Below are 57,034 nucleotides of genomic sequence, written 5' to 3' on the forward strand. Positions count from 1 at the left end.
ACTGGGTCCCGGCCTCCGCCGGGATGAGCGGTAAGTGGGGCGCTACCCCGCCTTCGCCGCGATCACCCGCAGCACCGCATCCGCCGCCAGTTCCGACGGGTCCGGTCCGCCGCGTCCCATAAGGTCCAGCGCCTCGGTCTGACGGCGCGCCTGATCGGCCGCCGCCTCGGGATCGGCCAGCAACCGCGCGACCGCCTTGGCCAGCGCCTGCGGCGTCGCCTCGTCCTGGATGAACTCCGGCGCGATGGCCTCGTCGGCGGCGATGTTGAACAGGGTGATGTGCTTGGCCGTCACCAGCCGCTTCATCAGGACGTAGCTCAGCCCGTCGATCTTATAGGCGATGACCATCGGCGCGCCCGCCAGCGCCAGCTCGGTCGAGACTGTGCCGCTGGTCGCCAGGGCGGCGTTCGCGGCCTTCATCGCGTCGTACTTGTCGGCCTCCTGCACGACATGGGCGCGGAACGGCCAGGCGGCGACCCGGCCCGCCACATCGGCGGCGACGGTGCCCGCCGCGACGACAGCCACCTCCAGCCCCGGAACCTGCGCCTTCAACTGCTTCACGGCCTGCTCATAGACGGGCGTCATGCGCGTGATCTCGCTGGGTCGGCTGCCCGGCAAGACCAGCAGCAGCGGCGCATCCGCCGCTATGCCCCGCGTCGCGCGGAAGCGGGCGCCGTCGGCCCCCGCCATGTCAACGTGCAGCGCCTGCGAGCCGACGACGGTCGTCGGCAAACCCGCCTTCTCGAACCACGGTGCATCCAGCGCATAGAGGGCCAGCAGGTGATCCACCGCCCCCGCCAGCGTCTTGGCCCGCCCCGGACGCGAGGCCCAGACCTGCGGTCCGACGTATTTGATCAGCGGCGTCTTCGGCGAGGCGGCGCGGATCGCCTGCGCCACGCGGATGGTAAAACCCCAGCTGTCGATCAGCACCACGGCGTCCGGCTTCTCCACGGCCGCCAGCGCCGCCGTCTCGGCCACGCGCTTCTTGACCCGGCCATAGGCCTTCAATCCCTCGATCCAGCCCAGGATCGACAATTCGGCGATGTCGAAGGGGCTCTCGACGCCCTCAGCCGCCATCTTGGGTCCGCCCACGCCGACGAAGACCACGTCCTTGCCCAGCCGCGCCTTCAGCGCGCGCGCCAGCCCGGCTCCCAGGGCGTCGCCCGACGCCTCGGCGGCCACCAGCATGACCTTCAACGGACGGCTCATCGCGGCTCTCCCCAGACGAACAGGCCCAGACGGTCGGCCGCCTCGACCAGACCTTCGTGGTCGATGACGATCAGCCGTCCCTCGAACCCGCCGATCCCGGCCAGACCTGCGGCGGCCGCCAGTTCGACCGTCGTCGGTCCGATAACCGGCATGTCGACGCGCAGATCCTGAATCGGCTTGGGCGCCTTGCCCAGCGCCCCGCGCGCATAGCCGGGCGAGCCGCGCAGGTCGGCCGGCAGGCCCGCCACACGGCGCAGCATCTCGTCCGTGCCTTCCTGCGCCTCGACCGCCAGCACCAGTCCGTCGCAGACGACCGCGCCCTGACCAATATCCAGTTCACCTGACTTTTCAGCGACATGCAGCGCCTTCTTCAGGTCCGCCAGTTGCTCCGCCGTCGGCGTCACGCGGCCAAGCGCGCCCGCCGCCAACATCTCGCCGCCCAGAATGTCGTCCGCGCCCTCGACGGCGAAACCTTCATCCTCGAACACCGACAGGATCTTGCGCAGCAGGGCGTCGTCGCCCTTGGACGCCGCCGCGATGATGCCCGGCAGCAGGGACGCGCCCTTCAGATCGGGCTTCAACGTCCTGAAATCCGGCCGGTTGACGTAGCCCGCCAAGCACACCGCGCGGCAGCCCTCAGCCCGCATGGCCTTCACGATCTTGCCGATCTCGGCCATGCCGAAATCCTGCCCCGGCCAGCGGTGCAGGTGGGCGTCGGCGAAGCCCTTCAGGCGGATGATGAAGACCTCGCGCCCCTCAGCCTCGCAACGCTGGGCGACGCGGATGGGCAGGTCGCCCGAACCCGCGATCAGAGCCAGCTTGGGCGGGGTCGTCATTCCGCGCCCGGCAGGCACAGCGGGCGCTTGCCGCCGTCACGGATGAAGGCGGTGATCTCCATGATCTCGGGCAGGTCGGCATAGGCCTGCTCGACCCGATCCAGACGCTCGGCGAAGACGCCTTCGCCCTCGAACAGGTCGCGGTAGGCGGCCAGCAGGCGGCGCACCGCATCCTTGCCGTAGCCCTTGCGCTTCAGCCCAATCAGGTTGAGGCCGTGCAGGCTGGCGTGATTGCCCCAGACCGAGCCATAAGGAATGACGTCGCGCGTCACGGCGGCCAAGCCGCCAACGATGGCGCCCTGCCCCACCCGGCCGTTCTGGTGGATGGCGCACAGGCCGCCCAGAAACACCTTGTCGCCGACATGGACGTGGCCGCCCAGGGTGGCGTTGTTGGCCATGGTGACGCTGTCGCCGACCACGCAGTCGTGGCCGACGTGGGCGCCAGTCATGAACAGGTTGTTCGAGCCGACGCGGGTGACGCCCGATCCCTGCGGCGTGCCCCGGTTGAAGGTGCAGTGCTCGCGGATCAGGTTGTTCTCGCCGATCTCCAGCCGCACCGGCTCGCCCTTATAGCCGCCGTGCTGCGGGTCGCCCCCGATGACGGCGAAGGGATGGATCGTGGTGTTCGCGCCGACGCTGGTGTCCTGCTGGATCACCACATGGCTGACCAGACGCGCGCCGGAGGCCAGCGCCACGCCCGGCCCGACGGTGCAGAACGGGCCGACCTCGACCCCGTCCGCCAAGGTCGCCGAGGCGTCGACGAGGGCGGTCGGGTGGATGCTCACTGGGCGGGCTCCGCCACGGTGACGACCATGGCCATGAACTCGGCCTCGGCGGCCAACTTGCCGTCGATGAAGGTCTCGCCGCGGAACTTGTAGGCGTCGCCGCGCGCCTTGATCACCTTGACCTCCATGCGCAGCTGGTCACCCGGACGCGCGGGCTTGCGGAAGCGCACGCCGTCGATCGACATGAACATGATGACCTTGTCGGCCACGGCCACGTCCAGCGACTTGGACATCAACAGCGCGCCCGTCTGGGCCATAGCCTCGACGATCAGCACGCCCGGCATGACTGGATCGATCGGGAAGTGGCCGGGGAAGAAGGGCTCGTTGTGGGTGACGTTCTTGATGCCGACGATCGAGGTCGCCGCCACGAAATCCTGCGCCTTGTCGACCAGCAGGAAGGGATAGCGGTGCGGCAGGCGACGCATCACCTCAGCGTAGTCGATGTTGTTGTCTTCGCTCATTCTTTCGATTCCTTCGCGCCCTTCTTCTGGGACGCCTGTTTGGACAGCCACACCGTCTCGCGCAAGAATTGGCGCAGGGGTTTGGCGGGATAGCCGGACCAGATCTCGCCCGGCGGAATGTCGGCCAGAACGCCGCCGCCGGCCGCGACGCGCGCGCCTTCGCCGATGGTGATGTGGTCGCCCACGCCCGCCCGACCGCCGAAGATGCAGTTGTCGCCGCTGGTGACCGAACCCGAGATGCCGGTGTGCGCCGCCATCAGGTTGTTGCGGCCGATGACGCAGTTGTGGCCGATCATGACCAGATTATCGATCTTGGTGTTCTCACCGATGACGGTGTCGTCATAGGCGCCCCGGTCGATGCAGGAATTGGCCCCGACCGTCACCCCGTCCTGCAGGATGACGCGGCCCAGTTGCGGAATGTCCACCGGACCGGCCTTGGACCCGGCGGCGCCGAAGCCCGCCTCGCCGATGCGCGCCCCCGCCAGCAGCTTCACCCGGTCGCCCAGCAGGGCGAAACCGACGGTGACGCCGGAACTGATCAAGCAGTCGCGGCCGATCTGGACGCCCGGCCCGATGACGGTGTTGGCGCCGATGCGGCTGCCGCGCCCGATGCGGACGCCCTCGCCCAGGACGGCGCCCGGCTCGACCACGACGGTATCGTCCTCGGCGGCCTCGGCGGCGGTGATGGCGCGGTCCAGACGGACGGGTCGGTGCAGCAGGGCCGACGCACGGGCCCATGCGGCCTGCGCCTCACCCGACACGATGACGGCGGCGCCGGCCGGCGCCGCGTCCACGGCCGACGGCGGTACGATCACGCAGCCCGCCTTCGTCTCGGCCAGGGCGGCGGCGAACTTGCGATCGCCCAAAAACGCAATCGCGCCCCGGTCCGCACTGGACAGGGGCGCGACGGCCGAGACGATGACCTCGCCGCCCCGGACCACCTCCCCGCCGATATGCTCGGCGAGGGCGGCGACCGTCAGGGGCGACAGGGTCTGGAAGAACCTCGGATCGGGCATGGCCCGCCTTAGGACTGCGGCTGGGCCGGAACCGGCATGCGGTTGAAGCTCAGCGTCGGCAGTTGGGCGTTCAGGCGCTGGATGACGGTGTCCGTCACATCCATGGCCGGGTTCATGATGAAGACGCTCTCGCGGTCGATCATGATGCCGCAGCCCTTCTCCTGGTAGACGGCGACCAGCAGGGGCTCGATGGTTTCCGAGATTTTCTGGCGCTGCTGAGCCAGGGTGTAGCGCAGCTCGTTGTCGCGGGTGCCTTCCAGTTGCTGAGCTTCCTGGATGCGGGTCTGCAGTTGCTGGCGACGCTGGTTCATCTGGTCAGCCGGAATGGTCGCAGCGCCCTGTTGCAGAGCCTGAGCTTCGGTCTGGATGGCGGTGGCGTAGGGCTGGAGTTCGCCCTGAACTTCCTGAGCCAGTTGCTCCATGCGGGTCTGCACGGCCTGACCGACCGTCGACTGAGCCAGGACACGCTGGTTGAAATAGACACAGACGCCGGGGATGGCGGGACCGGGGTTGGTCGGACCTTGCGTCTGGGCCAGGGCGGCCGAAGCGGTCAGCGAAGCGAGGGCGAAGGCGCCGATAGCGATGAGTTTCATAATCTAAGCCTTGGTAGCGGCGGTCAGACCGCGGTTAGAACTGGGTAGAGGTCGAGAAGCGGAACGTCTCGGTCTTGTCGTAGTCTTCCTTGGACAGAACCTTCGACAGGTCGAAACGGATCGGCCCCATCGGCGAACGCCAGTGAATGCTGACGCCGGCGGCGGCGCGCAGCGACAGTTCATCGACGATGTTCGGGTTACGCAACCCCGTCGTCGGATCGACCATATAGCGGTCGTCCAGCTTGCCGATGGTGCCGAAGTCCGCGAACAGCGAGGTCTTGATGCCGTATTCGTCGGGCAGATAGTTCGGCACCGTCAGTTCAACCGTGCCGATGGCGTAGAAGTTGCCGCCCAGGGCGTCGGTCGTGGTCAGGTCGCGCGCGCCCATGCCCGCCGTCTCGAAGCCGCGGAAGGTGTTGCCGCCCTTGAAGAAGCGGTCGTTGATGCGGATCGGATCGCCGCTCCAGCCGCTGACGTAGCCGGTCTGGCCCTGAACGCTGACCACCCAGTTCGGGCGGATGCCGTAGTACCAGGAGGCGTCGGCCTCGGTCTTGATGTAGTTCACGTCGCCGCCGATGCCGGCGAAGTCCTGACGCAGCGATGCGGACCAACCGCGCGTCGGCCGAACCGGGTCGTTCAGACGGTTCACCAGCAGGGTGTAGCCAGCCGAGGAGTTGATGTAGGAGCCCGCCTGGTCGCACAGCGCCGACGAGCCGGCGCCCACGCCGCCGCAATAGCCGAACGGAATGACGACCTCGTCGTCCTTCAGGAAGTAACGCGCGCTGAACGAGGCGTAACCGTTCAGCGGATAGGTGATGCGCACCCCGCCCCCGGTCGAGCGATAGTCGTAGGACGAGTATTTGCTCAGGTCATAGCGCATGTGGAACAGGTCGAAGCCCGCCCGCACGTCGCGTCCCAGGAACTTCGGCTCGGTGAAGCGGAAGTCGATCTGCTGACGCAGCGAGCCCCATTCGGCGCGCGCCACGACGTTCTGGCCCCGGCCGCGGAAGTTGCGCTCGGTGATGCCCAGGTTCAGCACGAAGGAGTCGACCGAGCTGAAGCCCGCGCCGACCGACAGTTCGCCGGTGGGCTGCTCTTCCACGGTGACGTTGACGACCGAACGGTCCGGCGCGCTGCCGCGCGTCTCCTCGATCTTCACGTCCTTGAAGAAGCCCAAGGCGCGCAGGTTGTTGCGCGACCGCTCGACCAGCGAACGGTTGAAGGCGTCGCCCTCGCCGACCATCAGCTCACGGCGGATGACGCTGTCCAGGGTGCGGGTGTTGCCGACCACATTGATGCGGTCGATGTAGACGCGCTGGCCCTCGCGCACGTTGAAGGTCACGTTGACCGTGTCCGTCTCGGGGTCGGCGCGATAGGTCGGGTTGATCTCGACGAAGGCGTAGCCGGCCGAACCGGCGGCGAAGGTCAGGGTGTCGACCGCCGCCTGGATGCGATCGCTCTCATACAGATCGCCCGAACGGATCGGCAGCAGCATCTGCAGGAAGTCGGCGTTCAGGCGGTCGTTCTCGGTGACGACCTTGATCTCACCGAAGTTGTAGCGGTCGCCCTCGTCCACCGTGACCGTCACGCCAAAGGCGCTGTTGTCCGGCTTCAGTTCAGCCACGGACGACAGGATGCGGAAGTCGTAATAGCCGCGGTTCGTGTAGAATTTCCGCAGTTGCTCGCGGTCGTAGTCGATCCGGTTCGGGTCGTAGTTGTCGTTCGAGCTGAACAGACGCCACCAGGCCGACTGCTTGGTGACCATGACCTGACGCAGGTCGCTGTCCGAAAACGCGGTGTTGCCCAGGAAGGTGACGGCGGCGATGCCGGTTTCCGGGCCTTCGTCGATCTCGAACACCACGTCGACGCGGTTCTGCTCCAGCTGGACCAGCTTGGGCGTGACCGTCGCCGAGATGCGGCCCGACAGGCGGTACAGTTCGACGATCTTGCCGACGTCTTCCTGAACCCGCGCGCGGGTGTAGATGCCGCGCGGGCGGATGGTCACTTCATCGCGCAGCTTCTTCTCGGCCAGGGCCTTGTTACCCTCGAAGGTCACCTGGTTGATGATCGGGTTCTCGGCGATCTCGACGATCAGGTCGCCGTTGGCCTGCAGGCCGATCTGAACGTCCGCGAACAGACCCGTGCGCGACAGGGTGCGCACCGCCACGTCGATGGTCACGGCGTCGATGGTGTCGCCCGGCTGGATCGGCAGGTAGGACAGCACCGTCGTCTGATCGATACGCTGGTTGCCCCGCACCACGATGCGGTTGACCGCGGCGCGCTCGGCTTCCGGTTGCGCCATCTGCACCTGCGGCGTCTGGGCCGCTGCAGCGGGCGCTTGGGCCGGCGCAGGAGTCGCCTGCTGGGCCAGGGCCGGTTGCGCCAGTCCGGCGGCGAAGGTCAGGGCCAGGGCGCTGACCCCGAGAATGCGGCCAGGAGTCTGGGTCATGAGGCGACTGTCGTTTTGGTTCATGCGGAATACCATCGGGGGCTGGCGTCGGCTCACGAGACGAGCCCGCCGAGGAATTTGAAGAGATTGAGTTTCTGCAGATCGTTCCAGGTCGCGAACAACATCAAACCCGCCAGCAAAGCAAGACCGACCCGATATCCCGCCTCCTGAACACGGGCGGCCATCGGGCGGCGCGCCACGGCTTCATAAGCGTAGAACAGCAGGTGCCCCCCATCCAGAACGGGAATAGGCATCAGATTTAAAAAGCCGATTCCGACCGAAAGTATGGCCGCGAAGCTGGTCAGCGTCAGCAACAGATTGCGAACAATGGCCCAGGGCTCGGGATTGGCCGCGACCGCGGCGTTCGTCAGAGCGCCGGACGCCTTGGCGATTCCCAGCGGGCCGCTGAACTGATCGCCCGACTCACGGCCGGTGAAGATGCGGCCGATGTAGGTCAGGGTGGTGTTCAGGATGGCGCCGGTTTCACGCACCCCCTGCCCCACCGCTTCAATGGGGCTGTAACGGACATGGCGGATTTCGTCGCGGGTCGAACCAAGCGCCAGACCGATGCGGCCGACGCTGACCCGACCGGCGATGCGGTCGGTCTCGACCCGGCGCTCGGGCGTAGCCGTCAGTTGCACCGCCTGATCGCCGCGCTCGACGGTGAAGCGCACCGGATCGCCGCTGCTCAGGGCCACGACGCGCGTCACCTCGCCCCCGTCGGAGATCAGCTTGCCGTTCACATGGGTGATCAGGTCGCCCGGCAGGAAGCCCGCCTGCGCCGCCGGCGACTGGGCCTGGACCTCCATCACCCGCGCGGGGCGCAGTTCGACGCCCACCAGGCTGAACAGCAGGGTGAAGATGAAGATGGCCAACACGAAGTTGGCGAACGGTCCGCCCGCCACGACCAGGGCGCGCTGCCACAGAGGCTTGAAATAGAGGTAGTCGCGCTCGGCGCCTGGCCCATGCTCGGCCGTCACGGCCTGGCGCAGCGCCTCAAGTCCCGCACGATCCGGCACGCCGGTCGCATCCAGGTCGCCCGAGAACTTCACATAGCCGCCCAGCGGCAGCCAACCCACGCGCCACTCCACCCCATGGCGGTCGACGCGGCGCAGCACGGCGCGGCCGAAACCGATGGCGAAGCGATCCATCTTCACGCCGAAGGCGCGCGCGGTCAGGAAGTGACCCAGCTCATGCACCGTCACGACGACCGTCAGGACGAGCAGGAACGGCACGACGTAAATCAGGACCTGGCCGAAGGCGCCTATCATGCCGGTCAATGTCTCCTGTGGCCCTTAGGCGGCTACGATCAGCGAGGCGATGGCGTCGTTCGCGATCCTTCGCGCCTCCGCATCGACCGCCAGGGCCGCGTCGCAAGCATCGTCGGAACCGCAAGACACGCCCGCGCCCGTCGCCTTTTCAAGGGTGTCGGCGACGACTGCGGCAATATTGAGAAAGCCCAGCCGTCGGTCAAGGAAAGCCAGGGCCGCCATTTCGTTCGCCGCATTGAAGACGATGGGCGCCACGCCGCCCGCCGCCAGCGCTTCGCGCGCCAGACGCAGCGCCGGGAAGCGCTGTTCATCCGGCGCCTCGAACGTCAACCGGCCCAAGGCCGCCAGGTCCAGCTTGGGCGCCGGCCAGGCCAGTCGATCCGGCCAGGACAGGGCGCAGGCGATCGGCGTCCGCATGTCCGGCGCCCCCATCTGGGCCAAAGTCGAACCATCCACATATTCCACAAGGCTGTGGATGATCGATTCCGGGTGCACCACTACGTCGACCCGATCTTCCGGCATGTCGAACAGATAGGCGGCCTCGATCAGCTCCAGGCCCTTGTTGGCCATGGTGGCGCTATCGACCGAAATCTTGGCGCCCATGCTCCAGTTCGGGTGAGCTACGGCCTGTTCCGGCGTGATCCGCGTCATGGCCGCGCGCGGCAGGGTACGGAACGGCCCGCCCGAAGCGGTCAGCACCAGCCTGGACACGCGCTCCGGCGCCTCGGCCGGAAAGACCTGGAAGATGGCCGAATGTTCGGAATCGACCGGAATCAGACGCCCGCCGCTGCGCTTGACCCGCTCGATCAGCGCAGGACCACAACAGACCAGGCTTTCCTTGTTGGCCAGGGCCAGGGTCGCACCCGTCCCCGCCGCCGCCCAGGCCGAGCGCAGGCCCGCCGCCCCGACGATGGAGGCCATGATCCAGTCGGCGGGCCGCACGGCCGCCTCGACGATGGCGTCCGGCCCTGCCGCCGCCTCGACCCCGGTTCCCGCCAGGGCGTCGCGCAATTCGTTCAAGCGCGCCGGATCGGCCGTCACAGCGATGCGCGGCCGCCACCGGCGGGCCTGCTCGGCCAGACGGGCGATGTTGGCGCCGCCGGTCAGGGCCTCGACCTCGAACGCGGCCGAGCCCGCCGCCTGGGCCTGCTCCATCAGGTCCAGGGTCGAGCTGCCGACCGATCCAGTCGAGCCCAGAATGGTGACGCGCCGCGCGATCATGCCGCCCGCTCCAGCATCAGGACGATCAGGCGCCCGGCCGACACCACGACCACGGCGAACATCAGCCCGTCGACCCGGTCCAGCAGACCGCCGTGGCCGGGGATCAGATTGCCCGCGTCCTTGACCCCGAAACGCCGTTTCAGCGCGGATTCCCACAGATCGCCGCCCATGGTGGCCAAGGCCGCCGTCAGCCCCAGAACCCCGCCCCAGAAGGCGTTCAGCAGGCCCATGTCCAGCCAGCCCGCCATGGCGGCGCCGGCGATCATCCCAGCGGTCAGGCCGCCGATGAAGCCCGACCAGGTCTTGTTCGGCGAAAAGCGCGGCCACAGCTTGGGTCCGCCGACGAAGCTGCCGACCAGATAGGCCAGGATGTCGGCCGACCACGCCACGGCGAAGACCAGCACGGTCCAGTACAGCCCCTGCACCTCGTGCAGGTCGCGCAGCCAGATCAGCAGGATGCAGGGCCAGCCGAGGTAGAGCACCCCATAGGCCGTATCCAGCAGGGACTCACCGCGCGTGCGGGCGAACAGGCCCGCCGCCAGGGCCCCGAACACCATCAGCACCAGGGCCAGTGAAATCTGCCCGACGTGGGCCGCGATCACCGCCACGACCAGGGCCAGGGCTACGCTGATCCCGATCGGCCGCCACAGGCGCGGCGCGCACATCCGCGCCCACTCGAAGGCCAGCAGAACCGCCCCCGCGACCACCAGGGCGCAGAACCAGTCGCCGCCCGCCCACGTCGCCAGGACCGCCGCCGGCGCCAGCACGACCGCCGAGGCGGCGCGCAAGGCGATATCACGAGGCTTCAACGCCATATCAGCCCACGACCTCGCCATAGGCTTCGTCCATGACCTCGCGCCCGCCGTAGCGGCGCTCACGGCAGCCGAACTGAGCGATGGCTTCAGCCAGGGCTTCCGCGCCGTAGTCAGGCCACAGGATCTCCTGGAACACCATCTCGGCGTAGGCGGCCTCCCACAGCAGGAAGTTGGACAGGCGCTGTTCGCCCGACGTCCGCACGATCAGATCGACCGGCGGCGCGTCCGCCGTGGACAGACCGGCGCCCAGCGCCGCTTCGTCGACAACCACGTCTTCGCCCGCGCGCGCGCGATCGACCAGCCGCTGGGCCGCATCCACCAGATCCGCCCGGCCGCCATAGTTGAAGGCCACCTGCAGCAGGAATTTCTCATTGTCCGCCGTCTGGGCCTCGGCCCGCGCGACGATGGCGGCGATGTCGTCCGGCAGGCCCTTTCGGCGCCCCAGCACCTTCACCCGCACGCCCGCCGCATCCAGCCGGTTCAGATCGCTGCCGACGAAGGCGCGCACCAGGCCCATCAGGTCGGACACCTCGTCAGCCGGACGGTTCCAGTTCTCGGTCGAGAAGCCGAACACCGTCAGGCATCGCACGCCCAGCTCCGGCGCTGCCTTGATCGTGCGGCGCAGGGCCTGGACCCCCTCGCGGTGACCCACGGCGCGCGGAAGGCCCCGGCGCTGCGCCCAGCGGCCGTTGCCGTCCATGATCAGGGCGACGTGACGTGGCCCCTTTGCAGGCGCCGTGGCGACGGGCTCGGCCGACATGATGGGGGCGTCCTTCCTGAACAGATCTGACCGCGTCAGACCTGCATGATCTCGACTTCCTTGGCCTTCAAGGTCTCATCGATACGCTTGATGGCCGCATCGGTGTCCTTCTGGACCTCGGCCTCCATCTTCTTCTGATCATCCTGGCTGATATCGCCGGCCTTTTCAGCCTTCTTCAGCTCGTCGTTGGCGTCGCGGCGCACGTTGCGCACGGCGATCTTCTTGTCCTCGGCGTATTTGCCGGCCAGCTTGGCCAGGTCCTTGCGGCGTTCTTCGGTCAGCGGCGGGATCGGGATACGCAGCGTCTGACCGTCGACGACCGGGTTCAGGCCCAGACCCGCCGAACGGATGGCCTTCTCGACCGAAACCACCATCCCCTTGTCCCAGACGCTGACCGAGATCATGCGCGGCTCCGGCACGCTGATCGCCGCCACGGCGGTCAGCGGCGAGGTTGCGCCATAGGCCTCAACCACGACCGGCTCCAGCAGGCCGGCGTTGGCGCGGCCGGTACGCAGGCCAGCGTAGTCGTCCTTCAGCGCGGCGACGGATTTGTCCATCCGGTCACGGAAAGTCTTGAGATCGGGTTTGGCCATGACGTGTGTCCTTGGTCCTGTCGTTTGATGACGAAGCCGCTCAGGCGGCCTTGTTGGTGATGACGGTGAAGGTGCCTTCTCCCGTCAGCGCCTTCTGAATCGATCCTTCCTCGCGGATCGAGAAGACCACGATCGGAATGCCGCTGTCGCGCATCAAGGCGATGGCCGAGGCGTCCATGACGCGCAAGTCCTTGGCCAGGACTTCCTGATAGGTCAGCGTCTCATAGCGGGTGGCCGTGGCGTCCTTCTTCGGATCGGCGGTGTAGACGCCGTCGACGCTGGTGCCCTTCAGCAGGGCGTCGCAGCCCATTTCGGCTGCGCGCAAGGCCGCGCCGGAATCCGTGGTGAAGAAAGGCGCGCCGACGCCAGCGGCGAAGATCACCACCCGACCCTTTTCCAGGTGCCGCATGGCGCGGCGGCGGATGTAGGGTTCGGCGATGGCGGCCATCGGAATGGCGCTCTGGACCCGCGTATCGACGCCGATCTTCTCGAGCGCGCCCTGCATGGCCAGGGCGTTCATGATGGTGGCCAGCATGCCCATGTAGTCAGCGTTGGCGCGGTCCATGCCCTCGGCGGCCTTGGACAGGCCCCGGAAGATGTTGCCCCCGCCGATGACCAGGCAGATTTCGACGCCCTGGCGCGCCACCGCGGCGACGGCGGCGGCGACCACGTCCACGGTCGGCATGTCGATGCCATAGGGCTGGTCGCCCATCAGCACCTCGCCCGAGACCTTCAGCAGGACGCGCTTGTAACGAAACTCAGAGGGGGCGTCGGGCATGATCAGGGGTCCGTGGATACAGGGGGTTAGCATCCGCGCGAAGTGAATCGGCGGCTCATCATAGACGAAGGGCGCGTCAGCCTTCAAAGCCGAACGCGCCCTTTTGAAATTTCTTCCCTTTCGGGAAGGCGTTTCGAGTTAGTTGCCGCCGGTCATCGAGGCGACTTCCGACGCGAAGTCGGGGGTCTCGACCTTCTCGACGCCTTCACCCAGCGCCATGCGGACGAAGCCGGCCAGCTTCAGCGCGGAGCCCAGCTCCTTGCCGGTGTTGGCGACCAGTTGTTCGATGGTCACGTCCGGGTCCATGACGAACGGCTGCTTGGTCAGCACCACATCCTTCTGGAACTTGTTGATCTGACCTTCCACGATCTTTTCGATCATGTTTTCCGGACGGCCTTCTTCCTTGGCCTTCTCGATCAGGACGGCGCGCTCTTTTTCGATCGCGGCCGGGTCCAGGTCCGAGGTGTCCAGCGCCAGCGGAGCCGTGGCCGCCACGTGCATGGCGATCTTGCGGCCCACTTCACGCAGGGTTTCCTTGTCGCCGGCGCCTTCCAGGGCGACCAGCACGCCGATACGGCCGACGCCCGGCGAGACCGAGTTGTGGACGTAGGTCGAAACCACGCCTTCACCGACCGACAGGCGAGCCGCGCGACGCAGCTGCATGTTCTCGCCGACGGTGGCGATCAGGTTGGTGACTTCGTCCTGAACGGTCTTGCCGTTTTCCAGGGTCGCGCCGTGGATGGCGTCGACGCCGTCGTGGTGCAGGCCCAGCTGAGCGAATTCCTTGGCCGCGGCCTGGAACAGGTCGTTGCGGGCCACGAAGTCGGTTTCGGCGTTGAACTCGATGGCCGAGGCGACTTCGCCCTTGCCGTCTTCGCGCACGGCGACGGCCACCAGGCCCTCGGCGGCGACGCGGTCGGCCTTCTTGGCGGCCTTGGACAGGCCCTTGGCGCGCAGCCAGTCGATCGCTGCTTCGATGTCGCCGTTGGTCTCAACCAGCGCCTTCTTGCAGTCCATCATGCCGACGCCCGAACGCTCGCGAAGCTCCTTCACGAGGGCGGCAGTGATCTCGGCCATGTTCTTCTCCTGAAATTCAAAATGGGCGGCCGGACTGTTTAGCCCGGCCGCATGTCAAGTTGACGTCGGTCCGGCGCGCGGCGGCGCCGGAACGTCAGTCTCAGCCCTCGACCTTCTCGGCCTCGGCGGCGACCAGCTCTTCAGCCACGCCTTCCGTGCCGGCCGGAGCCGCTTCGGCTTCAGCCTTGGGGGCGTCGGCTTCGCGCAGCATCGGCTCGACCGGAGCTTCCGAAGCGCCCAGGTCGATGCCTTGGGCGACGGCGCCGGCGGCCAGGCCGTCCAGGACGGCGTCGGCGATCAGGTCGCAGTAGGTCTGGATGGCGCGAGCGGCGTCATCGTTGCCCGGAACCGGATAGGTGATGCCGTCCGGGTCCGAGTTGGTGTCCAGGATGGCGATGATCGGGATGTTCAGCTTGCGAGCTTCCTGGATCGCGATCGCTTCCTTGTTGGTGTCGATCACGAACATGATGTCCGGCACCGAACCCATGTCCTTGATGCCGCCCAGCGACAGTTCCAGACGGTCCTTCTCGCGCTGCAGGGTCAGCAGCTCTTTCTTGTTACGACCTTCACCGCCGGCGCCGACGATGGTTTCCAGCTCGCGCAGGCGTGCGATCGAGCCCGAAACGGTGCGCCAGTTGGTCAGCGTGCCACCCAGCCAGCGGTTGTTCATGTAGTATTGGGCGCAGCGCGTGGCGGCTTGCGCAACCGGGTCAGCGGCCTGACGCTTGGTGCCGACGAACAGCACGCGGCCGCCCTTGGCGGCGACGTCGCGCACAGCCACCAGAGCCTGGTGGAACAGCGGCATCGTCTGCGACAGGTCGATGATGTGGATGTTCGAGCGCGAGCCGAAGATGTAGCGGTCCATCTTCGGGTTCCAGCGGTGCGTCTGGTGGCCGAAGTGAGCGCCGGCTTCCAGCAGCGTACGCATCGAGAATTCAGGCAGAGCCATGATCGTCTTTTCCTTTTTCCGATCAAACCTAGCGCGGGCGGTTAAAAGGATCGGCTGATCCCTCGGAACGGTGCAGACCGGGATGTCTCCCCAGCCCGCGCCACGCCCACGTGCGAAGTGCGCCGCGCATGTAGGCGAAACGGCCGAAAAAGGCAAGGCGTCGAAGATGATGGGCTTTTAACTTGTCCGCGCCGGGCGGTCCCGGACAACATGGCGTCATGCGCCTTTCCCTTCGCCTGTTGTCCGCCCTGTTGCCCCCTCTGGCGTTCACCTCGCTCGTCGCGGCTCCGCTGACCGCCACAGCGCAAGTCCAGGCACAGGCGCCGGCTTCCTCGGAAGCGTATCGCCAGGACGCCTTGGCTCTGCCCGCCCTGATCGAGGCAAAGTACGCCTATCTTGAACGCTTGCCGGACGGTCGCTTTCCGATGTCGCCCGAACTGATCGCCCAGGCCGAGGCGGTTCACGACGCCGCCTCCCTGCTGAGATACGTCGAACACGCCCTGACGGTCCTGGCGGACCATCACGCCATCACCGGATCGTCCTTGACCGACAGCTGGGCCGTAGTTCCCAGCTATGCCGATCTGTGGATCGAACAGGTCGAGGGTCGCTGGACCATCACCGACGTTCGCGACGGATCGCCCGCAGCCGCAGCGGGCGTTCGTTCAGGCGACCGCCTGCTCGCGCTAGACAATCAATCTGTCGACGACGCCATCTCCCTCTTCTGGAGCAAGGTCGGCCTGGCGCCAGAGGGCGAACGCGCCGCCTTCGCCGCCCGCGTCTTGGCGGCCGGACGGCGGGATCGCCCACGCAACCTGACGATCGAGAGCGCCGACGGCGTTCAACGTCGCCTGACCCTGCCCACCCTCTACACGATGCAGCGCGACCATCCGCCGGTGCACAGCCGACCGGCCGGCGACACCCTGGAGATCCGCATCAACGACGCGCTCGGCGATCAGGCGACCATCGCCGCCTTCGACGACGCCATGGCGACGGCCCGCCCCGGCCAGACCATCATCCTCGACCTGACCGAAACGCCCGGCGGCGGCAACACCGTGGTCGCCCGCGCCATCATGGGCTGGTTCGTCGAGGCCCCCGCCGCCTATCAGATCCACACCCTGCCCGCCGAGGCGCGCGAAACCGGCATCGAGCGGCGCTGGATCGAACAGGTGTCGCCGCGCCCCGGTAAGCATCACGACGGCCCCGTCATCGTCCGCGTCGGGCGCTGGACCGGCAGCATGGGCGAAGGCCTGGCCATCGGTCTCGACGCCCAGGGCGCACAGGTCGTCGGTCGACCGATGGCGGGCCTGCTCGGCGCCATCTACGACCTGCGCCTGCCCAACAGCGGGCTAGTCGTCAAAGTCCCGGTCGAGCGTCTCTACGCTGTTGACGGAACTCCGCGTGAAGCGTTCCGACCGCAACCGGACTGATCAGAAACTGCGTCCGTCCACGCGCTGGGCCATCCAGTTCCAGGGCTCAATGTCGGTCAGGGTGCGGATGTTGACCGCCGCCACCTCGCTGCCGTCCGGCGCCACGCCATAACCGAACGGCTGCACCCCGCAGGTCTTGCAGAAGCGGTGCTCGATCTTGTGCTGGTTGAAGAAGTAGGACGTCGTCGCCTCCTCGCCCTGGGTCAGGCGAAAAGCCGAACGCGGCGCAAAAGCCAGGACGAAGCCCTTGCGATAACAGTGGGAGCAGTTGCACTCCATCAAGCCATCCAGCCCGACATCCACCTCATAGGCCACCGCGCCGCAGTGGCATGACCCGGCATGGGTCTTCACGCTCGTCTCGCTCATCAGGCGTCCTCCAGCATCACCACCCCCGGCGCCGACTTCAACGCGCCGCGCAGCGCCGCGTCCAGCCGGTATCGTCCAGGCAGCTTGATCTCCACCTCGGTGCGGCCGCCCAGCGTGGCCTGCAGCCAGACCTCGCCGCCCTTGCCCTGCGCCCGCGCCCGGTCCAGCCGAGCCTTCAGCGCCTCGGCGTCCGCCGATTGCGCCGACAGGATGACGCGTAACCCGATCTGGGCGTCGTCCAGCAGCACGTCCATGCGGCTGGCGTCATCGCCGAAGAAGCGCACCTCGCCATCCGCCGCCTTGGCCCGAACCTTGACCAGAACCGACGTCCCGACTTCCAGGACATCGCGGCAGCGCCGAAGTTGCTCCGGCGGGAACAGACATTCGAACTCGCCCGTCGGGTCCGAGAAGGTGACGAAGGCGAACTTCTCGCCGGTACGGGCGCTGGCCCGCTCCTGACGGCGGCGCACCACCCCGGCCATCTGGAAGGCTTCATGCCCCGCCTCGGCCAGGCCTTGCGCCTCGGCCACGAAGGTCACGCGCTTGCGCTTCAGTGCCGGCGTCAGTTCCTCCAGCGGGTGGCCCGACAGATAGAATCCGACGGCGTAAAGCTCCTGATCCAGCTTGTCCGGCCCTGCCCATGGCTCCATGCTCTTCAGGCGCGGGCGGGCGGCGGCGGCCTGATCGGCGCCGAACAGGCTGACCTGGGACGAGGCCCGCTCCGCCGCCACGCTCTGGCAATAGGCGATCAACACGTCGGCCTGCTCGAACAGCTGTCGACGGTTCGGATGAATGCTGTCGAACGCGCCCGCGCGCGCCAGGCCTTCCAGCGCCCGCTTGTTCACCGCCCTGGGATCGACCCGCTCCAGGAAGTCGAAGATGTCGGGGAAGGGTCCGCCCGTCTCGCGCACCTCGATGACGTGCTTCATGGCCTCCAGGCCCACGTTGCGGATGGCGCCCAGCGCATAGAGCACGCTGCCCTGCCCGTCCTTCCACGACACGTCGAAGTCGGCGGATGAACGGTTGATGTCGGGCGCCAGGACCGGAACCTCGAAACGGCGGCAGTCCTGATAGAAGACCGCCAGCTTGTCCGTGTTCGACAGATCGAGGCTCATCGAGGCCGCGAAGAACTCGACCGGGTGATTGGCCTTCAGCCAGCCTGTCTGGAACGAGATCAGCGCATAGGCCGCCGCGTGCGATTTGTTGAAGCCATAACCCGCGAACTTGGCCACCAGGTCGAAGATCGAGCCCGACTGGGCCTCCGGCACGGACTTCTCGGACGCGCCCTTGACGAAGCGAAGGCGCTGGAAATCCATCTCCTCCTTCTTCTTCTTGCCCATGGCGCGGCGCAGCAGGTCGGCCTCGCCCAGGCTGTAACCCGCCAGGATCTGGGCGATCTTCATCACCTGTTCCTGGTAGATGATGACGCCGTAGGTCTCGGTCAGCACCTCCTTCAGGCTGGGGTGCAGATAGTCGACTTCAGCCCGGCCGAACTTCCGGTCGATGTAGGTGTCGATCATCTCCATCGGCCCCGGCCGGTAGAGAGAGATCAGGGCCGTGATTTCCTCGATCGAGCCGCAACGCATCTTGCGCAGGGTGTCGCGCATGCCCTGGGATTCCAGCTGGAACACCCCGACCGTCTGACCCGAGGCCATGAGCTCATAGGTCTTGGGGTCGTCCAGCGGCAGCAGGCCCCAGTCCTGAGCCGCGCCGCGCCGTTCCAGATAGCTCTTGGCCCGATCCAGCACCGTCAGCGTCTTCAGGCCCAGGAAGTCGAACTTCACCAGGCCCGCCGGCTCCACCCACTTCATGTTGAACTGGCTGGCCGGAATGGTGGAGCGCGGGTCCTGGTACAACGGCACCAGCTCCGTCAGCGGCCGGTCGCCGATGACGATGCCCGCCGCGTGGGTCGAGGCGTTGCGGTAGAGGCCCTCAAGCTCCAGCGCCGTCTCCAGCAGCGTCTTGACCGAGGCCTCGGCGTCGCGCGCTTCGCGCAGGCGCGGCTCCAGGTCGATGGCCTGGGCCAGGGTCACGGGGTTGGCGGGGTTGGCGGGCACCATCTTGGCCAGACGGTCGACCTGGCCCAACGGCATCTGCAGAACCCGCCCCACGTCACGCAGCACGGCCCGCGCCTGCAGAGTGCCGAAGGTGATGATCTGGGCCACCCGGTCCTTGCCGTAGTGGTCCTGAACATAGTCGATGACCTCTTCGCGCCGCTCCTGACAGAAGTCGATGTCGAAGTCGGGCATGGAAACCCGCTCAGGGTTCAGGAAACGCTCGAACAGCAGGCCGAACCGCAAGGGGTCCAGGTCGGTGATGGTCAGCGACCAGGCGACCAGGGAGCCGGCCCCCGAGCCCCGCCCCGGCCCCACCGGGATGTCATGCAGCTTGGCCCATTTGATGAAGTCCGCCACGATCAGGAAGTAGCCGGGGAACCCCATCTGCTGGATGATCCCGACCTCCCACTCCAGGCGGGCCCAGTAGTCTTCCTCAGGCGCATAGGGCTGGTTCTTCTCAAGCCGCGCCTTCAGCCCCTCGCGCGCCTGGTGGGCCAGTTCGTCGTCTTCCGAGCGGCCCGCGCCCGTATCGAAGCGCGGCAGGATCGGCTTGTGCGTCTTGACCAGGAAGGCGCAGCGGCGCGCGATCTGAATGGTGTTGTCGCAGGCCTCGGGCAGGTCGGCGAACAGCTCGCGCATCGCCTCGGCCGACTTGAACCAGTGCTCGCCGGTGACGCGGCGGCGATCCTCCTGGCCCGTGAAAGCGCCATCGGAGATGCACAGCAAGGCGTCATGCGACTTCGCCTGCGCCGCCTTGGCGTAATAGACATCGTTGGTCGCGACCAGAGGCGCGTCGTTGGCGTAGGCCCATTCGACCAATCCGCCCTCGGCCACAGTCTCGCTGGACAGGCCGTGGCGTTGCAGTTCGACATAGAAACGATCGCCGAAGACCCGCTTCATTTCCGCCAGGGCCGCGGCGGCCTCCGCCGGCTTCTTCTGCACGAACAGAGGGTCAATGGGGCCGTCCGGGCCGCCCGACAACAGGATCAGCCCTTCGGACTTATCCACAACCTGTCCCCAGGGCACCCCCGGCTCGGCCATCTCGCCCGCGTCCAGGTAGGCGGCGGACGACAGGGCGCACAGGTTGAGCCAGCCCTGCTCGTTCTGAGCGATCAGCACGACCGTCGGCGTCTTGGCCCAGCGCTGGGCGACCTGCCCGCCGATATCGAGCACCGGCAGGGCGCAGGCGACGATGGGCTGAACGCCCGCATCCTTGGTCGTCTGGCTGAACTCCAGCGCGCCGAACAGATTGGCGCGATCGGTCACGCCCACCGCCGGCATTCCAGCATCGGCGGCCATCTTGCCGATCTTGCCGGCCTTGATCGCGCCTTCCAGCAGCGAATAGGCGCTGCGGACCCGCAGGTGGACAAAGCCCTGACTGTTCACCGGATCCGCCAATCGAAAACTCCGCATCGCAGCACCGCTTCAAACGGCGCGCCGTCATCATGCAGGGAGTCGCCCCTCAGTGGGGCGCGGTCATGTCACTAGGAAGGCCGCCTGCCAGACCATCCAGACGAAGCCGCCGCAGGACGCAAGCGACAGCAGATCCCTCACCCAACGCGTCATTGGTTTTATCCCCAGATCAAATGTTGCCCATTTGTTCTAAGTTGCTCATTTGTTCTCGTCAACCTCAATTCGCGAGGAAGCCGAGACGAGTCAGCGCCGAGGCCAGGGCGGCCGAATTGGGGGACTGGGTCTTGCGCAGCAGGCTCGCTCGGAAGAACTCGACCGTACGCGGACTCAGCTCCAGGTTCTGGGCGATCTGCTTGGTCGTCAGGCCCTCGACCAGCATCTCTGCGACCTGACGCTCGCGGCGGGTGAAGGTCAGTTCCTCACGGACCGGCGTGGACGCCAGGGCCGCCGCCCCGCGACGCAGGGCGCGGACCAACTCATCCATCGTCGTGGGCTTAGACAGAACATCGTCCACGCCCAGGCGCATGGCGTCGACCGTCGTCCGCACGTCCACGAAAGCGCTGACGACGATGACGGCGTGTCGGTTCAGGGCGCAGAAGGCGGCCACGAGATCCAACCCTTCGACGCCCGGCATCTTCAGGTCGGCGACGAGGCAGGTCGGATCGGCGTCGGACGCCCACATCAAGGCGTCGAGCGGTTCATGAAAACCGATGGCGGAGAACCCGGCCTCGCGCACCGCCAAAAGGGTCAGCTCCAGCAGCGCCCGGTCATCATCGATGATGGCGATTTCAGCGATAGCGCGCCCAACCCTTGCTGCATCTTGTCCATTTCGACCGCCGTCCACGCCATCACGCATCATGTCGTTGAAACTACGCAAGGCTTAGCGCCGGAAAAACCTCGTAGTCCCACGCAGTTGATCCCGCGTGAGCATACGCAGAACGATATTCCGGTTACGCCAAGGCGAACATGGAGGCTCGCTGTGTTGCAAAGCGCCGTATTCCTGACTCGGCCTCCGTCAGGATTCGCGCAAGGCGCACGGTGGCCGGCCCTGATCGACATGCGGCGCGACCAAGCCCGGTCATTGGGGCTCGCCGGCGTGGCGGCCAGCGTGGACGACATCATCATCTACGCCATGGAAGGATCGCCCGGCGCTCTTGACGGCTTCCTTCAACTGCTCGGCGCCAGTCCCTGCGAGACGGCGTCGACGGAGGCCTGGCGGCAAACGGTGCAGTTTCGCATCCACCGTGTTCTGGCGCTGTCTCAACCGCCGCTCAGACCAGACGAGACAGCGGTCTTGCGGCGCGCGATCGACCCGGTTCATCCCAGATATGCCGACGTCCCGCCGCTGCTGGGCGCGGCTGCGCTGCATTGGACCATGATGCCCTATCGCACGCCCCTGAAAGCGACGACCCGGCTCATCGCCTCCTAGTAGGCGTGGCTTTCAGCCGCCCGCTGCTCCAGATGCCCGTCCTTCAGGGCGAAGACGCGGTCCATGTGCCCGGCCAACTCCATGTTGTGTGTAGCGATCAGGGCGGCGACGCCCGTGGTCTTGGCCAGCTCGCGTAAGGACTCGAACACCGCCTGGCTGGTGGCGGGATCCAGGTTGCCGGTCGGCTCGTCCGCCAGCAGCAGGCGCGGGCTGTTGGCCAGGGCGCGGGCGATGGCGACGCGCTGCTGCTCGCCGCCCGACAGTTGCGCGGGCTGGTGCGTGACGCGCTGGCCCAGACCGAGCGCCGTCAGCTTCTCGGTCGCGCGACGCCGCGCCTCCCCTTCCCCTACGCCCGCGATACGCATCGGCAGGGCCACATTGTCCAGAGCGTCGAACTCCGGCAGCAAGTGGTGGAACTGATAGACAAAACCGATGCGGTGCAGGCGCAGGCGCGTGCGTGCGCGTTCGTCCAGACCGCCGACGTCCTCGCCGTCGATCAGCACCTGGCCGCTGGTCGGCCGCTCCAGCAGACCCGCCGCATGCAGCAGGCTGGACTTGCCCGAACCGGACGGTCCGATCAGGCCGACGACCTCGCCCGGCATGACCTCCAGATCGACGCCTTTCAGCACCGTCAGCCCGCCCTGGGCCGTCGGATAGGTGCGCGTCACCCCGCGCAGCGACAGGATGGCGCCGTTTGCCTCGGCGGCGACAGCGGGCTTCTTCTTCAGCAACCTATTCAAAGCGCAGAGCCTCCACCGGATCGATGCGCGACGCGTTCCACGACGGCGGCAGGCTGGCCAGGCAGCTCATAAAGAAGGAGAAGACGGCGACCCAGGTCACGTCCCACGGGTCCACCTTGGCCGGAACAGAATCCAGCATATAGACCTCAGCGTTGAACAGCTGGACCCCCAGCAGGCCTTCGAGGAAATGCTGGATCGCCCCGATGTTCCAGCAGAACAGCAGGCCCAGAACCAGGCCCGCGATCGTGCCGCCGATGCCGATGGCCGCGCCCGACATGAAGAAGATGCGCAGAATGGACGACTGACTGGCGCCGACGGTCCGCAGGATGGCGATGTCGCGCGTCTTGTTCTTCACCAGCATGACGATGCCGCTGATGATGTTCATGGCGGCGATGGCGACCACCATGCCCAGGATGATGCTCATGGCCACGCGCTCGACCTTCAGCGCGCCCCAGATGGCGGCCTGACGATTGCGCCAGTCGGTGACGACATTGCCCGGCCCGGCGGCGCGCTGAACCGGCGTCAGCAGGTTTTCGACCAGATCGGGCTCCGCCACCTTCATCTCGATGACATCCCAGACGCCGTCCTTGCCGAAGAAGAGCTGCGCCTGCTCCAGCGGCATGAAGATGAAGGCGCGATCATAGTCCGCCGCCCCCGACGTATAGATTCCGCCGACGATATAGGTCTTCTCCAAGCCGCCCAGATTGCCGAAGGCGCTGTCCGCGCCGGTCGGCGTATAGAGGGAGATAGGGTCGCCTTCACGCAGGCCCATCTGTTCGGCCAGGCTCTTGCCGATCAGCACCTGGTCGCCGCCGTACTGGCCCTTGCCGAACCGTTCGCGCGCCTCAGGGGTCAGGCTGTCATAGACGAACTTCGTCGAGGTCAGATCCTGCGGCCGCACGCCGCGAACCATGCCGCCGGTCGCCGCCCCGCCCGCGCGGAACATGGCCGGACTTTCGATCAGGGGCGTCACCGCCACCACGCCCGGAACATCGGCGATCCGCTTCAACGCCGCGTCGCGATCGGGCGCGTAGAGCACCGGCCCCTGCACATACATATGGCCGTTGAACGACAGGATCCGGTCCATCAGCGTGCCGCGAAAGCCCGCCATGATGCTCATCACGCTGATCAGCACGGCGACGGCCAGCATGATGCCGATGAAGCTGATCATGGCGATCAGCGCCACCCCGCCCTGCTTGCGCTTGGCGCGCAGATAGCGGAGCGCCAGCCCGATCTCCCAGCTGGAAAACGGGCCGGCGGGCTTGGGCGCAGGCTGCGGGGCGGAAGCCGTCGCGGCGTCGGTCATTTCGTCAGCAGCTCCAGGGCGGCGTCCAGCGACAGGCTCTGCTTCTCGCCCGTGGCGCGGCGCTTCAGTTCGACCACGCCGTCGGCCAGGCCCTTGGGCCCGATGGTCAGCTGCCACGGCACGCCGATCAGGTCGGCAGTGGCGAACTTGCCGCCCGGGCGCTCGTCGGTGTCGTCGTAGAGGACGTCCTTGCCCAGAGCTTCCAGCTTGGCCACGGCCTCTTCACAGGCGGCCGAAACAGCCTCGTCGCTGGCGCGCAGGTTGATCACCACCACGTCGAACGGCGCGACCGAGTCCGGCCAGATGATGCCGCCCTCGTCATGGCTGGCCTCGATGATGGCGCCCAGCAGGCGCGATACGCCGACGCCGTAGCTGCCCATGTGGACCTCGATGTCCTGACCGTTCGGTCCGGCGACCTTGGCCTTCATGGCGGACGAGTATTTGGTGCCGAAGTAGAAGATGTGGCCGACCTCGATGCCGCGCGCCGACAGGCGGTCGCCCTCGGCGGTCTGGGTCTCGAACTGCGCCGCGTCGTGCATTTCCTCGGTCGCGGCGTAGAGGGCCGTGCGCTCGTTGAACACGCCTTCCAGCTGCTCGACGCTGAGGTTGTGGCCGGGCGCATCCATCTCGACCAGTTTGCGGTCGCAGAAGACCTCGCTCTCGCCGGTCTCGGCCAGGACAATGAACTCGTGGCTCAGGTCGCCGCCGATGGGGCCGGTGTCAGCGCGCATCGGCACCGCCTTCAGACCCAGGCGGGCGAAGGTGTTCAGATAGGCGGCGAACATGCGCTTGTAGGCGATACGGGCCGAGGCCTCGTCCAGATCGAAGGAATAGGCGTCCTTCATCAGGAACTCGCGGCCGCGCATGACGCCGAAACGCGGACGGCGCTCGTCGCGGAATTTCCACTGGATGTGGAAGAGGTTCAGCGGCAGCGCCTTGTAGCTCTTCACATAGGCCCGGAAGATATCCGTGACCATTTCCTCGTTGGTCGGTCCGTACAGCAACTCGCGCTCATGACGGTCGGTGATGCGCAGCATCTCCGGGCCATAGGCGTCGTAGCGGCCGCTTTCGCGCCACAGGTCGGCCAGTTGCAGCGTCGGCATCAGCAGCTCGACGGCGCCGGCCTTCACCTGCTCGTCGCGGACGATGCCTTCGATCTTGCGCAGCACCCGCAGGCCCAGCGGCAGCCAGGCGTAGATGCCGGCGGCCTCCTGCTTGATCATGCCCGCGCGCAGCATCAGTTGATGCGACACGATCTGGGCGTCGGAGGGGGCTTCTTTCAGGATCGGCAGGAAGTAGCGCGACAGGCGCATGGGAGGATTCTCGGCAAATTCAGTCAGGCCCGAGGTTTAACCGGGCGAAGGGGACGAAAGCTAGAGCGCGTTCGCGTGAGTGATGTCGGGCACGGGGGTCCAGCCGATCCAGACGATGGCGACAATGATGAGCCAGACGATGATCGACACCCAGGTCGTGGTGATGAACTTCTTCTTGAGGTTCGGATTCTTCGGCGCGCCCCACTGGGTGCCGTCCGTCGGCGGATCCTTGATCTGGTCCGACATCCCCAGCGGCAGAATCGCGAACAGCACGATCCACCACACCGTCAAAAAGGTGGCGACCAGGGTGAAAGGGCCAAGGGGCATCGTCTCTAAAGTCCGTTCATCGCAATCATCGTCGCGGCGCGATAAGGAAAGGCACCGCAACAAGGACGCCCTGAATGCCACAGATTACGCTGGAACACTCCACCCATTTCGACGCGACCGACTGGCGCGCCCTGGCGCTGGAGATTCATCGCCTCTGTGTCGAGACGGTCGGCGCGACCCTTCCGGCCTGCAAGACACGCATCGTGCGCTGCGACCGCCTTATCATCGCCGACGGCGACCCGGATCAGGCCATGGTTCACTGCGACCTGCGCATCCTCAGCGGCCGCACGCAGGATCAGAAGACCGCCCTGGGCGAAGCCGTGCAGGCTGCCCTGCTGGCCGGCGTCGCGCCGTATGACGGTCCCCGCCAGATCTCGGTCGAGATCGGCAATCTGGATCGCGACAATTATCGGAAGGTGACGCTTTAAAGCCGTCCTCTCCCTCCCCTTCGTGGGGAGGGAGAAAGTTCGCGGATCAGGGATGCGGCCGCCCGATGCCGTAGCGCGCGGCCCAGTATGGCAGGATGTCGTCGTCCTGCAGGAAACGCGCGCCGGTCTCTTCACTGACCCGGGCGTCGGGCCAGTCGAACTCGCCGTCCAGCACCAGCAGGGGGCAGCTCTGGTTCGCCTCCCCCACCTCGGCGATCACGGCCGGGCGCGGGCGCGGGTGATCTAAGTGGGTCACCGTCAGATGCTCGCGCAGGCGCGGATACAGGCCCAGCACCCCCTCGATCCGCGCGCCGGGCGGGCAGAACCACGGTCCGCCCTGATCGTCGAACCAGTCGGCGTTCAGCAGATACAGACGGTCCGCCATCAGAGCCTCAGCACCACGGTTTCCACGATCGGACGACGATCCCAGATCTGCTGGCTGGCCTTCTTCAGGGTCCGGCTGACGGCCTGTTCGATGACGGCTTCGTCCTCCAGCGCTTCGCCCTTCAGGCCGCGCACCGTGTTCTCGACGCGCTCGGCCATGTCGTCCAGCACATCGCCCAGCGGACGGTCGGCGTCGCCCGGCAGGCCGATGCCGCGCACGTCTATGTCGCTGGCGATCCGGCCGCGCTTGTCCAGCGCGAAGCTGACGATCAGGATGCCGTTGCTGGCGGCGTGCTTGCGCTCGCGCAGGGCCTCGCCCGCCTCTTCCACCAGCATCCCGCCGTCGACGAACAGGCGGCCCGAGGGCACTTCGTCGATGATGGCCGCGGGTCCAGGGGCCAGGCGCACCATGTCGCCGTTACGTGGCGTCACCGTCTCCGGAACCTGCATATCCTTGGCCAGGTTGCCGTGCTCGATCAGGTGGCGGCGCATGCCGTGGGTCGGCACCGCGATCTGCGGCCGCGCCCACTGATACATCTGGCGCAGTTCATCACGGCACGGGTGGCCCGAGACGTGAATGCCGGGGTGATCCTTCTCAGTGTAGATGCGGATTCCGCGCTCGGCCATCTTGTCCTGCAGACGACCGATGGACAGCTCGTTGCCGGGGATGACCCGCGACGAGAAGATGCAGTGATCGCCCTCGCCCAGCTTGATGAAGGGATGCGTCCCTTCGGCCACGCGAGACAGAGCCGCGCGCGCCTCGCCCTGGCTGCCGGTGCACAGATACAGGATCTCGTTCGCCGGCCAGACCTTCGCCTCCTGTTCGGACAGGAAGGGCTTGATGTCGTTCAACATGCCGACCGACTTGGCGGCGGCGGTGATGCGGTGCATCGAGCGCCCAGCCAGGGCCACGCGACGCCCGGCCGCCTCGGCGGCGCTGATGACGCTGTGCATGCGCGCAACGTTGGAGGCGAAACAGCCGACGGCGACCCGGCCCTTCAGGCCCTGGATCAGTTCGGCCAGCTTGACCTTCACATCGCCCTCGGACCCGGCGACGCCGTCCACGAAGACGTTGGTGGAGTCGCACACCATGGCCAGGACGCCCTCGTCCCCCAGCTTCTGGATGAAGTCGACGTCGGTGCGCTCGCCCACGACCGGATCGTTGTCGATCTTCCAGTCCCCGGTGTGCAGCACCGTGCCCAGTGGCGTCTTGATGGCCAGGCCGTTCGGCTCGGCGATCGAGTGGGTGATGGTGACGTATGTCACCTCGAACGGGCCCAGGTTCACGGTCGAACCCAGCGGCGCCTCGTGCAGTTCGACATCTTCATAGATGCCGGCGTCGCGCAGCTTCTCGCGGATCAGGAAGGCGGTGAAGGGCGTGGCGTACAGCGGCGCCTGAATGCGCGGCCACAACCAGCCCAGGGCGCCGATGTGGTCCTCGTGGGCGTGCGTCAGCACGATGCCCAGGATGTTCTCACCTTCCAGGAAGCTGGGGTCCGGCACGATGACGTCCACGCCGGGCGTGGACTGGTCGCCGAAGGTCACGCCGACATCGACGATGATCCATTTGCGGTCATGCGCCGGGCCGAAGCCATAGGCGTTCAGGTTCATGCCGACCTCGTTCGAGCCGCCCAGCGGCAGGAAGACGAGTTCGTCGTTTTGATTTTGCTTTTTCATACGGCCTTACAGATGGGAGTTCCGCCGCCAGATTTCGAGTAGGCCGCGGATGGTCAGGTCCGGATCAAACCGGTCGATAGAGTCGGTTGCGCCCTCGAACAGGGAGGCGACGCCGCCGGTGCCGATGACCGTCATGGGCTTGCCCCACTCGGCCTTGATACGGTCCACCAGCCCTTCGATCAGGGCGATATAGCCCCAGAAGACGCCCGATTGCATGGAAGTCACGGTGTCGCGCCCGATCACCGTATCGGGGCGCTGGATGGCGATGCGCGGCAGCTTGGCCGCCGCCTCGTGCAGGGCCTGAAGCGACAGATTGATGCCGGGCGCGATCAGCCCGCCTTCAAAAGCCCCCGCCCCCTGCCCGTTCGCGCCGGACACGACATCAAAAGTGGTCGCCGTGCCGCTGTCGATCAGCAGCAGGTCGCCCTCATAGACCTGCAGCGCGCCGATGGCGTTGACCAGACGGTCGGCCCCGGCCTCGCTGGGCTTATGGATGCGCACCTCAATGCCCAGTTCGACGTTCTCGCCGATCACCAGGGGTTCGACGTTCAGATAACGCCGCGCCAGGTTGCGCAGGTTGAAGATCGACTGCGGCACCACGCTGGAAATGATGCAGCCATCCATGTCGGCCATGGTCTGGCCCTGACCACGCATCTCGAACAACTGATGCAGCCAGACGGCGTACTCATCAGCCGTGCGCATGGGATCGGTGGCGGTGCGCCACTGAAAAATCCACTCCTGACCGTCATGGACGGCGAACAGGGTGTTGGTGTTGCCTTGCTCGATCGCCAGCAGCATCAGGCGGCCTCTCCGAAGAAGACGTCGCCTGCGGAGATGACCCGCAGACTTCCGTCCGGCAGTTTCAGGCGCAGGGCTCCGTCGGCCTCAACGCCGTCGGCGATCCCGCTCAGGGTTTCATGGCTCAGCCGGGCCGTGCATGGGCCGAACAGGCCCGGCGTGTGCGCGACCCAGGCGTCCAGCACCGGCTGAAAGCCCAGACGCGTCCAGCGTTCCAGCCAGGCGTCAAAGGTTTCGGCCAATGCCCTGGCACCCTCCTCCATCGACGGCGCGGCGGCCACGTCGTGACGCAGGTGCTCGACGATGCAGGTGGTCGGCCGCTCGGTCCCTTCGGGCGCATGAGACAGGTTCACACCGATGCCCACAGCCAACCACAGGCCGCCGGAGGGCGCCGGACCGGACTCGATCAGTATGCCGGACGACTTGCACCCATCCAGCAGAACGTCATTGGGCCATTTGATGCTGACCAGCGCGGGCGGGACATAGCGGTCCAGCAGATCGGCCACCGCCAGGGCGGCGGCGAAGGTCAGTTGCGCCGCCTCGGCCGGAGAGCGGTTCAGCGTCAGCAGAAGGGTCGTGGCCAGATTGCCGTCCCGGCTGTCCCAGGCGCGGCCGCGACGGCCCCGCCCAGCAGTTTGACGCCGAGCCGCGATCCACAGCGGCCCGGCCTCGCCCGCCTCGGCGCGACGACGCGCCTCGGCGTTGGTTGAGTCGGTCTCTTCGAGGATCAGGACCGGAGCCGCCAAGGCCCCTTATCCGATCCCGACGCCCGCGGCCGCCGCGCGCGTCAACGGCTCCAGCCAGGTCAGGGCGATCAGCAGCACGGGGAAGCTGAAGGCCGCAGCCGCCCAGCCGATCCACTGCGAACCGGCCGGCGCCTTGTCCGTCGTCACGTCGAACTCCGGCGTGTCGAACCAGATCACCTTGATGATGCGCAGGTAGTAGAAGGCCGCGACGACCGAGGCCACCAGACCCGCGGCGCCCGCCATCCAGTAACCGGCGTCGGCGGCGGCGCCGAAGACGTAGAATTTGCCCCAGAAGCCCGACATCGGCGGAATGCCGACAGCCGACAGCGACAGGATCGTCAGGGCGACGGCCGTGACCGGGCGGTCCTTCTTCAGACCGGCCAGGTCGGCGATCTTGCGGATCGGACGGCCATTGCGGCTCAGCGACAGCAGAATGGCGAAGAAGCCGATTTGGTCCACGACATACAGGGTCATGAACATCAGGGTCGCCTGAACGCCGACCTGAGTGCCCGCCGCCACGCCCAGCAGGGCGTAGCCGATATTGATGATGGACGAGTAGGCCAGCAGGCGCTGGATGTCCTTCTGCATCAGGCCGCCGAAGGCGCCGACGGCGAAGCTGATCAGCGAGATCAGGATCAGCACCTGCGCCCACTGCGCATGGGCCAGGCCGAAGCCTTCGATCAGCACGCGGATGATCAGAACCATGGCCGCCACCTTGGGCGCGGTCGAGAACAGGGCCACGACCGGGGTCGGTGCGCCTTCGTAGACGTCGGGCGTCCACATGTGGAACGGCGCGGCCGAAACCTTGAACGCCAGACCGCAGATCAGGAAGACCAGGCCGAAGATCAGGCCCGGACCGGGGTTGGCGGTGGCGAACGCGGCGATGTCCTCGAATCGCATCGACCCGGCGAAACCATAGATCAGGCTGGCGCCGTAGAGCAGCAGACCCGACGACAGCGCGCCCAGGACGAAATACTTCAGACCCGCTTCCGAGGCCTTCAGATCGTCGCGGCGATAGGCGGCCAGGACGTAGAGGGCCAGCGAGTGCATCTCGATGCCGATGTAGAGCGAGATCAGGTCGCCCGACGACGCCATCATGCCCATGCCGACCGAAGCCAGCACGATCAGGATCGGATACTCGAACTTGGCGATGTTGTTGCGATGCATCCAGCCGTCGCCCAGCACCACGGCTACGGCGGCGGACAGGAAGATCACCGCCTTGCCGAAGACGGCCAGCGGATCGGCCACATAGGCCCCGTTGAAGGCGGAGCCCAGCGGGCCGACGACGGCCAGAACCGTCGCCGCCAGCAGCAGCAGCACCGACAGGCCCGAAACCAGGCGCGTCGACTTCTCGCCGGTAAAGGCGCCGAGCATGAGCAGCACCAGTCCGCCGACCGCAAGGGTCAGCTCCGGGGCGGCGAGTTGGAGAGCGGAGGACAGATCAGGCATTATGGTCTCACCCGCCGATCGCGGCGCGATAGGCGCTGGTCAGGGCTTCAACAGTCGGCCCGGTGTAGTCGAGAACGGCGTTGGGATAGAGGCCCAGCCAGATGGTGCCGACGATCAGGGGCACGAAGATCAGCAGCTCGCGCTTGTCGATGTCGGTGATGTTTTCCAGCGCCGGATTGGTGATCGGGCCGTACATGACGTTGCGGAACAGCGTCAGCGCATAGACCGCCGAGAAGATCACGCCCGAGGCCGCGATCAGGGCCGCCCAGGTCGAGACCTGATAGGCGCCGGTCATCGTCAGCACTTCGCCGATGAAGCCCGAGGTGCCCGGCAGGCCGACGTTGGCCATGGTGAACATCAGGAAGATGGCCGCATACCAGGGCATCCGCGCCGTCAGGCCGCCGTAGAAGGCGATCTCACGCGTATGCATCCGGTCATAGACCACGCCGACGCAGAGGAAGAGCGCGCCCGAGATCAGGCCGTGGCTCAGCATCTGGAAGACGGCGCCCTGAATGCCGGTGTCGTTGCCCGCGAAGATGCCCATGGTCACAAAGCCCATGTGGGCGACCGACGAATAGGCGATCAGCTTCTTGATGTCCGTCTGACGGAAGGCGACCAGCGAGGTGTAGACGATGGCGATCACCGACAGCGTCAGCACCAGAGGCGTGAACATCTGCGACGCCTGCGGGAACATCGGAATGTTGAACAGGATGAAGCCGTAGCCGCCCAGCTTCAGCAGGATGCCGGCCAGGATGACCGAACCCGCCGTCGGCGCCTGAACGTGGGCGTCAGGCAGCCAGGTGTGCACCGGCCACATCGGCATCTTCACCGCGAAGGAGGCGAAGAAGGCCAGCCACAGCAGCGGCTGCACCGCCGGATCGAAGGCGTACTGCTTCAGCTCCGGAATGCTGGTGGTGCCGGTCGTGTGGGCCATCCACAGCATGGCCAGCAGCATCAGGACCGAACCCAGCAGGGTGTACAGGAAGAACTTGTACGCCGCGTAGATGCGGTTGGCGCCGCCCCAGATGCCGATGATCAGATACATCGGCACCAGGGTGCCTTCGAAGAAGATGTAGAAGAGGAACAGGTCCAGCGAGGTGAACACCCCGATGACCATGGTCTCCAGGATCAGGAAGGCGATCATGTATTCGACGACGCGCGTCTCGATCGACTTCCAGCTGGCCACGATGCAGATCGGCAGCAGGAAGGCCGTCAGCAGGACGAACAGGATGGAGATCCCGTCCACGCCCAGGTGATAGCTGGCGCCCGCGAACCAGGCGTAGTTCTCGACGAACTGATAGGCCGGGTTCGACGGATCGAACTGCGCGACCAGCAGGACGGACACGGCCAGCACCACCATGGTGGTGATCAGCGCGATCCAGCGAGCGGCCGGGGCCGCGGCGTCCTGACCGTCCTTGTTCAGCAGGCGCGCGATCAGGATCGCGGCCGCGCCGAGAAGCGGCAGGAAGGTGACGATGCTCAGAATGTGAGGCACGAGGCTCAGGCTCCCCACGTGAAGATGGCGAAGGCAAGGAACGCAGCCACGCCGATCAGCATCACGAATGCATAGAAGTAGACGAAACCGGACTGGAACCGGGACAACCAGCCGCCCGACTTCAGCGAAGCCCAGGCCGCGCCGTTCGGGCCCAGACCGTCGATGATCTTCACGTCGCCGATCTTCCAGAAGAAGTCGCCAAGCGCCTTGGTCCCCTTCACGAAGGTGGCGTCATACAGCTCATCGAAGAACCACTTGTTGTAGAGGAAGGTCCACAGCGGGCCCTTGCGGTCGGCCATCTCCTTGGCCGCGCCTTCCTTCACGACATACAGCCAGTAAGCGATGGCCGTGCCCAGCAGCGTCACGATCAGCGGCGCCCACTTCACCCAGGTCGGGACGTTGTGGCTCTCGTGCAGGACGTGGTTCTCAGCTCCGACGAAGATGGCGCCGCGCCAGAACTCAGCCTCATGATGGCCGATGAAGTGCGGGGCGAAGATCATGCCCGCGAACACCGCGCCGATCGACAGCACCAGAAGCGGCACGACCATGACCAGCGGGCTCTCGTGCGGCTTCAGCGGACCATGGTGATGGTCGTCATGCGCATGATCGTCGTGGGCATGATGATCGTCATGAGCGTGGGCGTCCGCATGGTGGGCACCCTCCTCTTCCTTCCACACCGGCTTGTTGTGGAAGGTCATGAAGATCAGGCGCCACGAATAGTAGGCCGTCAGCAGGGCCGCCGAGATGCCGATGACGAAGGCGAACATGCCCGCGGCCGAGTGGCCGGTCGTCGCCGCCGCATAGGCGCTCTCGAGGATGGAGTCCTTGGAGTAGAAGCCGGCGAAGCCGCCGACGCCGGGCATGCCCAGGCCGGTGATGGCGATGGTGCCGATCATCATGGTCGCATAGGTGACGGGCAGCAGCTTCCACAGGCCGCCCATCTTCCTCATGTCCTGCTCGTGGTGCATCCCGTGGATCACCGAACCGGCGCCCAGGAACAGCAGAGCCTTAAAGAAGGCGTGCGTGAACAGGTGGAACATGGCGGGCTGATAGGCGCCGACGCCCGCCGCGAAGAACATATAGCCCAGCTGCGAACAGGTCGAATAGGCGATCACGCGCTTGATGTCGTTCTGCATCATGCCGACGGTCGCGGCGAAGATGGCCGTGATGCCGCCGATGATGGCGATGAACTGCGACGCGACCGGCGCGTGCTCATACAAGGGCGACAGCAGGCAGACCATATAGACGCCGGCGGTGACCATGGTGGCCGCGTGGATCAGGGCCGACACAGGCGTCGGGCCTTCCATGGCGTCCGGCAGCCAGGTGTGCAGGAAGAACTGCGCCGACTTGCCCATCGCGCCGATGAACAGCAGCAGACCGGCCAGATCCAGCGCCGACCAGGTGTGGCCCAGGAATTCCCAGCCCGTCCCGGCCTTGCCCGCGATCAGCGGGAACAGCTTGGCGAACTCGATCGTGCCGAACATCCAGAACACGGTCATCATGCCGAGCAGGAAGCCGAAGTCGCCGACGCGGTTGACCACGAAGGCCTTGATCGAGGCGGCGGTGGCCGAGGGCTTCTTGTACCAGAAGCCGATCAGCAGATACGACGCCAGACCCACGCCTTCCCAGCCGAAGAACATCTGCAGGAAGTCGGCGGCCGTCACCAGCGCCAGCATCATGAAGGTGAACAGCGACAGATAGGCGAAGAAGCGAGGACGGCTGTCGTCCTCTTTCATGTAGCCCCAGGAATAGAGGTGAACCAGCGAGGACACCGACGTCACCACGATCAGCATGACAGCCGACATGGCGTCGACGCGGATCGACCAGTTCGACTGGAACTCGCCGACGTGGACGAACGGCGCCAGGTGCACGGTGAAGGCTTCCAGCCCGCCCCAGGTCCACTGGCTGAACACGATCCACGAGACCGCGCACGAGAAGAACAGCAGGCCCGTAGTGACGGCCTGCGAGGCGACGTCGCCGATACGGCGACCGAAGAAGCCGGCGATCATGGCCCCCAGCAAGGGGGCGAAGACGCCGAGAGTGACGAGAGTCTGGATAGTCACGGTTCCGATCAGCCCTTCATCACGGAGGCGTCGTCGACCGCGATGTCGCCGCGGTTACGGAAGAAGGTCACGAGAATGGCCAGGCCGACAGCGGCCTCGGCCGCGGCGACGGTCAGGACGAACATGGCCATCAGCTGACCCGACACGTCGTTCAGGTGCGTGGAGAAGGCCACGAAGTTGATGTTCACCGCGAGCAGGATCATCTCGACCGACATCAGGATGATGATGACGTTCTTGCGGTTCACGAAGATGCCGAAGACGCCGATGGTGAACAGCATGGCGGCGACCGCCAGATAATGCTGGAGCGAGATATCCATTACAGAAGCTCCTCGGGGGTGACGCCCTGGCCCGTGGTCACGGACTTGATCTCGACAGCCTTGGCGCGCTCGCGGTTGGCCTGGGAAGCCAGGTCCTGGCGATGGACGCCTGGACGGTGGCGCAGGGTCAGAACGATGGCGCCGATCATGGCGATCAGCAGGACCACGCCCGCCGCCTGGAAGAAGTAGACGTAGTCCGTGTAGAGTACGCGGCCGATCGTCTCGATGTTGGTGACGTCAGGCCCGGCCGGAACCGGCGAGGTCGCGTCCCTGGCGGCTCCGCCCTGAACGACGGTGATCGACACCATGATCATCTCGGCCAGCAGCACGCCCGCCACAATGCCCGCCAGCGGCAGGTAGCGCGCGTATCCTTCGCGCAGCTTCACGAAGTCGACGTCCAGCATCATGACGACGAACAGGAACAGCACCGCCACGGCGCCGACGTAGACGACGACCAGCAGCATCGCCAGGAACTCGGCGCTCAGCAGAACGAACAGGCCGGCTGCCGAGAAGAAGGTCAGGATCAGCCAGAGAACGGAGTGCACGGGATTGCGCGCGGTCACGACCAGAAGGGCGGAAACCACGGCGACCGTCGCCAGAAGATAGAAGGCCAGGCCTTGCAACATGTGCGGGACGACGCCCCTCTTCAAAACCAATGGCCCGGACGAAAAGCCCGGACCCTTCCAGAAATCGGCCCCGGCCCGAAGGTCAGGGTCAGCGTGGCGGAATCGCCGCTCCGTTTAGCGATACGGAGCGTCGAGTTCCAGATTCTTCGCGATCAGACGCTCCCAGCGGTCGCCGTTGTCCAGCAGGCGCGCCTTGTCATAGAGCAGTTCTTCGCGGGTCTCGGTGGCGAACTCGCTGTTCGGTCCCTCGACGATGGCGTCCACCGGGCAGGCCTCCTGGCACAGGCCGCAGTAGATGCATTTGACCATGTCGATGTCGTAGCGCGTCGTGCGGCGGCTGCCGTCGGCGCGCGGTTCGGCCTCGATGGTGATGGCCTGGGCGGGGCAGATGGCCTCGCACAGCTTGCAGGCGATGCAGCGCTCTTCGCCGTTCGGATAGCGGCGCAGCGCGTGTTCGCCACGGAAGCGCGGCGACTGCGGGTTGCGCTCGAACGGATAGTTCACCGTCGCCTTCGGCTTCATCATGTACTTCATCGACAGGCCGACGGCGCCGAACACGTCGGTCAGCATCGCGCCCTTGGCCGCCTGAACGATACGGGTCAGCATTACGATTTCACTCCGGCGCAGTCGCGTTGATAGCGCGCGCTTTCCTTGTCGAGGGTCTGGCAAAGGCGTTGGCGTTCCGCCTCGCGCCGTTCGATTTCCTGCACCTTGCGTTCCCACTGATAGACCGACACGGGGTCGGCCTCATAGGGCGCGCAGGCCGACGCCAGCATGGGCGCGGCCAAGGCGAACATCAGGGCTGCGGCTTTCGTCTTCATCCGCCGATCCGGCGTTCGCAGCCGTCCCTGTCGAAGCGCGGGTCGTCCCGCGACAGACGTTGGCAATAGGCGCGCTTGTCCGCCTCCTCTCCCCGCTCCCGGTCCAGGCGCTCAAGGCGCGCGGACGCGGACTCGGGCGCAGCCGGGTCCATCGGCTTGAAGGTGCAGGCCGACAGGCCGGCGGCGAGCGCCAGCGCGATCAGGAATGTGGCGCGGACGCCCATCATGCCCCCACCGCGAAGACGCGCCACGCCGCCACGAAGACCACGGCGATCAGCGAGGCCGGCAGGAAGATCTTCCAGCCCAGACGCATCAGCTGGTCATAGCGGTAGCGCGGCACGAAGGCCTTCACCAGGGCGATCATGAAGAACCAGAAGACGACCTTGGTGATGAAGACCAGCAGGTAGAACAGGTTGGCGACGAAGGCCGGGACGCTGTTCAGGAAGTCGGTCGGGAAGCCCGGATTCCACCCGCCGCAGAACAGCAGGGTGATCATGGCGCACATGAAGACGATGTTGGCGTATTCGCCGATCATGAACAGCAGGTAGGGGGTCGAGGAATATTCGACCTGATAACCGGCCACCAGTTCCGACTCCGCTTCGGGAAGGTCGAACGGCGGGCGGTTGGTCTCGGCCAGGGCCGAGATGAAGAAGACGATGGTCATCGGCAGCATGACGATGATCGTCGGCAGGGTCTCGAGGCCGCCGCCGAAGGCGTTCCAGTTCCAGAACCAGCCGGACTGCTGGGTCACAATCTGGGTCAGATTCATCGTCCCGGCCAGCAGGATGACGTTGATGATGATGAGGCCCATCGAGACCTCATACGACACCATCTGCGCCGCCGAACGCAGCGCGCCCAGGAACGGATACTTCGAGTTCGAAGCCCAGCCGCCCATGATGATGCCGTAAACGCCCAGCGAGCTGATCGCCAGAATATACAGGATGCCGACGTTCAGGTCCGCGACCACCCAACCCGGTGCGAACGGGATCGCCGCCCACGCCACGAAAGCCAGCACGAAGCTGATCAGCGGGGCCAGGATGAAGACCACCTTGTCCGACCCGGCGGGGATGACGATCTCCTTCAGCACGAACTTGAAGAAGTCGGCGAAGGATTGCAGCAGGCCGAAGGGACCGACCACGTTCGGACCTTTGCGCAGCTGAACGCCCGCCCAAATCTTGCGGTCGGCCAGCAGCAGGAAGGCCAGGGAGATCAGGATACCGACCACCACCAGCAGAATCCCGCCGACCGTGGCGAGGGTCCAACCGAGAGGCGTGGTCCAGAAGGAAGTCGCAGCGTCCATGATTTACTCCGCCGCCAGGGCGACCGGCGCCGTCCGCTCAGCGGACAGTTGGGCCATGGTTTCACTGGCGCGCGCGATCGGGTTGGTCAGGTAGGGATCGGCGATGACGGAGACGAAGGCGACGTCGCCCAGGTCTCCCTTGGCGCCCAGCTTGGCAACGTCGAAGGTCGCGGCCGGAGCCAGATAGTCGATGCGGCCGAAGGTCGGATGGTCGCCCATCAGCTTGGCGCGCAGTTGTTCAAGCGTGTCGAACGGCAGCTTGTGGCCGACGCGCTCCGACAGGGCGCGGATGATGGCCCAGTCGTCCTTGGCCTCGCCCTTCGGGAAGACCACGCGCTCGGCCATCTGCACCCGGCCCTCGGTGTTGACGTACAGGCCCGACTTCTCGGTGTAGGCCGCGCCCGGCAGGATCACGTCGGCGCCGTGCGCCCCACGATCGCCGTGCGAGCCCAGATAGACGCGGAAGGCGCCCGATGCGTCCGCGTTCACCTCATCGGCGCCCAGCAGGAACAGAACGTCCAGCGCGCCCGGCTTCAGCATGCCGGCCACGTCCAGACCGCCCTCGCCCGGTAGGAAGCCCATATCCAGGCCGCCCACGCGCGCCGCGGCGCTGTGCAGGACGTTGAAGCCGTTCCAGCCGTCCTTGACGACGCCGACCTTCTTGGCCAGCGCGCCCAGGGCGTTCAGCACGGCCGGGCCGGTCTCGCCGGTCAGGGCGCCCGCGCCGACGATGAGGGCGGGACGTTCAGCCTTGCTCAGGAAGTCGGTCGCGGCCTTGGGCAGCTTGCCCAGGGTCTTCGAACCGGCGCCCAGCCAGGCGTAGTCATAGGTCAGGTCGGCTTGCGGGCCGATGACGCCGACTTCGACGCCGCCCTTCAGCCAGCTCTTGCGGATGCGCGCGTTCAGCAGCGGCGCTTCCGTGCGCGGATTGGCGCCGACGATCAGAATGGCGTCAGCGTTTTCAATACCTTGCAGTCCGGAGTTAAACAACCAGCCCTCACGCGTCTCGCCGCCCAGCGCTGCGCCGTCCTGGCGGCAGTCGGTGTTGGCCGAGCCGAGCGAACGGAACAGATCCAGCAGAGCCTTCATCGACTCGGCGTCCTGCAGGTCGCCGGCGATGGCGCCGATGCGGTCAGCCGAGGCGGCCTTGATCTTGGCGGCGACGGCGCTCAGCGCCTCGTCCCACGAGGCCGCGCGCAGCTTACCGTTTTCGCGTACCCACGGACGGTCCAGACGACGCGCCTGCAGGCCGTCGACGGCGTAGCGGCTCTTGTCCGACAGCCACTCTTCGTTGATGCCCTCGTTCACGCGCGGCAGCACGCGCATGACCTCGGCGCCGCGCGAGTCGGCGCGGATGTTGGAGCCGAGCGCGTCCATCACGTCGATGGTCTCGGTCTTCTTCAGCTCCCACGGGCGATAGTGATACTGCCACGGGCGGTGCGTCAGGGCGCCCACCGGGCACAGGTCGTTGACGTTGCCCGACAGTTCACTGTCGATGTTCTTTTCCAGATAGGTCGTGATCTCGGCGCTTTCGCCGCGCGAGATCATGCCGATGTCCGGCACGCCAGCGACTTCCGTGATGAAGCGGACGCAACGGGTGCACTGGATGCACCGCGTCATGAACGTCTTGACCGTCGGGCCCATGTTCTTTTCTTCGACCGCGCGCTTGTTCTCGCCGTAGCGCGAACCGTCGCGGCCATAGCCCACGGCCTGATCCTGCAGGTCGCACTCGCCGCCCTGGTCGCAGATCGGGCAGTCCAGCGGGTGGTTGATGAGCAGGAACTCCATCACCCCTTCGCGGGCCTTCTTCACCATCGGCGTGTCGGTGAAGATTTCCTGGCCGTCGGCGGCCGGAAGCGCGCACGAAGCCTGCGGCTTCGGCGGTCCAGGCTTCACCTCGACCAGGCACATACGGCAATTGCCGGCGATGGACAGGCGCTCGTGGTAGCAGAAGCGCGGGATTTCCTGCCCGGCGCGCTCGGCGACCTGCAGCACGGTCATGCCCGGTTCGAACTCGACTTCAACGCCGTTGACCTTGGCGATAGGCATTACGATTACTCCGCCGCGATCGCGTGGCCGGCGAAGTTCGCGCGGCGGCTGCGGTAGGTGTGGATGCGCTCTTCGATCTCGTGACGGAAGTGCCGGATCAGGCCCTGCACGGGCCAGGCGGCGGCGTCGCCGAGGGCGCAGATGGTGTGGCCTTCGACCTGACCGGCCACGTCGAGCAGCAGGTCGATCTCAGACGGGTCGGCGTCGCCGATGGCCATGCGTTCCAGCACGCGCCACATCCAGCCGGTGCCTTCACGGCACGGCGTGCACTGACCGCAGCTCTCGTGCTTGAAGAAGTAGCTGATGCGGGCGATCGCCTTCACGATGTCGGTGGACTCGTCCATGACGGTCACGCCGGCGGTGCCCAGCGACGAACGAAGCTCACGCATGGAGTCGAAGTCCATCAGCGCGACTTCGGCCTGCTCGCGCGTGATGACCGGACAGGATGCGCCGCCGGGGATGATGGCCTTCAGGTTGCCCCAACCGCCGCGAACGCCGCCGCCGTGATCTTCGATCAGCTGACGCAGCGGGATCGACATGACTTCTTCGACCACGCAGGGCGTGTTCACATGCCCCGACAGGGACATCAGCTTGGTGCCGGTGTTGTTCGGACGACCGAAGCCGGCGAACCAGTCCGCGCCGCGACGCAGGATGGTGCCGACGACGGCGATCGATTCCACGTTGTTCACGGTCGTGGGGCAGCCGTAGAGGCCAGCGCCCGCCGGGAACGGCGGCTTCAGGCGCGGCTGGCCCTTCTTGCCTTCCAGGCTTTCCAGCAGGGCCGTCTCTTCGCCGCAGATATAGGCCCCGGCGCCATGGTGGATATAGACGTGGAAGTCCCAGCCGTGGACGTTGTCGTCGCCGATCAGCTTGGCCTCATAGGCCTGCTTGACGGCGGCTTCCATGCGCTCGCGCTCGAGGATGTATTCGCCGCGCAGGTAGATGTAGCAAGCGTGCGCCTGCATGGCGAAGGAGGCGATCAGCGCGCCTTCGATCAGCAGTTGCGGATCATGACGCATGATCTCGCGATCTTTACAGGTCGCAGGCTCGGACTCATCGGCGTTGATGACCAGATAGTGAGGACGATCCTTCACTTCCTTGGGCATGAAGGACCACTTCAGGCCGGTCGAGAAACCGGCGCCGCCGCGCCCGCGCAGGCCCGAGTTCTTGACGTTGGTGATGATCCAGTCGCGGCCAAGGTCCAGCATGTCCTTGGTGGCGTTCCACGCGCCGCGCTGCTTCGCCCCCTCAAGGCCCCAGTCCTGGAGGCCGTAGAGGTTGGTGAAGATCCGATCCTTGTCTTGGAGGATGCCGACCATGATCCCTTAAAGTCCTTCCGCCATGCGGCGCTTGTGGTGGCGGGTGCGCTGGAAGACGGCGTAGATCACCAGCACCCATCCGATGGCCAACAGGCCATAGGCCGCCATCACCGCGTTGTCAGTCAGGCCGAAACGGCCTTCACGTGCGAACAAAACCAGAGCGGCCGCCACCACGATGCAGGCCAGCCCCGCCCAGCGGGGCCGCCAGCCGACGCGACGCAGCTCGGCCCGATAGGCCGCCCTGCCCGCTTCTGTTTCGAGGTTCGGCCGCGCCATCAGGCCGGAGCCTTTTCAGCGACGGGCTCCGAGTTCGGCAGCTTCTTGATCTTCTTGGCGGCCGAACCGTCATACAGCGCCGGGTCCGTCAGGACGCGAGCGCCGCCCTCAGGCGCGGCGTTGTGACGGCCGACATAGCTGCCGGCCTTCGGCGTCTTGCCGGCGGCGAAGTCGTCGATGATCTGGGCCATGTTCTCAGGCGTCAGGTCTTCGTAATAGAGGTCGTTGATCTGGGCCATCGGCGCGTTCGAGCAGGCGCCCAGACACTCGACTTCCTGCCAGGTGAAGCGGCCGTCAGCCGACAGCTCGTCCTTGGGCCCGATCTTCTCGCGGCAGACGCGCATCAAATCGTTAGAACCGCGCAGCATGCACTGCGTCGTACCGCACACCTGGATCAGGGCGGCCTTACCGACCGGCGTCAGTTGGAACATGGTGTAGAAGGTCGCGACCTCCAGCACCCGGATATAGGCCATGCCCAGCAGCTCGCCGACAGCGCGCAGCGAGGGCTCGGACACCCAACCTTCCTGCTTCTGAACCAGCCACAGGATCGGGATCACCGCCGACTGGCGACGCGATTCCGGGTACTTTTTGATCCACCACTCGGCCTTGGCCATGGTGTCCTTCGAGAACTCGAAAGACGCCGGCTGTTCCTTGGCGAGACGACGAACGCTCATCGGTCCACTTCTCCGAACACCATGTCGAGCGAGCCGAGGATGGCGGACACGTCCGCCAGCATGTGGCCGCGGTTCATCCAGTCCATCGCCTGCAGGTGACGGAAGCCGGGGGCCGACAGCTTGACGCGGTAAGGTTTGTTGGTGCCGTCCGACACCAGATAGACGCCGAACTCGCCCTTGGGCGCTTCGACGGCCGCATAGACCTCGCCTTCCGGGGTGCGGAAGCCTTCGGTGTAGAGCTTGAAGTGATGGATCAGCGCTTCCATCGAACGCTTCATCTCACCACGACGCGGCGGGGCGATCTTGTGGTCCTCGGTCAGGACCGGCTCGCCGGGGCAGTTCCGCAGCTTGTGGATGCACTGCTCCATGATCCGCACCGACTGGCGCATCTCTTCGACGCGGCACAGGTAGCGGTCCCAGCAGTCGCCGTTCTTGCCGACGACGATGTCGAACTCCATGTCGGCGTAGCAGTCGTACGGCTGAGCCTTGCGCAGATCCCAGGCGATGTCCGAACCGCGCAGCATGACGCCCGAGAAGCCCCAGGCCAGGGCGTTTTCCTTGGACACCACGCCGATGTCGACGTTGCGCTGCTTGAAGATGCGGTTCTCGGTGACCAGGCTTTCGATGTCGTTCAGCGCTGCCGGGAACTCGGCGCACCAGCGGCCGATGTCGTCGATCAGCTCGGGCGTCAGGTCCTGGTGGACGCCGCCCGGACGGAAGTAGTTGGCATGCAGACGCGCGCCGCAGGCCCGCTCGTAGAAGACCATCAGCTTCTCGCGCTCTTCATGGCCCCACAGCGGCGGGGTCAGGGCGCCCACGTCCATGGCCTGCATGGTCGCGTTCAGAAGGTGGTTCAGGATGCGGCCCATCTCCGAGTACAGGACCCGGATCAGTTGGCCGCGATACGGCACGTCCAGCTCCAGCAGGCGCTCGATGGCCAAGCAGAAGGCGTGCTCCTGGTTCATCGGCGAGACGTAGTCCAGTCGGTCCAGGTAGGGGATGTTCTGGAGGTAGGTGCGCGCCTCCATCAGCTTCTCGGTGCCGCGGTGCAGCAGGCCGATGTGCGGATCAACGCGCGTGACCAGCTCGCCGTCCAGCTCCAGCACCAGACGCAGCACGCCGTGCGCGGCCGGGTGCTGCGGGCCGAAGTTGATGGTGAACTTGCGGTCGTCCATCGCCCGCGCGTGCGGGGTCAGACCGTCTTCATAGTCCTCGAATGGGTCGATGGCCGCACCGAGCGGCGCGGGCATGTTCTTGACGTCGGCCATTACTGCGCTCCCGCCTTTTCATCGCCCGGCAGGACGGTCGGATAATCGGCGCCTTCCCATGGAGACAGGAAGTCGAAGTTGCGGAATTCCTGAGTCAGCTTCACCGGCTCATAGACCACGCGCTTCTGCTCTTCGTCGTAGCGGACCTCGACATAGCCCGTCATCGGGAAGTCCTTGCGCAGCGGGTGCCCCTGGAAACCGTAGTCGGTCAGAATACGGCGCATGTCCGGGTGATCCGAGAAGATCATGCCGTACATGTCGAAGGCTTCACGCTCGAACCAGCCGGCCGACGGATAGACCGCGCTCACGCTGGGGACGGGCTTCACTTCATCGGTCGACACCTTGACGCGAACGCGCGCGGCGCGCGTCAGGGACAGCAGGTGATAGACCACCTCGAACCGCTCGGCGCGGTCGGGATAGTCAGCGCCGCAGACGTCCATGCACTGCTGGAAGCCGAACTGATCGCGCAGGGCGGTCATGACGGCGACGATGTTCTCGCGCGGGGCGATCAGGGTCAGCTCGCCATAGGCGACAACGGCCTCGACGCCGAGCGCCGCGACCATTTCCGTGCCCAGAGGCGTAAGGGCGGATTCGCGCTCCGCGACGCGCACCAGTTCGCTCATCGCTCGATGGTCCCCGTACGGCGGATCTTCTTCTGCAGCTGCAGGATGCCGTAAAGCAGGGCCTCGGCGGTCGGCGGGCAGCCCGGAACATAGACGTCCACCGGCACCACGCGATCGCAGCCGCGCACGACGCTGTAGCTGTAGTGGTAATAGCCGCCGCCGTTGGCGCACGAACCCATCGAGATGACGTAGCGCGGGTCCGGCATCTGGTCGTAGACCTTGCGCAGGGCCGGAGCCATCTTGTTGGTCAGGGTGCCGGCGACGATCATCAGATCCGACTGGCGCGGCGAACCACGCGGCGCGGTGCCGAAACGCTCCAGGTCGAAGCGCGGCATCGACAGGTGGATCATCTCGACGGCGCAGCAGGCCAGGCCGAACGACATCCACATCAGCGAACCCGTGCGGGCCCAGGTGATGACGTCATCCAGCGAAGTCGTCAGGAAGCCGCGCTCGCCCAGCTCGGTGTTTACCGACTCGAAGAACTTGTCGTGAATCTTGGGATCATAGCCCTCGACGGTCGAACGCGCAGCCGAGCCGGCGGGGACCAGGGGGCTAGAGGGGGCGATTACTGCCATTCCAGGGCTCCCTTCTTCCATTCGTAGATGAAGCCGACCGTCAGGACGCCGAGGAAGACCATCATCGACCAGAAGGCGAACACCATGCCGCCGTGCGACAGGTCGAACATCGACACCGCCCACGGGAACAAGAAGGCGATTTCCAAGTCGAAGATGATGAAGAGGATCGACACCAGATAGAAGCGCACGTCGAACTTCATGCGCGCGTCGTCAAAGGCGTTGAAGCCGCACTCATAAGCCGAGAGCTTCTCGGTATCGGGGTTCTTGGGGGCCAACGCCCAGGCCGCCAGCATGAAGCCGGCGCCGAGCACGATGGCGATGCCCAGGAAAACGACGATCGGAAGATATTCTAGAAGAAATTCGTTCATTCGAGCTGCCTCGCCCGCCGGGAGGTAGGGGGCGGATTCGGGGCTTCTTAGACCCAACCTCGCCAGGGTTCAAACCCATGTCGGCAAAGGTTTTTTATTGCGAACCGTTCGCAGTTTTTTGGGCGATTTGCCGCAGGCCGCGCGATTGCCTCTTATGCCGCTGATCCGCGAAATGCGTCGTCGCCTCCAACATAGCCGAGAGCTTGCGTATGAACCTGGCCGCCCGCCTGCTGAACTCAATCGAACGCATCGGCAATAGGCTGCCAGATCCCGTCTTCCTATTCCTATGGCTGATCCTCGGCCTCGTGGCCCTCAGCCTGGTCGGCGCAGGGCTGGGCTGGTCGGCGGTCAACCCGGTGACGGGCGAGGTGCTGCAGGCGCAGAGCCTTCTTTCCCCCGCCAATCTCGAACGGCTGTTCATCGGCATGCCGCGCACCCTGGCCGACTTCCCGCCGCTGGGGATCGTCATCACCATCATCTACGGCGCGTCGGTGGCCGAACGAACAGGCCTGTTCTCGACGGCGATCCGCGGCGCCCTGCTGAACGCCCCGCGCTTCATCCTGACGCCCATCGTGGTGGTGACGGGCATGGTGTCCCACCACGCCTCGGACGCCTCCTATGTCGTGGTGATTCCGCTGGCCGCCGTGATCTTCGCTGCGGCGGGTCGCCACCCGCTGGCCGGTCTGGCCGCCGGCTTCGCCGCCGTCTCGGGCGGATACGCGGGCAATCTGTTCCCCGGCGCGAGCGACGCCCTGATCCTGGGCATCACCGAGCCCGCCGCCCACCTGATCGATCCATCCTACGCCGTCAGCATCGCCGGCAACTGGTTCTTCATCGTCGGGGTGGTGTTCGTCTTCACCCCCATCGTCTGGTTCCTGACCGACCGAGTGATCGAGCCGCGCCTGGGCGCCTGGATTCCGCATAACGCCGCCCCGATCGCCGCCGAGGAGAAGACGCCCCTCACCGCCGCCGAAAAGCGCGGCCTGGCGTGGGCGGGCCTGACCATCCTGGCCATGATCGCCGTCTGGGCGACCGTGACCTTCCTGCCCGGCTCGCCCTTCGTCGACGCCGACGCCGAACCGGCGCAACGCTACAACCCCCTGTATCGCTCTCTGGTCGCCTTCTTCGCCCTGACCTTCTTCATGGCGGGCGCAGCCTTCGGTGCGGGCTCCGGCTCGATCAAGACCCACCACGACCTGGTGCGGATGATGCGCGAGGGGATCAGCCAGCTGGCCCCCTACATCGTCCTGGCCTTCTTCGCCGCCCACTTCGTCGCCATGTTCAACTGGTCCGGCCTGGGGCCCATCCTGGCGGTCAACGCCGCCGCTTCCCTTCGCGAACTGGCCCTGCCGACGCCGCTGCTGCTGATCGTGGTGGTGCTGGTGTCCTGCATCTTCGACCTGTTCATCGGCTCGGCCTCGGCCAAGTGGTCGGCCCTGGCGCCGATCGTGGTGCCCATGTTCATGCTGCTGGGCATCAGCCCCGAGATGACGACCGCCGCCTATCGCATGGGTGATTCCGTCACCAACATCGCCACGCCGCTGATGAGCTACTTCCCGCTGATCCTGACCTTCGCCCAGCGCTGGGATCCGAAGTTCGGCCTGGGCTCGCTGATGGCGACCATGCTGCCCTATGCAGGGGCCTTCCTGATCGCGGGGCTGATCATGGTGGCGTCCTGGGTGGCGCTGGACCTGCCGCTGGGGCCGGGCGTAGGCGTGCACTACGAACCGCCCCCGCCCGCCACGGCCTCGCAACTGCCGGCGGACGGCGGAATCGCCGGTCCCGCAGCCCCGCCGCAGGCCGCTGCGGCGCCCTCTGCGCGATGATTTGATTTATCCACAGCCGCGTCGCTTGACGTGCGACGCGGCCCCGCCTAAACGACGCCCCTCGCCGCGGCGCACAGCGCTTCGGATGGGAACGCGGGTGTAGCTCAGTTGGTTAGAGTGCCGGCCTGTCACGCCGGAGGTCGCGGGTTCGAGCCCCGTCACTCGCGCCACTCCTCTCAGGGATCTGAGGGAGTGGCGCACCGCCCTTCCCTCTCCTCTCTCTGAAAATCGAGATCGATCACAGGCGCTGCTTTCACGCGCCTGCTTGGCCGTGACCGGCTGTAGACCCTCGGGACAAGCCCGAGGGCGACAACGGCGGGCGCCTAGTTGATCGGCAGCTTCTCTTGCGGCGTGACGAACGCGGCCTTCCCGGTCAACTCGCCGTAAAGCATGGTCAGGTCCTCGAACACGCGGCTCCAGGCGAACTGCTCGACCGCCTTGACCCTCGCCGCCTGCCCCAGAGCCTCCACGTCGCGCGCGAACAGGGCCTCGATCGCTTCGGCGTAGTCGACCGGGTCGGCCGAGGCGGCCAGTTGCCCCACGCTCTCGTCCACCGTCTCGGCGACGCCGCCCGCGTTGACGCCGACCACGGCCCGACCGCAGGCCATGGCCTCCAGCACGATCAGGCCGAACGGCTCCTTGTCGTTGGCGTGCACGAAGGCGTCGCAGCTGGCGATGATTCGGGCCACGGCGCGCGGATCCTTCTCATAGGGCAAGGAGATGACCCGATCCTCGGGCGGCATCCCCGCCCCCGCGCCGACCAGAACCAGATGATAGGGCGCGCCCAGGCGCTGCACCGCGTCGATCAGGACGCCGACGTTCTTCTCCTTGGCCGGACGTCCGGCGAAGCACAGCAGCCGCGCGTCGGCGCCCAGGCCCAGCTTCTTCAACAGCCAGTCGCGATCGCGACGGTCGGGGTGGAAGGTGTCCACTTCGACGCCCAGCGGACGAATCACAATGTCGCCCACGCCCGCCTCTTCCAGGCGCTGAGCGATGAATCGGCTGGGCGAGACGACCCGATCGAACTGGGAAAACAACTTGGCCCAGCGCTTCTCGACCGGCTTCTTGGCCCATTCGCCGAAATGCAGCGCCGCCAGCGCCGCCGGGTCCGAGTGGCAGAAACCGACAACCGGGCAGCCGACCCTCTGGCCCGCCTCCAGCGCGCCCTGGCCCGGCGTATAGGGATCGCCCGCCTCGATCAGGGCGGGGTTGAGCGACGACACCCAGGCACCCCAGCGCCGCACCGAGCTGGGCCAGCGATAGCCGTCGCCGAACGGCAGCTTCGGCGCATGAAGACGGACGACGCCGTCCGGCTCCGCCCTGTATCCCGCGCCCGGCACGACCAGATTATGCACCACGCCCGGCCTATTGGCCTCCAGCCATGTCTTTTTCGACAGCAGATAGCGCTTCACCCCGCCGGAGCGCGGCGCGAACAGCATGGTGGTGTCGACCAGACGCGGTCGGGAATCAGCGGCGGCGGTCTTCATCGCCCGCAAGGTGTCGGCCACCTCTTCGTCCAGGCCGGGGAACAGCCTCAGTTCGCTCTCTTGGACGTCGATATGGCTCGCGCTCATCCGGTGGACCTTCTGCTTGTCGTTCTTCACGCTAACGCTAAAGCTCCGGCTTTGGATGCGATGGGCCCGGTTAATCTTCACCGTGCTTTTCGGCCCCCTACCGCTTGCAACCGCCGCGCTCAAGAGGCCGTCGCAATCCGGTCGCACGCCGCCGCTTTTCATCTGCCGTTCAGGTTGATCTCCCTACGGCCGGTCTTGCATTCGCCTCAAATTCGAGAAACTTGGGGCGTGCGGGCGTGGACCCTGATAGGAGGGTCGCCTTCAATCCTTGCGCGTGCGACCACGAGGGGTTTCTTACGAATGCGTATCTTGCTCGCGAGCGCTGTTGCGATCGCTCCCCTGCTGGTCGCTTCCGGCGTTCAGGCTGAACAGGTCATCTCCAACGGGCGGACAACGCCCATCAGCACCGCGACCGCCAACAACGGCGCTCCCGACGACGTTCGGCTCGCCAACGGCGGCTCGATCACCGTGACCTCCGGCGCCGCCGTGACGCTGGATTCCAGCAATGACGTGAAGCTGGACGCCGGCTCCAAGATCGACATGCTCAAGGCCGCCGACGGCGCCACGGGCGTCCTGGTCAACGGCGGCAACACCGGCGACGTCACCATCGGCGGCGCCATCAACATCACCGACTCCATCGAGGAGTATAAGGACGACGACAAGGACGGCGACCTGGACGGCCCGTTCGCCGACGGCACGAACCGTCACGGCGTCCGCGTCGCCGGCTCGGCGCCGCTGGTCGGAAACATTCGCATCGAATCGTCCGGCTCGATCAAGGTCGAAGGCAATAACTCGTCGGGCCTGACCGTCGAGGCCCCGCTGACAGGCAACCTCTTCAGCCAGGGTCAGATCAGCGCCATCGGCAACAACACCTATGGCATCCGCACGACCGGTGACATCACCGGCGACGTCACCATCCTGGGCGGCGTGACCGCCGTCGGTGAGAACGCAGTCGGCGTCGCCGTCGATGGCGCGGTCGATGGCGCGATCAAGATTCAAGGCGCAGTCACCAGCACCGGCTATCGCTACACGACGGCCCCGCCGAGCAAGCCTACGACGGGCGAACCTCGCGAGGGCGTGACCTACCTCGAGAACCTGGACGCCGACGATCTGCTGCAGGGCGGCCCGGCTGTTCGCATCGCAGGCGATGTCGCCAAGGGCGTGCTGTTCGACACTGCGCCGTCTTATGGATCTGGCGGGATCGAGGGAGACGACGACGGCGACGGCGTCAAGAACGGCGACGAGGACGACGACGGCGACGGCAAGAAGAACCGCGAGGACGACGACCGCGACGGCGACGGCATTCCCGACGCCCAGGAAACGACCGCCGCTATCCGTTCGTTCGGCGGCGCTCCGGCTTTGCTGGTGGGTTCGACCGACCAGGCGATCACGCTCGGCGCCGTCGGAACCGGCGACGACGCCTACGCCCTCGTCAATCGCGGATCCATCGAAGCCGCCGGCGTCTACAAGAACATCGACGCCAGCGCGGTCCAGATCGGCGGCACGGGCCAGTCGGTCAGCCTGACCGGCGGTCTTCGCAACCAGGGCACGATCACCGCCACGGCGAACACGGGCGACAGCACCGGCATCCTGGTCGGCGCGGGCGCGACGGTTCCCAGCATCGTCAACTCCGGCACGATTCAGAGCGTCTCGGCGGGTTCCGAGGCCAATGTGGCCACGGGCGTGCTGATCACTCAGGGCGCCAACGTCTCTTCGCTCAGCAACTCTGGCACCCTGTCGGCGGGCGTGAACGGCTCCAAGAGCGACGCCGTCGCCCTGCGCGATGAATCGGGCACGCTGACCTCGATCAACAACACCGGCAGAATCCTGGCCGTCGCCAACGCCGAAAAGGACGTGGCCCAGACCGGGTCGGCCATCGCCGTGGACGTCAGCGCCAACAGCACCGGCGTCACCCTGGTCCAGGACGGCGTCGTCATCCCCGACCACAAGCTGCCCGACGCCGACAAGGACGGCGTGCCCGACGCCAATGAACCCGCCATCCGCGGCGACATCCGCCTGGGCTCGGGCGCCGATGTGCTGGACATCCGCAACGGCACGGTAAACGGCGACATCTCCTTCGGAACCGGCGCGGACCGCCTTTCCATCAGCGGCGGCGCCGTGGTGACCGGCAAGCTGTCCAACGGCGACGGCCAGCTGGACATCGACGTCTCCAAGGGCACGCTGGACGCCCGCCATACGGGTCAGCTTCAGGTCAGCGACCTGAACGTCGGCGCGGACGGCAACCTGATCGTGACCTTGGACCCCGCCAATGGCGCGTCCGGCGGCTTCAAGGTCAGCGGCAGCGCCGATCTGGCCGACGGCGCGGGCCTGGGCGTGCGCTTCAACTCCCTGATCCAGGATCCGACCTCCTTCACCATCATCGAGGCGGGCGACCTGAACGTCGGCGCCATCGACCAGGATCTGCTGCAGTCCAACTCGCCCTACGCCTTCGTGGTCAACGCCAACGTCGACGAAGCCGGCGGCAAGCTGACGGTCGACGCCCGCCGCCGCACGGCGGAAGAGGCCGGCATGATCAAGGCCGAGGCCGCCGCCTATGACGTGCTCTACGCCGGTCTGGCCGACAATGAGCTGATCCGCGCGGCCATGCTGAACCAGACGGACCGCGACGGCTTCTTCAACATCTATCAGCAACTGCTGCCCGACCACTCGGGCGGTCCGCTGCTGTCGCTGGCCAGCGGCGTCGACGCCGTGACCCGCGCCCTGACCGGCCGCAACGCCGCCGCGGCGCCGGGCGAGACCAGCGCCTGGGTGCAGGAGATCAACTTCTACGCCGACAAGGACAAGACCGACACCTACGGCTTCCGTTCGGAAGGCTTCGGCCTGGCGGGCGGCGTCGAGCGCGGCACCAACATGGGCGCCTTCGGCCTGACGGCGGCCTTCACCTCGTCGGATCTGGAAGACCCGGAAGCGGCGGCTGAGGAAGTGCTGTCGGCCAATCTGCTGGAGCTGGGCCTCTACTGGCGCGCTCAAGGCCAGTACTGGACGACCTGGGCGCGCGCAGCGGGCGGTTACGCCTCCTTCAGCGCCACCCGCAAGCTGGTCGCCGACGGCATCAATCTGAAGAACGAATCCGACTGGCACGGCTTCACCTTGGCCGCCGCCGGGGGCGCATCGTACGAACGCCACTTCGGTCGCCTGAGCATCCGTCCCGAGGCCTATGTCGAATACTTCTCGCTGAGCGAAGACGCCCGCACCGAACGCGGCGGCGGCGACGGCTTCGACCTCGACATCGATGAGCGCGACGGCCACATCTTCTCGGGCGTGGCCGCCGTGAACATCGGCTACGGCTTCGGCAAGGAAGGCTGGATTCGCCCCGAGGTCCGTCTGGGCTGGCGTCAGAACTTCTCGGTCGACGCCGGGACCACCATCGCCCGCCTGGCTTCGGGCGGCGACGCCTTCACCCTGGAGCCCGCCAGCATCGAAGGCGGCGGTCCGATCCTCGGCTTCCGCCTGAACGTCGGCAATGATCTGGGGCTGCTGTCGATCACCGGCGACGCCGAACTGCTGGAAGACTACGTCCGCTACACCCTGCTGCTGCGGGCCAGCTTCAAGTTCTGACTTTTCTTCGGAACGCGAATGAAAAAGGGCCGCCGGATTCGTTCCGGCAGCCCTTTCCCTATCTTGCCGCAACCTTGCGCCTTTCTATGATCCCACTCGAACCAGAGGGGGTTTCATATGAACAAGTTCGCCTGGGCGGCCTGCGCCCTGATCCTGAGCGCCCACGCGCCTGCGATGGCGCAAACCGCCGTCCAGACAGCGGCCGCGCCTAGTCTGCCGACCGCTGATCGCGGCCTGTTCACCGCGCAAGACCTGTTCGGCATGGAGGTCGCCTCCGACGCCCAGATCAGCCCGGACGGCGGCCAGATCGCCTATGTCCGCCAGACAGCCGACATCATGACCGACCGGATGCGGCCGACCATCTGGCTGATCGATGTGAAGACCGGCCGCCATTCGCCCCTGATCGCCTCGGCCGGTTCGCACCGCCAGCCGCGCTGGTCGCCGGACGGCTCGCGCCTGTCCTACATCTCCAACGCCGAGGGCGGCGCGCCTCAACTGTTCGTGCGCTGGATGGCGTCGGGCGAATCCGTCCGCGTCACCAACCTGCCCAACACCCCGTCCAGCGTCAGCTGGTCGCCCAACGGCCAGCAGTTGGCCTATTCCGTCCTGGTCCCCAGCGACAAACCCAAGATCGGCTCGCCCCTGGCCAAGCCGGAAGGCGCCCAATGGGCCCCGCCGCTGGAGATCATCGACAACGTCTCCTACCGCTCTGACGGCCAGGGCTATCTGAAGCCCGGCTTCCGCCACGTCTTCGTCGTCGGATCTCAGGGCGGCGGCGCCCGCCAGCTGACGCACGGCGACTTCCATCACGGCGGCGGCCTGTCCTGGTCGGCAGATTCCCGCACCCTCTACCTCAGCGCCAACCGTCGCCCCGACTGGCAGCGCGAAGCCGCCGACAGCGAAGTCTTCGCCCTGGATGTCCAGACGGGCGGCCTGACCGCGCTGACCAGCCGCGCCGGGCCCGACAATGCGCCCGTCGCATCGCCCGACGGCCGCCGCATCGCCTACCTCGGCTATGACGATAAGCGGATGGGCTATCACAACACCCGCCTCTATGTGATGGACGCCGACGGCTCGAACAGCCGCGTCCTGACCGAGAGTCTCGACCGTTCGGTTCAGTCTCCGGTGTGGAGCCGCGACGGCCGCTCAGTCTATGTCGCCTATGACGACCAGGGCCGCACCAAGGTCGCCCGCGTGTCGATGGACGGCGCCGTCACCACCCTGATCGAGGATCTGACCGGCGACGACTTCGGCCGCCCCTATACCGGCGGCGGCTTCACCGTGGCCGACGACGGCGCCATCGCCTATACGCGCGGCGATTCCAGCCGCCCGGCCGACGTCCATGTCCTGAAGGGCGGCCGCAGCACCCAGCTGACCCGCCTGAACGCCGATTTCCTCAGCGCCCGCCGCCTGGGCGAGGTGCGCCGCATCCAGGTCGCCTCCTCCCACGATCAACGCGCGGTCGAAAGCTGGCTGACCCTCCCGGCCGACTATGTCGAGGGGCAGCGCTATCCGCTGGTGCTGGAGATCCACGGCGGTCCCTTCGCCGCCTACGGCCCGCACTTCGCCACCGACAACCAGTTGTTCGCCGCTGCGGGCTACGCCGTGCTGTCGGTCAACCCGCGCGGCTCGACGTCCTATGGGGATGAGTTCGCCAACCTGATCCACCACAACTATCCGTCGAACGACTATGACGACCTGATCAGCAGCGTCGACGCCATCATCGCTCAGGGAATCGCCGACCCGAACAAGCTGTTCGTCACCGGCGGTTCGGGCGGCGGCGTGCTGACCAGTTGGATCGTCGGCAAGACCGACCGCTTCAAGGCGGCCGTCGTCCAGAAGCCGGTCATCGACTGGGCCAGCTTCGTACTGACGGCTGACAACCCGGCCTTCTTCGCCCGCTACTGGTTCGGCGAATATCCGTGGGAGAACCCGGAGGCCTACTGGCGCCGGTCGCCGCTGTCGCTGGTCGGCAATGTGAAGACGCCCACCATGGTCGTCGTCGGCGACGAGGACTACCGCACCCCCGTCAGCGAGTCGGAGCAGTACTACACCGCCCTGCAACTACGCGGCGTGCCCACGGCCCTGGTGAAGATCCCCGGCGTCGGCCACAGCCTGGCCGTCCGCCCGTCCCAGAACGCCGCCCGCATGAACGCCATGATCGAGTGGTTCGCGCGCTACAAGGACGGCGCCCCGGCCACGCCGACGCAATAAGACCCTGCCCCCGCGCCCGTCATGGCGGCGGCCGCGGGGTTCAGCGTGGCGTTAGTTGACTTTTAACCAGAACACTTACAGAACACCATCAACGGTTCACGCCTTGTTCTGGATTCTGCGCCATGCTCACGAAGAAACAGCACGAACTCCTGATGTTCATTCATGAGCGCATCCGGGAGACGGGCGTTTCGCCCTCCTTCGACGAGATGAAGGAGGCGCTGGATCTGGCGTCCAAGTCGGGCATCCACCGCCTGATCACGGCGCTGGAGGAACGCGGCTTCATCCGCCGTCTGGCCCACCGCGCCCGCGCGCTGGAGGTGGTGAAGCTGCCGGAACAGGCGACGACCGCTGCTCCGGCCAAGGGCCGCGCGCCGTTCAAGCCTGACGTGATCCAGGGCGGCGGACTCAATCCGCGCCCGGCCGCCGCCGAGGCCGCCAACGACGTGCGCGACCTGCCCCTGCTGGGCAAGATCGCCGCCGGCACCCCCATCGCCGCCATCCAGCACGAGCGCGAGCGCCTGCCCGTGCCGGAATCCATGCTGGGCGCGGGCGAGCACTATCTGCTCGAGATCGAGGGCGACTCCATGATCGAAGCGGGCATCCTCGACGGCGACACCGTCATCATCAAGCGAGTCGAGAACGCCTCTTCCGGCGAGATCGTCGTCGCCCTGGTCGAGGGCGAGGAAGCCACGCTGAAACGCCTGCGCAAGAAGGGCCAGTCCATCGCCCTCGAGCCCGCCAACAGCGCCTATGAGACCCGCATCTTCGGCCCCGATCAGGTCGAGGTTCAAGGCAAGCTGGTCGGCCTGCTGCGCCGGTATCATTGAGGCGCGCCGCCCTGTGATTTCCGCTCATCCCGGCGGAGGCCGGGACCCAGCTCTTTGGCTTCAAGCAGGGCCGTTTGAAGTTGCCTTCCCTCTAACCTGAACGCCAGCGCGGTTCTTATTGGATCCGGCCTCCGTCGGGAGAGCGGGTTAGGATGGAGCCCCGCTCCACGGTCGCCGTCCCCGCACCTTCGCCGCCCACAAAGCGCGCCAGCCGCCGGCCTCATCCCGCCACAGCTCTACCGAGCCGCCGCGCGCATGGTCGGCGCCGTCCAGCACCAGCCGCCCCTCGCATGACGGCGGCAGGACCGCGACCACGGCCCTTACGCTGACCACCTCCGCACTGCGGCACATCTGGTCCATCTGCGCCTCGCCCGGCGTCGCCTTGCCCCACCACAGGGCCAGCGCGTTTTCCCCGCCGTCGGGCGCGCAGAAGGACCGCTTGCAGGTCCAGCCTTCGCCCGGACGCCCGACCGCCTCCAGCCCACGCCGCCGGGACCACAGGTCGCTGGCGAACTGGCGCACCACAGGCCGTATCACGACCGCCTGTTCTCCCTGCCGATACGCCCCATTGGCCCCGCCGTCGCCGATCCAGACATCCGGCGGCGCCGGGCGCGGCCAGATCAGCACCGCCGCCGCAAAGGGCAGCCCCAGCCAGCGCCACCGCCCGCGCCACAGACACATGAACAGTATGCCCAGGAAGGCCACCGGCAAGGCCGCCGCCGGGGCGCTGGGGATCGCCTGAACCGCGCCAGGCAAACCAGCCGCCCAGTGCCCGATCGCCAGCATGACATCCACCGACTTCCCCGCCAGCCACAGGAAGGGCGCGCCCAGACCCAACGGCTCCAGCGCCGCGCCCAGCGCCAGGGCGGGCATCATGACGAAGTCCGCCAGCGGCGCCGTCGCCAGATTGGCGATCAGCCCATAGACGGCCGTGCGGTTGAAGTGCTGCATGGCGAACGGCCCCGTCGCCATGCCCGCCACCAGGCTGGCGGCGCAGGCGGCCAGCAGCCAACTGCAGAACCTCTGCACCGCGACGATGGGCCAGGGCGCGGCGAACTCGCGGATACGGCGCGGCCAGACCTCGACCAGGGCGACCAGGGCCGCCGTCGCCGCGAAAGACATCTGGAACCCCGGCGTCACCACGGCCTCGGGCCGCAGGAGCAGGACGACGAAGGCTGCCGCCGCCAGCGCCCGCATCGTCACCGCCTGCCGGTCCGCCAGTACGGCCAGAAAGGCGATGGCGGCCGTCACCGCCGCCCGCTCGGCCGGCGGCGGCGAACCCGAAATGACCAGATAGGTTCCGACCGCGATCAGACCCGCGATCGCCGCGACCTTCTTGCCCGACACGCGCAGCGCCAGCCACGGCCAGGCCGCGACCAGCAAACGCACCGCGAAGAAGACGAAGCCCCCGACGACCGCCATATGCAGACCCGAGATCGACAGAATGTGCGCCAGGCCAGAATCTCGCATGGCGTCCAGATCCGGGCTCTGGATCCACGTTTCATGCCCCGTGGTCATGGCCGCCGCCACCCCGCCGGTCCGCTCGCCCAGACGCGCCACAATCCGCTCGGCCAGGGCGTAGCGCACGGCGTTGACCCGCATCGCCATCCGCACGCGCCAGGGCGGCGGCGCCAGATCGGCGAGCCGCGTCGGTCCCAGGGCGAACAGCGTCCCGCCCATGCCCTGGAAATAGGCGTTGCGGCCGAAGTCATAGGCGCCGGGGCTGGCGGGCGGCGGCGGCGGGTTCAGGATGCCGAAAACGCGGATCGCCGCGCCAGGCGGCGGCGGCGCGCCCTTCACTGTGACGCGCAACCGTTCGGGCGTCGCCTCGGACGCCAGGCCCCGCACCCGCACCGGCGCCACGACCACCCGAGCGCCGTTCTGGCCCGGCGAATCCACGTCCATGACCCAACCTTCAAGCTGCGTGGGTTTCATGTCCGCGGGTGCGATAGGCGCCGCGACGGCCACAGCCCTCAGTTTGGCGACCGCCAAACCGCCGCCGAAACAGGCCAACATCAGCAGAGCCAACGTCCCCCAACGCGGCAGGCCCCACATGCGCCCGACGATCCAGGCGCCCAGCAGCACGACAGCCGCCGCCGCCAGCGGCCACGCCGCCGGTTCATCCTTCAGCGTGAAATAGGCGGCGCACCCTGCGCCGAAGCAGACGGACGACCACAAGGGCCAGCGATCCGCCTGCGCACGCACGTCATCGCCAAGACTGTCAAATAACCGGGCCACAAGGGTTCGCTTCCCCACGGGCGGGCGTATAAGACCCTGCCCTATGGACCCTGCCTCTATGACCTCTCCTTCCTCGACCGTCGTCACCCGCTTTGCCCCCTCGCCTACAGGCTACCTGCATATCGGCGGGGCGAGAACCGCGTTATTTAATTGGCTGTACGCCAAGGGACGCGGCGGCAAATTCCTGATCCGCATCGAGGACACCGACCGCGAGCGTTCGACCGACGAGGCTGTGAAGGCCATCTTCGACGGCCTGTCCTGGCTCGAACTGTTCGGCGACGAAGAGCCGGTCTTCCAGTTCGCCCGCGCCGACCGTCACCGCGATGTGG

At 66.6% G+C, this 57,034-nt stretch carries 53 protein-coding genes and 1 tRNA gene (1 of these 54 cut by a window edge); 9 read left to right on the forward strand and 45 right to left on the reverse strand.

The features are described from left to right. Positions 1-42: 42 nt before the first annotated feature. The 15 genes from lpxB to rpsB all read right to left on the reverse strand — a co-directional run bounded on the left by lpxB (position 43) and on the right by rpsB (position 14,813). Positions 43-1,209: a lipid-A-disaccharide synthase gene (gene lpxB, locus FM111_RS14330; protein WP_087141607.1), complete on the reverse strand. Its 1,167-nt coding sequence runs from the start codon at positions 1,207-1,209 to the stop codon at positions 43-45. Beyond that, positions 1,206-2,045 (reverse strand): UDP-2,3-diacylglucosamine diphosphatase, encoded by an 840-nt coding sequence (gene lpxI / locus FM111_RS14335; protein ID WP_087141608.1) that lies wholly within the window; start codon positions 2,043-2,045, stop codon positions 1,206-1,208. The genes lpxB and lpxI overlap by 4 nt, the downstream gene beginning before the upstream one ends. Continuing rightward, the gene (lpxA, locus tag FM111_RS14340; RefSeq protein WP_087141609.1) at positions 2,042-2,830 is read right to left on the reverse strand and encodes an acyl-ACP--UDP-N-acetylglucosamine O-acyltransferase; all 789 of its coding nucleotides are present in this window, start codon (positions 2,828-2,830) and stop codon (positions 2,042-2,044) included. The genes lpxI and lpxA overlap by 4 nt, the downstream gene beginning before the upstream one ends. Then, the gene (gene fabZ, locus FM111_RS14345; RefSeq protein ID WP_046653574.1) at positions 2,827-3,291 is read right to left on the reverse strand and encodes a 3-hydroxyacyl-ACP dehydratase FabZ; all 465 of its coding nucleotides are present in this window, start codon (positions 3,289-3,291) and stop codon (positions 2,827-2,829) included. The genes lpxA and fabZ overlap by 4 nt, the downstream gene beginning before the upstream one ends. Then, entirely contained in the window at positions 3,288-4,307 is a 1,020-nt protein-coding gene (lpxD, locus tag FM111_RS14350; protein ID WP_087141610.1) for a UDP-3-O-(3-hydroxymyristoyl)glucosamine N-acyltransferase, read from the reverse strand. Before lpxD ends, fabZ begins: the two co-directional genes overlap by 4 nt. Positions 4,308-4,315: 8 nt before the next feature. Continuing rightward, positions 4,316-4,900, reverse strand: a complete 585-nt coding sequence (locus FM111_RS14355; RefSeq protein WP_087141611.1) for an OmpH family outer membrane protein — start codon at positions 4,898-4,900, stop codon at positions 4,316-4,318. A 34-nt stretch (positions 4,901-4,934) separates the two neighbouring features. Beyond that, on the reverse strand, positions 4,935-7,349 hold the full coding sequence (bamA, locus tag FM111_RS14360) for an outer membrane protein assembly factor BamA (RefSeq protein ID WP_256968340.1): 2,415 nt from the start codon (positions 7,347-7,349) through the stop codon (positions 4,935-4,937). Between the two features lie 53 nt (positions 7,350-7,402). After that, complete coding sequence (locus tag FM111_RS14365) at positions 7,403-8,620, reverse strand: M50 family metallopeptidase (protein WP_087141613.1); 1,218 nt, start codon at positions 8,618-8,620, stop codon at positions 7,403-7,405. A 24-nt stretch (positions 8,621-8,644) separates the two neighbouring features. Next, positions 8,645-9,841, reverse strand: coding sequence for a 1-deoxy-D-xylulose-5-phosphate reductoisomerase (gene dxr, locus FM111_RS14370; RefSeq protein ID WP_087141614.1), 1,197 nt, complete (start codon positions 9,839-9,841; stop codon positions 8,645-8,647). Further along, positions 9,838-10,656: a phosphatidate cytidylyltransferase gene (locus FM111_RS14375; RefSeq protein ID WP_087141615.1), complete on the reverse strand. Its 819-nt coding sequence runs from the start codon at positions 10,654-10,656 to the stop codon at positions 9,838-9,840. The genes dxr and FM111_RS14375 overlap by 4 nt, the downstream gene beginning before the upstream one ends. 1 nt (position 10,657) lies before the next feature. Further along, positions 10,658-11,416 carry a polyprenyl diphosphate synthase gene (gene uppS, locus FM111_RS14380; protein ID WP_087141616.1) on the reverse strand — a complete coding sequence of 253 codons (759 nt, stop codon included), beginning with the start codon at positions 11,414-11,416 and terminating at the stop codon, positions 10,658-10,660. A gap of 35 nt (positions 11,417-11,451) precedes the next feature. Beyond that, complete coding sequence (gene frr, locus FM111_RS14385) at positions 11,452-12,009, reverse strand: ribosome recycling factor (RefSeq protein WP_087141617.1); 558 nt, start codon at positions 12,007-12,009, stop codon at positions 11,452-11,454. A 40-nt stretch (positions 12,010-12,049) separates the two neighbouring features. Continuing rightward, positions 12,050-12,787 carry a UMP kinase gene (pyrH, locus tag FM111_RS14390; RefSeq protein ID WP_087141656.1) on the reverse strand — a complete coding sequence of 246 codons (738 nt, stop codon included), beginning with the start codon at positions 12,785-12,787 and terminating at the stop codon, positions 12,050-12,052. Between the two features lie 138 nt (positions 12,788-12,925). Then, the gene (tsf, locus tag FM111_RS14395) at positions 12,926-13,864 is read right to left on the reverse strand and encodes a translation elongation factor Ts (RefSeq protein WP_087141618.1); all 939 of its coding nucleotides are present in this window, start codon (positions 13,862-13,864) and stop codon (positions 12,926-12,928) included. A gap of 100 nt (positions 13,865-13,964) precedes the next feature. Beyond that, on the reverse strand, positions 13,965-14,813 hold the full coding sequence (gene rpsB, locus FM111_RS14400) for a 30S ribosomal protein S2 (RefSeq protein WP_087141619.1): 849 nt from the start codon (positions 14,811-14,813) through the stop codon (positions 13,965-13,967). A 218-nt stretch (positions 14,814-15,031) separates the two neighbouring features. On the opposite strand from rpsB, the gene FM111_RS14405 reads away from it, so the two are divergent. Then, positions 15,032-16,240 (forward strand): S41 family peptidase, encoded by a 1,209-nt coding sequence (locus FM111_RS14405; protein ID WP_087141620.1) that lies wholly within the window; start codon positions 15,032-15,034, stop codon positions 16,238-16,240. Here the strand turns inward: FM111_RS14405 and FM111_RS14410 are convergent, their stop codons facing one another. The 3 genes from FM111_RS14410 to FM111_RS14420 form a co-directional block, all read right to left on the reverse strand. Then, positions 16,241-16,606: a GFA family protein gene (locus tag FM111_RS14410; protein ID WP_087141621.1), complete on the reverse strand. Its 366-nt coding sequence runs from the start codon at positions 16,604-16,606 to the stop codon at positions 16,241-16,243. Next, the gene (gene dnaE, locus FM111_RS14415) at positions 16,606-20,076 is read right to left on the reverse strand and encodes a DNA polymerase III subunit alpha (protein WP_087141622.1); all 3,471 of its coding nucleotides are present in this window, start codon (positions 20,074-20,076) and stop codon (positions 16,606-16,608) included. The genes FM111_RS14410 and dnaE overlap by 1 nt, the downstream gene beginning before the upstream one ends. Positions 20,077-20,293: 217 nt before the next feature. Continuing rightward, on the reverse strand, positions 20,294-20,953 hold the full coding sequence (locus FM111_RS14420; RefSeq protein ID WP_087141623.1) for a response regulator transcription factor: 660 nt from the start codon (positions 20,951-20,953) through the stop codon (positions 20,294-20,296). 180 nt (positions 20,954-21,133) lie between these two features. Between FM111_RS14420 and FM111_RS14425 the strand changes: the two genes are divergently transcribed. After that, positions 21,134-21,505 (forward strand): hypothetical protein, encoded by a 372-nt coding sequence (locus FM111_RS14425; RefSeq protein ID WP_087141624.1) that lies wholly within the window; start codon positions 21,134-21,136, stop codon positions 21,503-21,505. Here the strand turns inward: FM111_RS14425 and FM111_RS14430 are convergent. The 4 genes from FM111_RS14430 to FM111_RS14445 are packed head-to-tail and all read right to left on the reverse strand — an operon-like array spanning position 21,502 to position 25,191. Further along, a complete protein-coding gene (locus tag FM111_RS14430) occupies positions 21,502-22,245 on the reverse strand; it encodes an ABC transporter ATP-binding protein (RefSeq protein WP_087141625.1) in 744 nt (247 codons plus the stop codon). The genes FM111_RS14425 and FM111_RS14430 overlap by 4 nt on opposite strands. Next, positions 22,238-23,551 (reverse strand): lipoprotein-releasing ABC transporter permease subunit, encoded by a 1,314-nt coding sequence (locus FM111_RS14435; protein WP_087141626.1) that lies wholly within the window; start codon positions 23,549-23,551, stop codon positions 22,238-22,240. Before FM111_RS14435 ends, FM111_RS14430 begins: the two co-directional genes overlap by 8 nt. Next, positions 23,548-24,864, reverse strand: a complete 1,317-nt coding sequence (proS, locus tag FM111_RS14440; protein ID WP_087141627.1) for a proline--tRNA ligase — start codon at positions 24,862-24,864, stop codon at positions 23,548-23,550. The genes FM111_RS14435 and proS overlap by 4 nt, the downstream gene beginning before the upstream one ends. A 60-nt stretch (positions 24,865-24,924) precedes the next feature. Continuing rightward, a complete protein-coding gene (locus tag FM111_RS14445; protein WP_087141628.1) occupies positions 24,925-25,191 on the reverse strand; it encodes a DUF1467 family protein in 267 nt (88 codons plus the stop codon). Between the two features lie 74 nt (positions 25,192-25,265). Here FM111_RS14445 and FM111_RS14450 point away from each other — a divergent pair, with 74 nt between their 5' ends. Then, positions 25,266-25,619, forward strand: coding sequence for a 5-carboxymethyl-2-hydroxymuconate Delta-isomerase (locus tag FM111_RS14450; protein ID WP_087141629.1), 354 nt, complete (start codon positions 25,266-25,268; stop codon positions 25,617-25,619). A gap of 46 nt (positions 25,620-25,665) precedes the next feature. On the opposite strand, the gene FM111_RS14455 is transcribed toward FM111_RS14450, so the two are convergent. The 21 genes from FM111_RS14455 to FM111_RS14555 all read right to left on the reverse strand — a co-directional run bounded on the left by FM111_RS14455 (position 25,666) and on the right by FM111_RS14555 (position 44,447). Continuing rightward, positions 25,666-26,004 (reverse strand): DUF3088 family protein, encoded by a 339-nt coding sequence (locus FM111_RS14455; RefSeq protein ID WP_087141630.1) that lies wholly within the window; start codon positions 26,002-26,004, stop codon positions 25,666-25,668. Then, a complete protein-coding gene (locus FM111_RS14460; protein ID WP_087141631.1) occupies positions 26,004-27,680 on the reverse strand; it encodes a ribonuclease J in 1,677 nt (558 codons plus the stop codon). The genes FM111_RS14455 and FM111_RS14460 overlap by 1 nt, the downstream gene beginning before the upstream one ends. Positions 27,681-27,686: 6 nt before the next feature. Continuing rightward, complete coding sequence (locus tag FM111_RS14465) at positions 27,687-28,481, reverse strand: type III pantothenate kinase (RefSeq protein ID WP_087141632.1); 795 nt, start codon at positions 28,479-28,481, stop codon at positions 27,687-27,689. After that, positions 28,478-29,224, reverse strand: a complete 747-nt coding sequence (locus tag FM111_RS14470) for a biotin--[acetyl-CoA-carboxylase] ligase (protein WP_087141633.1) — start codon at positions 29,222-29,224, stop codon at positions 28,478-28,480. Before FM111_RS14470 ends, FM111_RS14465 begins: the two co-directional genes overlap by 4 nt. 6 nt (positions 29,225-29,230) lie before the next feature. Further along, entirely contained in the window at positions 29,231-30,673 is a 1,443-nt protein-coding gene (nuoN, locus tag FM111_RS14475; protein ID WP_087141634.1) for an NADH-quinone oxidoreductase subunit NuoN, read from the reverse strand. 7 nt (positions 30,674-30,680) lie between these two features. Continuing rightward, positions 30,681-32,168, reverse strand: a complete 1,488-nt coding sequence (locus tag FM111_RS14480) for an NADH-quinone oxidoreductase subunit M (protein WP_087141635.1) — start codon at positions 32,166-32,168, stop codon at positions 30,681-30,683. 5 nt (positions 32,169-32,173) lie between these two features. Further along, positions 32,174-34,225 carry an NADH-quinone oxidoreductase subunit L gene (gene nuoL / locus FM111_RS14485; protein ID WP_179205120.1) on the reverse strand — a complete coding sequence of 684 codons (2,052 nt, stop codon included), beginning with the start codon at positions 34,223-34,225 and terminating at the stop codon, positions 32,174-32,176. Between the two features lie 14 nt (positions 34,226-34,239). Continuing rightward, a complete protein-coding gene (gene nuoK / locus FM111_RS14490) occupies positions 34,240-34,548 on the reverse strand; it encodes an NADH-quinone oxidoreductase subunit NuoK (protein WP_003164596.1) in 309 nt (102 codons plus the stop codon). Further along, positions 34,548-35,174 carry an NADH-quinone oxidoreductase subunit J gene (locus tag FM111_RS14495; protein ID WP_087141637.1) on the reverse strand — a complete coding sequence of 209 codons (627 nt, stop codon included), beginning with the start codon at positions 35,172-35,174 and terminating at the stop codon, positions 34,548-34,550. The genes nuoK and FM111_RS14495 overlap by 1 nt, the downstream gene beginning before the upstream one ends. 114 nt (positions 35,175-35,288) lie before the next feature. Beyond that, the gene (nuoI, locus tag FM111_RS14500) at positions 35,289-35,780 is read right to left on the reverse strand and encodes an NADH-quinone oxidoreductase subunit NuoI (protein ID WP_040345161.1); all 492 of its coding nucleotides are present in this window, start codon (positions 35,778-35,780) and stop codon (positions 35,289-35,291) included. Next, positions 35,780-35,995, reverse strand: coding sequence for a hypothetical protein (locus FM111_RS14505; protein ID WP_087141638.1), 216 nt, complete (start codon positions 35,993-35,995; stop codon positions 35,780-35,782). Before FM111_RS14505 ends, nuoI begins: the two co-directional genes overlap by 1 nt. Next, entirely contained in the window at positions 35,992-36,222 is a 231-nt protein-coding gene (locus FM111_RS14510) for a hypothetical protein (RefSeq protein ID WP_143276134.1), read from the reverse strand. The genes FM111_RS14505 and FM111_RS14510 overlap by 4 nt, the downstream gene beginning before the upstream one ends. After that, positions 36,219-37,295 (reverse strand): NADH-quinone oxidoreductase subunit NuoH, encoded by a 1,077-nt coding sequence (gene nuoH / locus FM111_RS14515; RefSeq protein WP_087141640.1) that lies wholly within the window; start codon positions 37,293-37,295, stop codon positions 36,219-36,221. The genes FM111_RS14510 and nuoH overlap by 4 nt, the downstream gene beginning before the upstream one ends. A 3-nt stretch (positions 37,296-37,298) precedes the next feature. Beyond that, on the reverse strand, positions 37,299-39,344 hold the full coding sequence (gene nuoG / locus FM111_RS14520) for an NADH-quinone oxidoreductase subunit NuoG (RefSeq protein WP_087141641.1): 2,046 nt from the start codon (positions 39,342-39,344) through the stop codon (positions 37,299-37,301). Between the two features lie 5 nt (positions 39,345-39,349). Beyond that, positions 39,350-40,663 (reverse strand): NADH-quinone oxidoreductase subunit NuoF, encoded by a 1,314-nt coding sequence (gene nuoF, locus FM111_RS14525; protein WP_087141642.1) that lies wholly within the window; start codon positions 40,661-40,663, stop codon positions 39,350-39,352. Positions 40,664-40,669: 6 nt separating this feature from the next. Continuing rightward, on the reverse strand, positions 40,670-40,939 hold the full coding sequence (locus FM111_RS14530) for a hypothetical protein (RefSeq protein ID WP_087141643.1): 270 nt from the start codon (positions 40,937-40,939) through the stop codon (positions 40,670-40,672). After that, entirely contained in the window at positions 40,939-41,613 is a 675-nt protein-coding gene (gene nuoE / locus FM111_RS14535) for an NADH-quinone oxidoreductase subunit NuoE (RefSeq protein WP_087141644.1), read from the reverse strand. Before nuoE ends, FM111_RS14530 begins: the two co-directional genes overlap by 1 nt. After that, the gene (locus FM111_RS14540; RefSeq protein ID WP_373407980.1) at positions 41,610-42,863 is read right to left on the reverse strand and encodes an NADH-quinone oxidoreductase subunit D; all 1,254 of its coding nucleotides are present in this window, start codon (positions 42,861-42,863) and stop codon (positions 41,610-41,612) included. Before FM111_RS14540 ends, nuoE begins: the two co-directional genes overlap by 4 nt. Positions 42,864-42,880: 17 nt before the next feature. After that, positions 42,881-43,504, reverse strand: a complete 624-nt coding sequence (locus FM111_RS14545) for an NADH-quinone oxidoreductase subunit C (protein WP_087141645.1) — start codon at positions 43,502-43,504, stop codon at positions 42,881-42,883. Next, on the reverse strand, positions 43,501-44,100 hold the full coding sequence (locus FM111_RS14550) for a NuoB/complex I 20 kDa subunit family protein (RefSeq protein ID WP_087141646.1): 600 nt from the start codon (positions 44,098-44,100) through the stop codon (positions 43,501-43,503). The genes FM111_RS14545 and FM111_RS14550 overlap by 4 nt, the downstream gene beginning before the upstream one ends. Next, positions 44,070-44,447: an NADH-quinone oxidoreductase subunit A gene (locus FM111_RS14555; protein ID WP_087141647.1), complete on the reverse strand. Its 378-nt coding sequence runs from the start codon at positions 44,445-44,447 to the stop codon at positions 44,070-44,072. The genes FM111_RS14550 and FM111_RS14555 overlap by 31 nt, the downstream gene beginning before the upstream one ends. Before the next feature lie 209 nt (positions 44,448-44,656). Here FM111_RS14555 and FM111_RS14560 point away from each other — a divergent pair, with 209 nt between their 5' ends. Continuing rightward, on the forward strand, positions 44,657-46,273 hold the full coding sequence (locus FM111_RS14560) for an AbgT family transporter (protein WP_087141648.1): 1,617 nt from the start codon (positions 44,657-44,659) through the stop codon (positions 46,271-46,273). A gap of 93 nt (positions 46,274-46,366) precedes the next feature. After that, positions 46,367-46,443, forward strand: a tRNA-Asp gene (locus FM111_RS14565). 153 nt (positions 46,444-46,596) lie between these two features. Here FM111_RS14565 and FM111_RS14570 read toward each other — a convergent pair. Continuing rightward, positions 46,597-47,847 (reverse strand): glycosyltransferase, encoded by a 1,251-nt coding sequence (locus tag FM111_RS14570; RefSeq protein WP_087141658.1) that lies wholly within the window; start codon positions 47,845-47,847, stop codon positions 46,597-46,599. Between the two features lie 300 nt (positions 47,848-48,147). Here FM111_RS14570 and FM111_RS14575 point away from each other — a divergent pair, with 300 nt between their 5' ends. The 3 genes from FM111_RS14575 (at position 48,148) to lexA (ending at position 54,467) form a co-directional block, all read left to right on the forward strand. Then, entirely contained in the window at positions 48,148-51,426 is a 3,279-nt protein-coding gene (locus FM111_RS14575) for an autotransporter outer membrane beta-barrel domain-containing protein (RefSeq protein WP_087141649.1), read from the forward strand. 117 nt (positions 51,427-51,543) lie between these two features. Then, positions 51,544-53,640, forward strand: a complete 2,097-nt coding sequence (locus FM111_RS14580; protein ID WP_087141650.1) for a S9 family peptidase — start codon at positions 51,544-51,546, stop codon at positions 53,638-53,640. 122 nt (positions 53,641-53,762) lie between these two features. Next, a complete protein-coding gene (lexA, locus tag FM111_RS14585) occupies positions 53,763-54,467 on the forward strand; it encodes a transcriptional repressor LexA (protein ID WP_087141651.1) in 705 nt (234 codons plus the stop codon). Positions 54,468-54,614: 147 nt separating this feature from the next. Here lexA and FM111_RS14590 read toward each other — a convergent pair whose 3' ends face one another. Beyond that, positions 54,615-56,672: a ComEC/Rec2 family competence protein gene (locus FM111_RS14590; RefSeq protein WP_256968349.1), complete on the reverse strand. Its 2,058-nt coding sequence runs from the start codon at positions 56,670-56,672 to the stop codon at positions 54,615-54,617. A 91-nt stretch (positions 56,673-56,763) separates the two neighbouring features. Between FM111_RS14590 and gltX the strand changes: the two genes are divergently transcribed. Next, positions 56,764-57,034, forward strand: the start of a protein-coding gene (gene gltX, locus FM111_RS14595; protein ID WP_087141653.1) for a glutamate--tRNA ligase. Its footprint extends 1,145 nt past the window's final position; the window shows 271 of its 1,416 coding nt (coding positions 1-271); its start codon is at positions 56,764-56,766; its stop codon lies off the right edge, out of view.

The organism is Brevundimonas diminuta 3F5N (assembly GCF_900163625.1).
Taxonomy (GTDB): domain Bacteria; phylum Pseudomonadota; class Alphaproteobacteria; order Caulobacterales; family Caulobacteraceae; genus Brevundimonas; species Brevundimonas diminuta_A.

Excerpts from the sequence above, each read along its gene's own strand:
- lpxB (WP_087141607.1), bottom strand. The coding sequence starts at position 1,209 with ATGAGCCGTCCGTTGAAGGTCATGCTGGTGGCCGCCGAGGCGTCGGGC.
- lpxI (WP_087141608.1), bottom strand. The coding sequence starts at position 2,045 with ATGACGACCCCGCCCAAGCTGGCTCTGATCGCGGGTTCGGGCGACCTG.
- fabZ (WP_046653574.1), bottom strand. The coding sequence starts at position 3,291 with ATGAGCGAAGACAACAACATCGACTACGCTGAGGTGATGCGTCGCCTG.
- lpxD (WP_087141610.1), bottom strand. The coding sequence starts at position 4,307 with ATGCCCGATCCGAGGTTCTTCCAGACCCTGTCGCCCCTGACGGTCGCC.
- FM111_RS14355 (WP_087141611.1), bottom strand. The coding sequence starts at position 4,900 with ATGAAACTCATCGCTATCGGCGCCTTCGCCCTCGCTTCGCTGACCGCT.
- bamA (WP_256968340.1), bottom strand. The coding sequence starts at position 7,349 with ATGACCCAGACTCCTGGCCGCATTCTCGGGGTCAGCGCCCTGGCCCTG.
- FM111_RS14365 (WP_087141613.1), bottom strand. The coding sequence starts at position 8,620 with ATGATAGGCGCCTTCGGCCAGGTCCTGATTTACGTCGTGCCGTTCCTG.
- dxr (WP_087141614.1), bottom strand. The coding sequence starts at position 9,841 with ATGATCGCGCGGCGCGTCACCATTCTGGGCTCGACTGGATCGGTCGGC.
- FM111_RS14375 (WP_087141615.1), bottom strand. The coding sequence starts at position 10,656 with ATGGCGTTGAAGCCTCGTGATATCGCCTTGCGCGCCGCCTCGGCGGTC.
- uppS (WP_087141616.1), bottom strand. The coding sequence starts at position 11,416 with ATGTCGGCCGAGCCCGTCGCCACGGCGCCTGCAAAGGGGCCACGTCAC.
- frr (WP_087141617.1), bottom strand. The coding sequence starts at position 12,009 with ATGGCCAAACCCGATCTCAAGACTTTCCGTGACCGGATGGACAAATCC.
- pyrH (WP_087141656.1), bottom strand. The coding sequence starts at position 12,787 with ATGCCCGACGCCCCCTCTGAGTTTCGTTACAAGCGCGTCCTGCTGAAG.
- tsf (WP_087141618.1), bottom strand. The coding sequence starts at position 13,864 with ATGGCCGAGATCACTGCCGCCCTCGTGAAGGAGCTTCGCGAGCGTTCG.
- rpsB (WP_087141619.1), bottom strand. The coding sequence starts at position 14,813 with ATGGCTCTGCCTGAATTCTCGATGCGTACGCTGCTGGAAGCCGGCGCT.
- FM111_RS14405 (WP_087141620.1), top strand. The coding sequence starts at position 15,032 with ATGCGCCTTTCCCTTCGCCTGTTGTCCGCCCTGTTGCCCCCTCTGGCG.
- FM111_RS14410 (WP_087141621.1), bottom strand. The coding sequence starts at position 16,606 with ATGAGCGAGACGAGCGTGAAGACCCATGCCGGGTCATGCCACTGCGGC.
- dnaE (WP_087141622.1), bottom strand. The coding sequence starts at position 20,076 with ATGCGGAGTTTTCGATTGGCGGATCCGGTGAACAGTCAGGGCTTTGTC.
- FM111_RS14425 (WP_087141624.1), top strand. The coding sequence starts at position 21,134 with ATGCGGCGCGACCAAGCCCGGTCATTGGGGCTCGCCGGCGTGGCGGCC.
- FM111_RS14435 (WP_087141626.1), bottom strand. The coding sequence starts at position 23,551 with ATGACCGACGCCGCGACGGCTTCCGCCCCGCAGCCTGCGCCCAAGCCC.
- proS (WP_087141627.1), bottom strand. The coding sequence starts at position 24,864 with ATGCGCCTGTCGCGCTACTTCCTGCCGATCCTGAAAGAAGCCCCCTCC.
- FM111_RS14445 (WP_087141628.1), bottom strand. The coding sequence starts at position 25,191 with ATGCCCCTTGGCCCTTTCACCCTGGTCGCCACCTTTTTGACGGTGTGG.
- FM111_RS14450 (WP_087141629.1), top strand. The coding sequence starts at position 25,266 with ATGCCACAGATTACGCTGGAACACTCCACCCATTTCGACGCGACCGAC.
- FM111_RS14455 (WP_087141630.1), bottom strand. The coding sequence starts at position 26,004 with ATGGCGGACCGTCTGTATCTGCTGAACGCCGACTGGTTCGACGATCAG.
- FM111_RS14460 (WP_087141631.1), bottom strand. The coding sequence starts at position 27,680 with ATGAAAAAGCAAAATCAAAACGACGAACTCGTCTTCCTGCCGCTGGGC.
- nuoN (WP_087141634.1), bottom strand. The coding sequence starts at position 30,673 with ATGCCTGATCTGTCCTCCGCTCTCCAACTCGCCGCCCCGGAGCTGACC.
- nuoK (WP_003164596.1), bottom strand. The coding sequence starts at position 34,548 with ATGGATATCTCGCTCCAGCATTATCTGGCGGTCGCCGCCATGCTGTTC.
- FM111_RS14495 (WP_087141637.1), bottom strand. The coding sequence starts at position 35,174 with ATGTTGCAAGGCCTGGCCTTCTATCTTCTGGCGACGGTCGCCGTGGTT.
- nuoI (WP_040345161.1), bottom strand. The coding sequence starts at position 35,780 with ATGCTGACCCGTATCGTTCAGGCGGCCAAGGGCGCGATGCTGACCGAC.
- FM111_RS14505 (WP_087141638.1), bottom strand. The coding sequence starts at position 35,995 with ATGAAGACGAAAGCCGCAGCCCTGATGTTCGCCTTGGCCGCGCCCATG.
- FM111_RS14510 (WP_143276134.1), bottom strand. The coding sequence starts at position 36,222 with ATGATGGGCGTCCGCGCCACATTCCTGATCGCGCTGGCGCTCGCCGCC.
- nuoH (WP_087141640.1), bottom strand. The coding sequence starts at position 37,295 with ATGGACGCTGCGACTTCCTTCTGGACCACGCCTCTCGGTTGGACCCTC.
- nuoG (WP_087141641.1), bottom strand. The coding sequence starts at position 39,344 with ATGCCTATCGCCAAGGTCAACGGCGTTGAAGTCGAGTTCGAACCGGGC.
- nuoF (WP_087141642.1), bottom strand. The coding sequence starts at position 40,663 with ATGGTCGGCATCCTCCAAGACAAGGATCGGATCTTCACCAACCTCTAC.
- FM111_RS14530 (WP_087141643.1), bottom strand. The coding sequence starts at position 40,939 with ATGGCGCGGCCGAACCTCGAAACAGAAGCGGGCAGGGCGGCCTATCGG.
- nuoE (WP_087141644.1), bottom strand. The coding sequence starts at position 41,613 with ATGAGCGTTCGTCGTCTCGCCAAGGAACAGCCGGCGTCTTTCGAGTTC.
- FM111_RS14540 (WP_373407980.1), bottom strand. The coding sequence starts at position 42,863 with ATGCCCGCGCCGCTCGGTGCGGCCATCGACCCATTCGAGGACTATGAA.
- FM111_RS14545 (WP_087141645.1), bottom strand. The coding sequence starts at position 43,504 with ATGAGCGAACTGGTGCGCGTCGCGGAGCGCGAATCCGCCCTTACGCCT.
- FM111_RS14550 (WP_087141646.1), bottom strand. The coding sequence starts at position 44,100 with ATGGAAGAAGGGAGCCCTGGAATGGCAGTAATCGCCCCCTCTAGCCCC.
- FM111_RS14555 (WP_087141647.1), bottom strand. The coding sequence starts at position 44,447 with ATGAACGAATTTCTTCTAGAATATCTTCCGATCGTCGTTTTCCTGGGC.
- FM111_RS14560 (WP_087141648.1), top strand. The coding sequence starts at position 44,657 with ATGAACCTGGCCGCCCGCCTGCTGAACTCAATCGAACGCATCGGCAAT.
- FM111_RS14570 (WP_087141658.1), bottom strand. The coding sequence starts at position 47,847 with ATGAGCGCGAGCCATATCGACGTCCAAGAGAGCGAACTGAGGCTGTTC.
- FM111_RS14575 (WP_087141649.1), top strand. The coding sequence starts at position 48,148 with ATGCGTATCTTGCTCGCGAGCGCTGTTGCGATCGCTCCCCTGCTGGTC.
- FM111_RS14580 (WP_087141650.1), top strand. The coding sequence starts at position 51,544 with ATGAACAAGTTCGCCTGGGCGGCCTGCGCCCTGATCCTGAGCGCCCAC.
- lexA (WP_087141651.1), top strand. The coding sequence starts at position 53,763 with ATGCTCACGAAGAAACAGCACGAACTCCTGATGTTCATTCATGAGCGC.